The following is a 55901-nucleotide window of genomic DNA, read 5'->3' as shown; positions in this document are numbered from 1 at the left end:
GGCACGCGTGACGACGTCGCGGAAGCGGTACTCGTGCCCCGGACAGACCTCGAGGTCGCCGTACCCGTCGAGCCGTGCGAGGGAGGACAGGAGGTCGCCGAGCGGGTTCGTGGTCGTCCGGCCGCCGAGTCCGATCCCGGAGTTGATGCGCGGCAGCACGTGGTCGCCGGTGAAGAGCAGCCCGTCGCCCTCGTCGACGAGGCACAGGTGCCCGGCGGTGTGCCCCGGTGTCCACAGCGCCCGGACCTCGCGCCCGGGGATCGGCAGCACGTCGCCGTCCGCCACGAGCAGGTCCGCGAAGGGCTCGACCGCGCGACTGAGGCCGATCCGTCGTCCGCTCCCCCACGCGGCGACCACGCCGGCGACCAGCTCCGCGGGCAGCCCCCACCCGGCGATGTCGGCGTCGTTCGCGGCCGCGTCCTCGCGCTCCCGCCGCAGGGCCTCGACCTCGAGCCGGTGCATCGCGATCCGAGCCCCGCTCGCACGCCGGAGCGCGGCGGCAGCACCGAGGTGGTCGGCGTGCAGGTGCGTCACGACGACGAGTCCGACCTGGTCGACCGAGCGCCCGATCGCCGCGAGACCGGCGCGGAGCACTGCGAGCTCGTCGTCCTCCGCCCAGCCGGGGTCGATCACGGCGAGGGTCCCGTCGGTCCCCTCCACCACGTAGGACAGGGTCGCGTCCGGCACGCCCCCGCGGAACGGCACCGCGAGGGTCCAGACGCCGGGGCGCACCTGCTCGACGGGCGGCAGGACGCCGTCGCGGAGCGCGGCGGCCTGCACGGGGCTGATCGGTTCCGGTGCCGGCGCTGCCGGCGGGGGCACGGTCGTCACGCGACCACCCTAGTGACGACGCCAGCGCGCCGGGGTGGGCCGCGCCTCCCGGTCGGGACCCGTGCGCGTCGCGACGGACGGACGGCGCCGAGCCGAGCCTCCCGTCCGGCGGAGCGACCGCGAGTAGACAGGCCACATGGAGATCGCACCGATGCTCGCCAAGGCCGTCGCCACCGTGCCCGACCCCGACAGCGTCCGCGGCGGGCTGCGGTACGAGCCGAAGTGGGACGGCTTCCGGGGGATCGTGACGGTCGACGGCGACGACGTCACCATCGGCAGCCGCGGGGCGAAGCCGCTCACCCGGTACTTCCCGGAGCTCGTGGAGGCCTTCCGCGCGCAGTTCGGCGGACGCGACCACCCCGTCGTGCTCGACGGCGAGGTGGTCCTGCGGAGCGGCGAGCCGGGGAGTGAGCACCTGGACTGGGAGGCCCTCTCCCAGCGGATCCACCCCGCGGAGTCGCGCATCCGCACGCTGAGCGTCGAGACCCCCGCACAGTTCGTCGCGTTCGACCTCCTCGCCGTCGACGGGACGGAGCTGCTGGACCTGCCGTTCGACGAGCGGCGCGAGCGGCTGGAGGCACTCGCCGACGGCATGACCGACCCGCTGTTCGTCACCCGCACCACGCTCGACGTCGACCTCGCCCGCGAGTGGCTGACCACGTTCGAGGGCGCCGGCCTGGACGGCGTCGTGGCCAAGCCCCGGGCGAAAGCGTACGAGCCGAACAAGCGCACCATGCTCAAGGTGAAGCACCACCGGACCGCCGACGTCGTCGCGATCGGGTACCGCGTGCACAAGAGCGGCAGCGGCGTCGGCTCGCTGCTCGTCGGGCTGTACGACGCGGACGGTGACCTCCGCCAGGTCGGCGGCGTCTCCGCCTTCACCGACCGCCGGCGGCAGCAGTTGGTGGAGGAGCTCGAGCCCGTCGTGCTCCGCGATGCGGACGGGAGGCCCGTCACCGGTGACGGGGAACGGTCGCGGTTCTCGTCGGGTCGCGACACCTCGTTCGTCCGGCTCGCGCCGGAACGCGTGCTCGAGGTGCGGTACGACCAGATGGAGGGCGACCGGTTCCGGCACACGGTGCAGTTCGAGCGGTGGCGGCCCGACCGCGACGCCCGGTCGTGCGGGTTCGATCAGCTCGATGTCCCATCTGCGTACGACCTGCGCGACGTGTTGTCCTAGCGCTTGCACCGGCCGCCGCGCGTCAATATGCTCGCAGTAGTTAGGCTAACTAGTGACTTCCGGACGGGGATCCGGGGGCGCGGTGGAGACGGGAGCGGGACATGATCATCGACGGCATCAGCGACGCCAACCGAGGCACCTGGTCCCGCCTGACGCGACTGCACACGGCGAGCGTCACGCTGCCGATGCACACCAGCCGGGTCGCGAAGCCCGAGCACCGCGCCGAGGACGTCGCCGCGGCCTGAGCCGGCCCGGTCAGGGCCGGTCCGTCTCGCACGGTCCGTTCCGCGCTTCAGGCCTTCTTGGCCCGGGACGGCTGGACGCGCGGCGGCTCCCCCGGCATCTTCGGGAAGTCGGGCGGGAACGGCAGCTCGCCGAGCCCGGACGCCAGGTCCCGCTCCCACCACGCGAGCAACGGAGCGATGTCGCCCGGCTCCGCGTGCATCGACTCCCACGGATCGCCGAGGGTCCGGAGCCGTTCCGGGACCGTGGTCACCGTCAGGGTCGTCGGGTCCACGCTGTCGAGCTCGTCCCAGGTGATCGGCGTCGAGACGCTCGCGTGTGCCAGGGCTCGCGGGCTGTAGGCGCCGGCCATCGTGCGGTCGCGGTTCGCCTGGTTGAAGTCGACGAAGACGCGCTGCCCGCGCTCCTCCTTCCACCACGCCGTCGTCACACGGTCGGGCATCCGCCGCTCGAGCTCCCGCGCCGCCGCGATCACCGCGTGACGGACGTCGAGGAACTCGTGCTCGGGCCGGATCGGTGCGAACACGTGCAGGCCGCGGTTGCCGCTGGTCTTGATCCACGCCGTGAGCCCGACCTCGTCGAGCACCTTCCGGAGCTCGTGCGCGACCGGCACCGTGTCGTGGAAGTCGGTGCCCGGCTGCGGGTCGAGGTCGATGCGCAGCTGGTCGGGGTGGTCGGAGTCCGCGGCGCGGCTCGCCCACGGGTGGAACACGACGGTGTTCATCTGCGCTGCCCACACCGCGACCGCCGGCTCGTCGACCACGAGCTGCGGGTGTGACCGGCCGCTCGGGTAGGTGACGACGACGTCGCGCACGTACTCGGGAGCACCCTTCGGCGGGTTCTTCGAGAAGAACGAGTCCCCGTCGATGCCCGACCCGAACCGCTGCAGCGAGATCGGTCGGTCCCCGTTGGCCCGGACGAAGGGCTCCCCGACGGCGACCAGGTACTCGGCGAGGTCGAGCTTCGTGATGCCGACCTCGGGGAAGAGCACGCGGGACGGGCTGCTGATCCGCACCTCCCGGTCGCCGTCCGGACCCGGGACCGTCAGCGTCGTCGCCTCGCTCGCCATGCAGCGGACCGTACACGGCCGGCGCTCCGGGCGTCCCCGGCCCCGCCCTGCCCTCGGCCCCGCCCTTTCCGCCGAGCTCTCCCCGCCGAGCTCTCTCCGCCGAGCTCTCTGCGCCGAGCGGGCCGTATCTGTCACGCGCACCGCCGTCGGCCGACGTGTTCCGCCCGCTCGTCGCACCACGCGCGGCATGTCCTGCCCGCTCGGGGACGGCCGTGGAGGGACCGGCTGCAGAGGGGCGGCTGCGGAGGGCCGGCGAGCGGCACGGCAACGGGCGTGGAGCGTCGTTCGAGCGACGCCGGGCACGATGGACCGGTGACGGCGTACCTCGGGGTGGACCTGGCGTGGGGCCTCGGCAGCGACCGGAAGCCCGCGAACGAGACCGGTCTCGTCGCGATGGCCGACGACGGCACGATCACGGACGCCGGGTGGGCCCGCGGGGTCGACGCCGTGACCGACTGGATCGCGGCGCACCTCGGGCGACGGACCCTGGTCGCCGTCGACGCCTCGCTCGTGGTGACGAACCCGAGCGGCATCCGCGAGGCCGAGCGGCAGGTCGGGCAACGCTACGGCCGGTGGAGGGTCGCGGCGAACCCGACGAACCTGGCCTCGGCGGCGAGCGCCGGGGCACGGCTGCTCGACCGGCTGACGGACCTCGGGATCGGCTACGTCAGCGACACCGCGGCGGTGCGGGAGCGCACCGGGCCGGCGGCGTTCGAGTGCTACCCGTACACGACCCTCGTGGGGGTCGAGGAGCTCGGCTACGACGACGAGCGTCCGCGGTACAAGCGCCTCGACCTGAAGCTCCCGGCCGCCGTGGCCCGACAGCGGCGCGCCGAGGCGTTCGACGACCTCGTGCACCGGCTGCGCACGACCCCGCTCGACCCGCCGCTGCTGCTCGACTCCCATCCCCTGACGGCCGGGCTCGCCGACCCGTCGGTGCTGCACGGGCCGACGCACAAGCACCGGGAGGACCTGCTCGACGGAGCCCTGTGCGCCTGGACCGCCGCGTTCTGGGAGCGGCACGGCGACGAACGGGTGCAGGTGCTGGGAGGTGATCCGGGCCTCCCGTCCGATCCACCGGACGAGGCGGGCCGCCGGCCCGTCGTGGTGGCACCCGCGCGTGGGTCGCAGCGGCGGCCGCGCGGCTAGGCTCGACGCCGTGAGCACCACGAGCGAACCCCTGCGCATCGGGCTGGTGTCGCTGCACACCTCCCCCGGCGACGAGCCCGGCTCCGGCGAGGTCGGCGGCATGAACGTCGTGGTCCGACACCAGGCCGAGGCCCTGGCCGACCGCGGCCACCAGGTGGAGATCATCACGCGGCGGTCGGCGCCCACGCAGCCGGACAGCGTCTCGCTCGTGCCGGGCGTGTGCCTGCGGTTCCTGTCCGCCGGGCCCGCTGAGCCGGTGCCGAAGGGCGAGCACGACGCGTTCATCGAGCCGTTCCGGGCGGGCCTCGAGGAACTCGGCCCCTACGACGTGCTGCACTCGCACCACTGGTTCTCCGGCGTCGCCGCCCTGCCCGTCGCCCGCGAGCGGGGCATCCCGCACGTGCAGTCCTTCCACTCCATCGCGGCCGAGTCGGACACTCCCCTGTCCGAGGGCGAGCGTCCCGAGTCCGCTGGCCGTCCCGCGGGTGAGCGGATGCTGGCGCGCGACTCCGACGCCGTCGTCGTCGTGTCGTCCGCCGAGGCGTCGACCGTCCGCACGCGTCTCGGCGGCGACGAGTCGCGGACGTGGATCGTCCCGCCGGGCGTCGACGGGTCCGTCTTCCGCCCCGCCGGCGCCGGCGCGCGCCGCGCGGAGACACCGTACGTCGTCGCGGCGGCACGCGTGCAGCCGCTGAAGGGGCTCGACCTGGCGATCGAGGCGGTCGCGGGCATCGGCCAGGAGGTCCGCCCCACCCTCGTCATCGCGGGCGACGCCTCGAGCGAGGCAGGCGACTACGTGGACGAACTGCGTCGGCTCGCCGCCGCGCACGGCATCGCCGACCGCGTGACCTTCGTCGGTCCGCAGTCGCGTGCCGACCTGGCGTTCCTGTTCCGTGGCGCAGCGGCCGTGCTCGTGCCGTCGCACTCGGAGACCTACGGACTCGTGGCGCTCGAGGGCTCCGCCTCCGGGGTGCCCGTCGTCGCGGCGGCTGCCGGTGGGCTGCGGGAGGCCGTGGTCGACGGGGAGACCGGGGTCGTGCTCGAGTCCCGGGACCCGGGCGACTGGGCTGCGGAGATCGAACGGATCCTGACCGATCGGACGTACGCGGCCGGGCTCGCCGCCGCGGGTCGGGAGCACGCCGAGCGCCTGAGCTGGGAGCGCTCGGCGGCCGGACTCGAGGACGTGTACCGGCGGGTGCTCGGACGCTCGTGACGGCCGGAGGCGCGGGGATCGAGCGGCCGGAGTCGGCTGGCGGGCTCGACCCGTCGGGGTCGGCTGGCGCGCTCGCCCCGGCGGCGTCGGCTGACGGGCTCGACCTGACAGGGCCGGCTGGCGGGCTCGACCTGTCGGGGTTCTGGGCTGCGCTCGACGCCGTGCCGGTGGCCGAGGACGCCGAAGCGCTCTACTCCACCGACTCGGCCGAGGGGCGACTACGACGTACGAACCTGTCGGCCTACCTGTCCCACGTCGGGGCAGCGGCCGACACCGTGCTCGTCGCCGAGGCCCCCGGCTGGCGCGGCATGACCAACACGGGCATCCCCTTCACGAGCATGCGGGAGCTCGGCACGCTCGGCTTCGACGTCCTCGTGCCGCCGGAGCCGACCGCGCCGTGGGAGGCGTCGTCCCGGGTCGTGCACGCGGCGTTGCAGGACTGGTCGGGTCCGCTCCCCCTCGCCTGGGCGATCTTCCCGCACCACCCCTTCGTCGCGAGCGACCGGCAGACGAACCGGACCCCGCGTCCGGCCGAGGTCCGCGACGGTGCTCCGGTCGCACTCGCGCTGCTCGAGGCGCTGCGGGACGCTCGTGCCGCCGATCGTGCCGGTCGCCGCCGGGACGTGCGGGTCGTCGCGGTCGGGCGGAAGGCGCAGGGGGCGCTCGCGCTGGCGGGCATCGACGCCGTGGCGGTGCGGCACCCGGCGCAGGGCGGCGCGGCGCAGTTCACGGAGCAGGTGCGGGCGCTGCAGGGGTAGCGCGGTCCCCGCCGGGCGGCCGTTGCGCTGGGGCAGGGCGTGCACACGCGGACTTCGACACCGCACCCGTCGATCGACGGGTGCGGTGTCGCACCATGCGCACGCACCAGGTGCCTCCACATGGGTCGACGTTCCGCGTGTCGATCGAAGCGTGCAATGTCGCGCTGCGGTCCTGGGCGGGTGTGCGCGCACGCTCGCCGTGCGGGCGGAACGACGATGCCGCTGTCGGACGACAACCCCGGTGTCGCGCGGGCCCGCGCGCAGTGTGCGGCTGCGATGCCTCGGCGCCCGAGCGTCGCGGGCTCAGGCGGAGCGGACCTCGACGCCCTTGGCTGCCAGGCGCTCGGTCACGTGCGCGGGCAGCGGCGCGGCGGCGTACACGGTCGTCAGCGCGGGGAGGTCGAGCACGTCGTCCCAGTTCTGCGGGTCGTAGCGGTCGTCGGACCCGTCCCACCCGGGGTGGACGTCCTGCAGGACTTCGAGGTCGGAGTCGACGGTGAGCTCGGTCACCAGCGCCAAGTGCGACGGCAGCAGGTCGAGGTCGTCGTAGTACTCGCGAGCGCGGTCGTCCTGTCCCTCGACGTCGAGGTCCTCACCGGCGTCCTCGTCCTCGTCGCCGTCGTAGGGCTCCAGCACGTCGAGGTCGTAGCAGAGGACGTCGAGCACGAGCAGCTTGGCGTTGAAGTCGGCGAACTCGACGGGCTCTTCGGTGGTGTCGGAATCGTCGTGCATGCCCCGGAGCGTAGCCACCGGAGCCCGTGAGCGACCGCGCGATCGCATCACGGGCGTGTTGCAGCCGGCGTCGATCTTCCTGTGAGAGTAGACAGAGTGCCATCCCTCGGGAAAGGCTGACGTATGACCACCACCAAGTCGGACGCGACGCAGCAGGAGCAGCCCACGCTCAAGCGCGTCATCGGTCCCAAGCTGCTGCTGCTCTTCATCGTCGGCGACATCCTGGGGACGGGCGTCTACGCGCTCACCGGCCAGGTCGCCGCCGAGGTCGGCGGTGCCGCATGGCTCCCCTTCCTCATCGCCTTCGCGGTCGCCCTGCTCACGGCGTTCTCGTACCTCGAGCTCGTGACGAAGTACCCCCAGACGGCGGGCGCCGCGCTCTACGTGCACAAGGCGTTCGGCATCCACTTCGTCACCTTCATCGTCACGTTCATCGTGATGTGCTCGGGCATCACGTCGGCGAGCACGGCCTCGCGGGCGTTCGCGGCGAACCTCGGCGCCGGCTTCGGCCTCGAGCTGCCGAACGGCGTCGTGATGCTCATCGCGATGGGGTTCATGCTCGCGGTGATGGCGGTCAACTTCCGCGGGGTCAGTGAGAGCGTCAAGACGAACGTGGTGCTCACCCTGGTCGAGCTGTCCGGTCTGGTGATGGTGATCCTCATCGGCTTCTGGGCGATCGCCGGTGGCAACGCGGACTTCTCGCGCGTGGTGATGTTCGACACCCCCGAGGACAAGACGCTGCTGCTGTCGGTGTCGACCGCGACCTCGCTGGCCTTCTTCGCGATGGTCGGTTTCGAGGACTCGGTGAACATGGCCGAGGAGACCAAGGACCCGTCGCGGATCTTCCCGAAGGTGATGCTCACCGGCCTCGGCATCACGGCGGTCATCTACGTGCTCGTGTCGATCTGCGCCGTCGCGGTCGTGCCGATCGGCGAGCTCGCCGGCAACGAGACCCCGCTCGTCACGGTCGTGCAGACCGCGGCGCCGGACTTCCCCATCGCCGACCTGCTGCCGTTCATCTCGATGTTCGCGGTCGCCAACACCGCGCTGATCAACATGATGATGGCGTCCCGGCTGCTGTACGGCATGAGCAAGCAGGGCGTGCTGCCAGGCTTCCTCTCGCGAGTGTCGCCGGCGCGTCGCACGCCGTCGACCGCGATCGTCTTCACCACCGTCATCTCGCTGCTGCTCATCGGCTGGGTCTCGCTCGACCCGGACTCCCCCATCGTCGTGGTCCTCGGCGGCACGACCTCGTTGCTCCTGCTCTCGGTCTTCACGGTCGTGAACCTCTCGGTGCTGGTGCTCCGTCGCGACCGCGTCGGGCACAAGCACTTCCGGGCCGGTGTCGTGATCCCCGTCATCGGCGTGGTCACCTGCCTGTGGCTCGTCCTCCCCTTCTCGTCCGGTCGCGACGCGCAGCAGTACCAGATCGCCGGCGCACTGCTGGGGCTCGGCGTCCTGCTCTGGCTCCTCACGTGGTTCACGCACGGACGGAAGCAGACCGAGAAGGCGCCCACCGGACTCGTCACCGAGCCGACCGCGGTGGTCCGACCGGGCACCGGCCACCGGCACCACGAGGACGGCGACGGCGGACACGGCGACGCGGACGGCCACCGCCGGGACGGCTGATGGAGGCGTCCGAGGTCATCTTCGCGATCGCCATCGGAACGATCGTCCTGCTCTCGCTGTCGGCTGCGTTCCGGTCCGGCCGCCGACGCGACTGACCGGAGACGGGCGCCGCCGACAAGACCGACCGGGAGCACGGTGCCGCCGACACCCCCGATCGGGCGGCTGCGGTTCCCAGCCGACGCCCGTACGCTCGTCGTGCCCTGCACCCGACCGTCCGGTACTCGCGACGGACCGCCCGCCCGGAAGGACCCCGACATGCGCCGCGCCGGCATCACCATCGCCTCGGTGTTCGGGGCAGGCGTGGTCGCGGCCGTCATCGGCGTGGTGGTCGTCGTCGTCATCGCGGTGCACTCGCTGACCGGCGCAGCGAAGACCGTGACCGCGGCGCCCGCCTGTCCCGACGTCGCCTCGCGCACGATCGGCGGCATCGTGGTGCCCGCAGGCCCGGTCGCCGGCTTCTGCCAGGACCGCCTGGTGAACGCCGCGTACGTGATCGAGGCCGCTCAGGCGCTCGGCATCGGCCCGCACACCCAGGCCGTCGGCGTGATGACCGCGATCGGCGAGTCGAGCCTGGTGAACCTCGACCACGGGGACGCCGCAGGACCGGACAGCCGCGGGCTCTTCCAGCAGCGCGACAACGGCGCGTGGGGCACGTACGAGCAGCGGATGGACCCGTACACGGCGGCGACGATGTTCTACGCGAAGCTCGTGAAGACGCCGGGGTGGAAGACGATGACCCCGACCCAGATGGCGCACGCGGTGCAGATCAACGCGGACCCGGACCACTACGCGAAGTTCTGGCCGGAGGCGAAGGCCGTCGTCGAGGGTCTCACGGGGCAGTCGGTGCCGGACACCGCTCCCCAGGGCTGAGGTCACCGCAGCACCGGCCCGAGCTCCTCGGCGTCGTGGAGCTCGACCATCGACGCCCCCGTGGCGTTCACGACGACCTGACCCCGCAGTCGCACCGCACGCTCGGCGAAGGCGCACGCGCAGGCGTCGATCCACTCCCAGTCGACCGGGAACAGCTGCGTCTCACCCGGCCGTTCCCATGCGAGCACGACCTCGGACGCAGCGTTGTCGACGCAGACCTCCGCGACCAGCGTGGCGAAGTCCTCGACGTGCTCGTCCGGCTGCAGCGGCAGGTCCGACACGGGCAGCAGGAACGGGATCGGCAGCGCCCGTTCGTCGAGGAAGAGCACCCAGCACTGCCGCCGGATCGGGGGCCCGACGACCCCGGAGACGAGGGCGACGACGTCGGCGTCGGTCCGGGCGGACGTGGTGAACAGCTGGTCGAGCACTTCGGTTCCTGACATGCTCCGAGCCTGCGGCCCGAGCCCGGCGGGCAGCAGCGTCCACCGACGATCTGTGGACGACGATGCCGAGACCAAACCCTGTGCAGGAAGACCGGCAGCAGCCCGGCAGATCCCCGGCAGGTGCCCGGCAGGAGCCCGGCAGGACGAGCGTCAGAACCCGTGCTGCACGGCGGAGTCGACGAGCAGCAGGGCAGCGAAGAACACGACGACCTGCGCGGCGATGCCGACCAGCACCAGGGGCCACGCGAGCCGTCGCCGGACGAGCCGCAGGACGCAGCCGACGACCGTCCCGACGAGCACCAGCACGACGAGCACCGGACCGACGGTCACCACCCCGCCGCCGAGCCCGGCGTCGCAGGTGTTCCCCGGCGCCGCGCACGAGTGGAACGCCATCGACAGGAAGACGATGCCGCCACCGACGGCCACCGACTCGACGGCCAGCAGGACGAGCAGCAGCACCGTGGCGACCACGTCCGCGACGCGGCGGTGCGTGCCGGCGGCGAGCCGTGCCTCCCGGCCGACCGCGGCAGCCGACGCAACCGCCCCGTCCGACCCGACCCCTGCAGCCGACGCGACCGCCCCGTCCGACCCGACCCCAGCAGCCGCCCCGTCCGACCCGGCCACGCCGACGGACCCGGACGACACGTCCGGGTCCTGCGACGCCGCCGGGGCAGCCATCAGCGCCCCGTACCGGACCCGCGGGTCGACCAGAGCGCAGCCCAGATGAGCAGCGGCTGCCCGAACAGACGGGCGACGCGCTTCTCGTCGGAGTCGAGGCCGAACGCGTCGCGGCGGTTCACCCACTGCGACAGGTTGCCCGGGAAGATCACCGTGAAGAACAGGGCCGCGACCGTGCCGACGGTCTTCCGGCGGCTGCGCGGCGTGAAGAGCAGCGCGCTGCCGAGTCCGATCTCCGCCACACCGGAGGCCAGCACGGTCGTGTCCGTGTCGAGCGGCACGAAGTCCGGCACCTGAGCGCGGAAGTCACGACGGGCGAAGGTGAGGTGGCTGGTGCCCGCGAAGACGAGCGCAGCACCGAGGAGGACACGGACGAAGGAACGCATGCCCTCATCGTGCTCGCTCGCGCAGGGTCCGTCCGGCGCGTCGCGCGGCGATGCGCGGACCGGCCGTCCCCGGAGGCGAGCGCAACGGGCCACGGGTCGGTACGTTCGGACCCATGGCAGCCGTCGCTCGCGACCACGAACCGCCCGCCGTCCTCGCGACCGTCGCCGTGCTGCTCGCTCCCCTCTCGCTCTGGATGGGCATCATCGTGCCCGCCGCCGACATGGCGCGGCACGTGCTCCTCGAGGCCGTGTTCGGCATCGTCTGCGTGCTCTGCGGCGTCCGCGCGGTCCGGATCGCCGGTCGGCGTCGCGCCGTACGCGTCTGGGCGTGGATCGGGATGGTGCTCGGTGGCCTCGGCCTGGTGATGACGGCCTGGCAGCTGCTCACCTTCGCGACGGACGGCGGTTTCCCGCCGCCGTTCTGGTCGCCCTACGCGCGCCGCTGACCGCGGTCATCCACCACCGGTCGACGGCCTGGAGGCGCGGCGAACGTCCGTCCCGTCGCCGCCGCCGGGCGGGCGGTCACCAGCCGAGCGTGCCCGGCCCGCCCTTGAAGGGTCCGACGACCCGCGAGGTGATCCACCCGCCGTAGAAGTCGCCCTCCTGCGCCTGCACGGTCTCGCCGCCGACCTCGCACGAGTCCATCGCCGACGGGTAGATCGCCACCCGGTCGCGGAGGTCCTCGTACCCGGGCTCCGGCGTCGGGTAGTTCCACGCCGCCCGGGGCGCGACGACGCCGTCCCCGCCGACCACGTCGAAGTAGCGCGCGCGGCCCTTGAACTCGCACATGCTCGACCCCTGCGCCGGACGCAGCTCGAGCCCCGCCATCGGGACGTAGTACACCGGCGGGTGCGAGGTCTCGAGCACCCGGACGGCGTCGGTCGTGTCGACCACGACCGTCCCGCCGAGCCGCACGACGACGCGGTCGGGGACCGCCTCGACGGCGGGAGGACGCGGGTAGTCCCAGACGGACTCCTGGCCGGGACCGGGTTCGACACGAGCAGCACGATGCATGCAGCCGGGTCTACCACCGCCGCCGCAGAAGGAGCAGAGTGGGCGCGTGACGACGACGACACAGGGGATCTTCCGGCGGAAGCCCATCGACACGATCGACGACGACCCCGAGGGCGAGGGCGGCCTGAAACGGCACCTCGGGCTCTGGCAGCTCACGGCCATCGGCATCGGCGGCATCATCGGCGCGGGCATCTTCACCCTCGCCGGCACCGTCGCGAACGGCGTCGCCGGCCCCGCCGTCCTCATCAGCTTCCTGATCGCCGGTGTCGCCAGTGCCGCCGCCGCGCTGTCGTACGCCGAGTTCGCCGGGATGATCCCGAAGGCCGGCAGCGCCTACACGTACGGGTACGCCGTGCTCGGCGAGGTCGTCGGGTGGTTCATCGGCTGGGACCTGCTGCTCGAGTACACCGCGATCGTCGCCGTCGTCGCGATCGGTATCTCGGGCTACGTCGGGTTCCTGGTCGGCCAGTTCGGCATCGAGCTGCCCGCGTGGATGCTCGGCGCGCCCGGGACCGGTGACGGCCACGTCGTCGACGTGTTCGCGATCGTCCTCTGCCTGCTCACCGCGTTCGTGCTGACCCGGGGCATCCGGAGCGCGGCGCGCTTCGAGCTCGTCGCCGTCGCGATCAAGGTCGCCCTCGTCGTGCTCATCGTCGTGCTCGGGGTCTTCCACATCAACAGCGCGAACTACTCGCCGTACTTCCCGTTCGGCTTCGGCGGCGTGATGACCGGCGCCGCCACGGTGTTCTTCGCCGTGTTCGGCTACGACGCGATGTCCACCGCCGCCGAGGAGTCCACCGACGCGCGGAAGCACATGCCGAAGGCGATCCTGCTGTCGCTCGGCATCGCGATGGTGCTCTACGTCCTGGCGACGCTCGTGCTCACCGGCATGCAGAAGTACACCGACATCGACCCCGCCTCGGGGTTCTCGTCGGCGTTCGCATCGGTCGGGCTCGGCGGGGTCGCGAACGTCATCGCGATCGGGGCGATCGTCGGCATCGTGACCGTGCTGGTCACCTTCATGCTCGGGGCCTCGCGCGTCTGGTTCTCGATGAGCCGGGACGGGCTCATGCCGAAGTGGTTCGCGAAGACCGACCCGAAGCGACACGTGCCCACACGGGTGACGTGGATCCTCGGCATCGCGTCGGCGGTGCTCGCCGGGGTGCTGCCGATCGGCGTCGTCGCGGAGCTGACGAACATCGGGATCCTGCTCGCGTTCGTGGTCGTCTGCTCGGCGGTGATCGTGCTGCGCTACCGGCAGCCCGACCTCGACCGGCAGTTCCGTCTCCCGTTCATGCCCGTCGTGCCGATCATCGGGGTCGTCGCCTCACTGTGGCTCGTGACGTTCCTGCAGTGGGAGACCTGGGTGCGGTTCGCGATCTGGTTCGCGATCGGGCTCGGGGTGTACTTCGGGTACTCGCGGAAGCACAGCAAGCTGGCGGGATCCGAGGCTTCTGGGAGCCGGTAGTCCGCAAATCGTGAGCAGAATCGGCGGTCGGGCTCCGCAGCATCGGGCCAGATGTGTGCGTAGACCTCGAGCGCAATGGCGAGCGACCGGTGTCCGAGCGCGCGCGACACGGCAACCGCGTGGAGCCCTCCACGAATCAGTCCCGAGGCGTAGTGCTCGCGAAGGTAGTGGGGCGCTATGCCCTTGATGCCGGCATCCTGGCAGGCGTTGACGAGGTAGTGGCGGAGGGGTTGGAGACGGCGGTCGTCCGAACAGCCACCGCTGTTTCCCGTGCACACTGATGACTGTGAAGTGCCGCGACAATCGCGTCCTCGGCTCGTCTGGTGCAGCACTACGCGCTCGGATGCGTGCTTTGGTCCTACGACGTCGAAACCGCCGACGCGGTTCTGAATCTGCTGTTGCAGGTGATTGTTCCGGGACGGCACGAGCGCGACATCGCTGACTTGCAGGCCGGCACCCTCAACAATACGGACGCCGGCGATCCCCATGACGCCAATGACCCTCGATTCGCCGGGGTGAACTTCTCGTTGAAAGCGCGCAACTCTGCGCCGGTCGGTACCCGCCTCGCATGCTCGGCCTTCCGCACCGCCGGGAGCTTCTCGCCCTTGAGTGGATCCTGCGTGTAGCGACGGCGGTCGCCGTCAACGTTGCCGGACCCCACGGACCCGTCGTCGGTTTACCCGGAGTCGCCGGCGTTCGACTGGATGTCTTCGACGATCACGTCTCCGTCAGCGATGCCCGAGAAGGACCCCGTGAAGAAGACGCTCGTCGCCGCCGCCGGCTCGCCACGACGGCCGTCTTCGCTCTCGTCACCTGCAAGATCGGCCTCGACTTAGACGAGCATCTCAAGGCGAAGCGCGCGAGCACCTTCACTGAAAGCTGCCCTCAAAGCCCGAGACGCTCCTCCCAGCATCATCGGCAAACGTCGCGTTGACCAAATGTCCCGGACCGGTGAGGTCCGACGTCGGTACCGCGCAATTGAACAAGCCCGTCACGGTTCGGTCCGGACTGCACGGCCTGGCGCGCTCGAGCGAACACCTAGGGTCAGGGGTGCTCGTCCTGGCCGGCCCGCTGATCTAAGCGACCGGCGGGAAGGCGCGCAACAAATCGCGAGACGTCGTAGTCGTCACGCCGCGTCTCTAGCTCCATCTCATACCAGCTCAGTGGGTCCGCAGTCCACGCCTGTATCGACTGCAGCAAGTAGCGATGGCTCAGAATCGCGAGGGCCCGCCCGCGGCTCGTCCCGAGCTCGCCGACTTGATCAAGCCGCTTCTGCGTCGATTCGAGAAGCTCCACGCTATACTGGCCGGTTGCCGCCGCGAGCGTGTCGAGCTCTTGCTTGTAATTCCCGACTGAACGCTGCTCCTTGTCGCCAACCTTTTTCTCCTGGTCCTCGAACAAGCTATCGATGCCGTGACGGAAGAGGTCGTCAACTGCCACTGTCAACCACTTTGTGGCGAGCAACCCGAACACGCGACGGTCCGTGCGCTTCGCGGCATCGTCCTCACGATCGGTGGCCGCCTTCGCGATCTGTGCACTGCGCACCGCGACAACGATCGCGCCTACGCCGACAGCGACGCTGCCGATCGCCCCGAGCGTAGGCACGCCAATGTCCCGCCACCACTCGTACGAGATCCATATCGGGTGCCAGTCGGTCTCCATCAGCATCACTCACTGACAGTACCCCGCGACCCCATCACCCAAAAAGGAAGCTTGCCTACCCCGATCCACACCACGGGCGGTCTACCCGTCACCGCGGAGGCGGGTGTCGTGACGCTCGAGGCCGGCCGCGCCACCCAGGTGTCCTTCAATCCGAACGTTGCCACCCAACTCGGTCAGCAGCTGTCCGAGCAGGCAAAAACGCGATGCACGCTGAGCTCCTCGATACGAGGGACTCCGCTGATCGGCTTCCTGCCCCGTCAATCAGCGGCTGAGGTGCTTTCTGAATCTTTGAGCGCTAGCACGAGTCCTGTGGGATCCCGATCAGCGGCGCAAAGCCTGGGGAGAGCGAGCGCGATCGCTATCAAAGCGCGCTTCAAAGCCTCCTTATCGCTTGTCTGCGCCGCTGCTTCGTACCTGTCGATCGCGGCCTCTGAGACAGCACGGTCGTCCTCATTGGCGATGGCCGAAATGAAACTTAGCCGTGCGAACACGGCCGCGTGGGCACCGCGCGTCTGAAACGCGTTCTGGTCGCCGGTGATCAGAGCAGTTCGAAGGTCCATCACCAGCGCGATTGCCGGCTCGACTGTCCGGAACAACTGATCCCGGTATCGCTCCCGGGCAGCAAACTCGTCCCGCTTCGCCTCATCCTTCCGCACCTGCACGGCGAGGTTGTGCGACTGTCGCGCTACGAGGGCCGCGACCAGGCCTACAGCGATGGAACCGACGCCGACCAGAGTCGGCAGCCCGATGTCCTTCAACCAGTCATAGACGTCATGCACGTCTGGACCCTACCCACCAAGGTCACCCCACGGCGAGCGCTTCAAATAGGAGCGATCGCCGCGTTGGGGCAATGATTTTGGGCATCGGTACTTCCTCCTACGGGTTCCGTGACGGGCAACCGCGCGTGGTTGTTGCTCCTCGGTCGGTATGGTCGTTTCATGGTGGGGGAAACGGCACGGGCCGTCGCCGGGGCGCGCCCGGTCACGGTCCGCGGCGGCGTCATCGCACCGGTCGCGTGGACAGCACTGTGCGCGGGCGTCCTCGCGCTCGGGGTCTGGCTGGCCTCGACCCGCCTGGTGTTCGGAAGTGCCTGGTTCACCCAGCTGTGGACGAGCGGCCTGGTGCTCGTCGCCGGCGTCCTCGGCCTGTACCTGAGCGTCGGGAGCATCCGGAACCGCATCCGTGTGTTCCCCGATCGGCTCGAGGTGGTACCGCACATGCGGCGGACCGTGACGATCTCGCCCGGCGAACTCGTCGGGTTCAGCGCCTCGGGACCGGGCAACACCACGATCCGCGGCAGGACCGCGCGTGGTCGAGGCTTCTCCACGGACCGGTTCCGCCACAACCACGACGTCCTCGTCCACTGGCTCGAACAGAACGCCACCGAACCGTGGACGGCGTTCACGAGCTTCTTCGACAAGCTCACCGTCGACCGGGAGCCCAGACGGGTGCGCAACGTGCTCTTCACGCTGTTCTCCGTGGCCTTCTTCCTCACGACGCTGTCGGCGTTCCCGGGGCTGCCCGTCATGATCGCCTACGACGACGCGCACCAGGAGCAGGTGACCTGCACGATCACGTCGGCGCGAGCCGTCACCGTGTCCAACCGCTCGTTGAAGGGTGTGGGGTCCTCGCACCCGGCCGTGTCGCTCGAGACGACGGACTGCGGGCACCTCACCCTCTCCCGGGGCATCTTCGCCGACAACCGGGACGCCGTCGCACGACGGTACGACCGGGCCCCCGGCCCCTACCGGCTCACCGTGGGCGGTGGCGGCTTCTGGCTCCGGCAGCACGCTTCCGTGCCCGTCCCGGAGCCGACGGTCTACAGGGTCGACGAACCCGTGACGGGCGCGCCCACCGGCTGAGGAACGAGCAAGAACGAGCAGGAGGAGCAGGACGAGCAGGACGAGCAGGACCGAACAACGACGCCGGACGTGCTACTCCGCCACCACCCACACGTGCTGTGCCTGCCACCCCTCCGGCACGGTGTTCCGGTACGCCGCCAGCGCCGCCTCGTAGTTCGGTCCGGACGCCTCGTGCTCCCGCGTCGCGGTCGACCGCGCGGTCGCCTTGATCGTGGTCTCCCCCGTCGCCTTGCTCTCGACCGCGTTCGTCTGCAGCAGCGCGAACCCGTCCAGGTCGAGTGCGGCGACGGCTGCCTCCTTGGCCGCCACGACGGAGTCCGCGTAGCCCTCGGCCTCGCGCGTCTCGGTCGAGCGGATCATGCCTCGCAGTGTCGTCACCGAACCAGTATGACCCGATCGATCCGGGTCTCCGAGCGCGACGGCGGCAGGGCGTCAGGCGTCGCGCCGGTGCTTGCCCTTCGCCGCCGTCGGGTCCGCCATCGGGTGGTTGCGGAACCACCGCAGCAGCTCGCGGGGGCGGCTCTGGTCGGCGCTGTCGTCTCCGCGGTCGAGGAAGGTGCTGAAGCCCTCGGGCACCTCGACGCCGTCGGTCTCGCGGTCGTACGCCATCGACCACTCCGGGAACCGCCGCGTGTGGATGGACTCCTCGACGAGCAGCCGGACGTCGTCGTGCCGCTCGTCCGCGACGATGCGCGCGTAGGTCGCCATCACCGCGTCGTACGGCCCCTCGAGCAGCTGCATGAAGCGCCCGCCGCGGTGCACGAGCATGCCGGTCAGCCCGTCGGCGGTGTTCCGTGTCCGGGCGTGGTCGAGCACCGCCTCGAGGTCACCCTCGTCGAAGGGCTCGGTGGCGGAACTCATGTACACCAGTGACTGCAGCACGCATCGATCCTGCACCTGAGCTGCTGTCAGCGACGCCCCCAGAACGGGACGCGGACAAGTCACGTCAGTCGAGCGGCGTCCAGTCGAGGACCTGACCGTCCTCGGTGCAGTACGTCGTGTCCGAGTCCTCGGTGGTGGTCTTCGACCACGACGGCGACCAGTACGAAGCGTCGATGTCCCGCTGCTTCGGGAAGACACCGACCACGGTGCCGGCCGACGTGTCCGGGTCACCGGGCACCGGATCGACGTCGAGCGTGTCCGGGTCGAACCATCCGTAGGTGGTCGCCCCGGTGATGCTGTCGAACTCGATGTACATCGTGATGTGGTCGTCCTGCGACGCGGTGCCGAGCTGCACCTGGTACTCCTGCCGCGCCCCGTCGTCGTCCGTCGGCACGCCGGACCACTCGACGCGGTAGGCGTCCGCGGTCTCCTCGATCGACACCGAACCGGTCCCGGAGGCCAGGTCACACGACGCCGTGCCGGGCGTCGCCGCCGTCGTCGCGCTCGCGCTCGGAGCCGGCGCCTCGGCCGTCCGTGTCCCCGCCCCGAGCACACTGCACCCCGACAGGGCGACCACCGTCGCCACCGCCCCTGCCACCACGACTGCGCCGCGCGCTGCGTTCCCCATGCGATCCCCCTCGTGTCGCGCGCCGTCCGGCGCCCGCCCACGCTAGCAGCGGAGGGCCAGCAGCGGAGGTCGGTGGCGCCTGGCACGATGGACCCGTGCCCGCCGCCCCGATGATCGACGCCGTCGACGTCATCCGGTTCGTCGGGCCGCAGACCTTCGGCCGTGCGCGCGACGTCGTCCGCGCGGGCCTGGTCGAGGACGCCACCTGGCACGACGACGACGGCACGGTCACCGCGACCGTCTCCGGCTCCGCCGACGACCCCTACGAGCTCCGCGTCGAGACCACCGTCGCCCGCGGCGAGTTCGTCCGCCCCGTCCGCAGCACCTGTTCCTGCCCCCTCGGCGGCGACTGCAAGCACGTCGCCGCCGCGCTCCTCACCATCAACGCGCGTGCCCTCGCCGCCGAACCCCGAGCAGCGGCTCCCCTCGCCCCACCACCTGCCCCGGACTGGAGGCTCGACCTCGCCCGCCTCGCCGGTGACGACGACCGGGCGGTCACCCCGCAGGGCACCCCCACGGGTCTGCAGTTCGAGTTGCGCGACGCGGTCCCCGCCGCGCTCGCCTCCCGTGCGCGCGCCGCCGGCCGGGCGCTGCCGTCCCGTGCCCGCAGCGTCCGGCTCGGCGTCCGCCCGGTGACCCGCAGCGCCGCCGGCAACTGGGTCCGCGGGCAGCTCACCTGGGGCACGCTCCCCTACTCGATGAACCGGCTCGGCATCGCGCCCGAACAGCACGCCTGGTTCCTGCAGTTCTCCGCGCTGCACCGCGCCGGGCAGCTCGCGGGACTCCCCGGCGAGAGCGACTGGGTGCACCTCGACGACTTCGGCAGCCCCCTGCTCTGGCCGCTGCTCCGGCAGGCAGCCGGACTCGGGATCGCCTTCGTGACGGGCAAGCGCGAGGGCGGCGCGGTCCTCGGCGGCGACGCGCGCGTACTCCTCGACGCAGCCCGGCACGACGGCGCGCTCGTCATCGGTGCGAGTGCGGTCGTCGACGGGCGCCCGGTACCCGACGGCTCGGCGCGCACGATCGGCGACCACGGTGTCTACGCCTTCCGCGAGAGCCCCGAGTTCCACGTCACCCTCGCCCCGACCCCGGTTCCGGTCCCCGAGGACCAGCGCCGCATGCTCGTCGAGGGCGCGCGCATCACCGTGCCGTCCGATGCCGTCGACGAGTTCCTGGCCGACTGGTCGCCGCGGCTCCGCGGCGCGCTCGGTCTCGTCAGCTCCGACGGCTCGGTCGAACTCCCCGAGCGGACACCGCCCGAGCTCGTCCTGACGGCGACGTTCGAACCCGCCCGGGCACCCCGGACCGACGACCGCCTGCACCTGCAGTGGCGGTGGCACGTCGACGGACGGAAGGACCCGGTCACGCTGCACGGGCCGCTCCCCGACCTCAGCGGGCTGCACGCCGCCGACGAGTCCGTGACGACCGGCCCCGGCGGCGGTCTCGCCTGGTTCGAGGACGGCACGGTCGACGGTGCGGACGTCGCCGTCTTCGCGACCGAACTCCTGCCGGCCCTGCCCGCACTCGGTGTCCGGACGGTCGTGCAGGGCGAGCCCGGCGACCACGAGCGGCTGACCGGGCGACCGCACATCCGCGTCACGACGATGCCGTCCGAGAAGCACGACTGGTTCGACCTCGGCATCTTCGTCACCGTGAACGGGCGGCAGATCCCGTTCACCCCGCTGCTCCGGGCGCTGGCGAAGCGTGACCGCCGCATGAAGCTCATCGACGGGTCGTACCTGTCGCTGGCCGACCCGACGTTCGACCGGCTCAAGGAACTCATCGAGGAAGCGCGCGAGCTCGACGAGTGGGAACCCGACCAGGCCCTGACGGTGACCCCGCTGCAGGCCGGACTGTGGTCGGAGTTCGACCAGCTGGCCGACGAGACGGAGCACGACGAGCGCTGGCAGCGGATCGCAGCGGGTCTGCTCGACGCCGCACCGCAGGACGAGGTCCCCGTGCCGGACACCGTGCACGCCGAGCTCCGCCCCTACCAGCACGCCGGCTACGCCTGGCTCCGGTTCCTGCGGGAGCACGGCATCGGCGGGGTGCTCGCCGACGACATGGGCCTCGGCAAGACCCTGCAGGTGCTGTCCATGATCGCCGCCGCCCGCCGGTCCGAGCCCGACGCTCCGCCGTTCCTCGTCGTCGCGCCGACCTCGGTCGTCGGCAACTGGGCGGACGAGGCAGCCCGCTTCACCCCCTCCCTGCGGGTGACCGCCGTCACCGCGACCTCGCTCAAGGACCACGCCCGGGTCGCCCGAGCGGCGGCGGAGTCCGACGTCGTCGTGACCTCGTACGCACTGCTCCGGCTCGACGCCGCCGAGTACACCGGAGTGTCCTGGTCGGCGCTCGTGCTCGACGAGGCGCAGTTCGTGAAGAACCCGCAGTCGCAGACCCACCGGGTCGCCGCCGAGCTGCCCGCGCCGGTCAAGTTCGCGGTCACTGGGACCCCGCTCGAGAACGGGTTGACCGACCTCTGGGCGCTGTTCCACGTCGTCGCGCCCGGGCTGCTGTCGTCGTGGTCCCGGTTCGGTGACGACTACGTCAAGCCGCTCGGCTCCCCCGACCTGCGCGGGGACGCCCGCAAGGAGCTCACCGACCGGCTCCGGCGTCGGATCCGACCGCTCATGCTCCGCCGGACGAAGGAGAGCGTCGCCGCCGACCTGCCGCCGAAGCAGGAGCAGGTCGTCCGGGTGACGCTCGACCCCGCGCACCGCGCGCTGTACGAGCGGACCCTCAACCGGGAGCGCCTGAAGGTCCTCGACCTCATCGACGACCTGGCGCGCAACCGAATGATCGTCTTCCGGTCGCTGACCCTCCTCCGGATGCTCGCCCTGTCGCCGGCACTCGTGCAGCAGACGGACCCCGACGCCGACGACGACGTCGCTGCCGGTGCGGATCCCATCCCCTCGGCGAAGCTCGACCTGCTGCTCGACGAGCTCGAGCAGCTCGCCGCCGAGGGCCGCCGCGCCCTGGTCTTCAGCCAGTTCACCACGTTCCTGCGCATGGTCGCCGAGGCACTCGACGCCCGCGGCATCGGGTACGAGTACCTCGACGGCTCGACCCGGAAGCGCCCGCACGTCATCGACCGCTTCCGGACCGGCGCGGCACCGGCGTTCCTCATCTCCCTCAAGGCCGGCGGCTTCGGGCTGACGCTGACCGAGGCGGACACCGTCTTCGTGCTCGATCCCTGGTGGAACCCGGCCGCCGAGTCCCAGGCGGTCGACCGGACGCACCGCATCGGGCAGACCCGCTCCGTGAACGTGCAGCGCTTCATCGCCGAGGACACCATCGAGGAGAAGGTCCTCGCCCTCGCCGCCAAGAAGGCCGAACTCTTCGCGACCATGATCGACGACGACGCCCTGTTCGCCGACGACCTGACCGCCGAGGACATCCGCTCGCTCCTCACCTGAGCCGCGACATACGAACTCCTTCGCGTCCGGACGCCCGCGTCGGTACCGTCGCCGCATGTTCGTCGAGACCAGCCGCTCCGCCCAGCCCCGTCCCGCTCCGCAGGTCCCGGTCGCGGGCCTCCTGACACCGACTCCGGCCGATCCGGACGTCGAGCCGCACGCCGATCTCGAGTCCCACGCCGATCAGGCGCCGCCGCGAACAGGAGTGGTCCGGCGTGACGGCACCACGGCGACGTCCACCTTCCGCCTGCGCAACGGCGCCGAGGTCACGCTCGGCGGCTCCTTCGGCGGCAGCCGAGGCGTCTGGTCGAGCGCGTCCGAGGGGCATCGGCGGAGGCGGCCGGCACGGTGATGGTCCTCGACGCGAACGTCGTGATCGCGCTGCTCGACGAGGGCGACGGCCTGCACGAGCGGGCGTACGACCTGGTCGAGGACCACGCGTGGGACGAGTTCTGCACCTCGGCCCTGACCCTCGCCGAGATGCTCGTGCGACCGGCGTCCCGTGGGCACGCCGACCGTGAGCGCGGCACCATCGAACGACTCGGCGTGTCGGTCGTCCCGGTCACGGGCCGTACCGCACGCCGGGCGGCGGACATTCGCGCCAGCCGCCGGCTCGGCATGCCGGACGCGGTCGTCCTCGTCACGGCGCAGGCCGTGCACGGCCAGCTCGCCACCTTCGACCGGAAGCTCCGCCGCATCGCACGCGCCGAGGGACTCGACCTCGCCGAGCCCTACGACGACGGCGGGCCCTGGCCGTTCCCGACCTGAGCCCGCCGTCGCGACCGGGTCAGCCGGCGAGACCGTCGATCCGCGACACCTCGTCGGCGGTCAGCTCGAGGTGCGCCCCGAGCGCGTTCGACCGGATGCGCTCCGGGTTCGACGACTTCGGGATCACGACGAACCCGTGCGCCACGTGCCACGCGACGATGACCTGCGCGCTGTCGGCGTCGTTCGCCTCCGCGATCTCGACGAGCGTCGGGTCCTGCAAGTTGCTCGCCTTGAACGGGCTGTAGCCCTCGAGCACCACGCCGCGTTCGTGCAGCCCCGCGGCGACCTCGGCGTCGTACTCGGCGGGGCTCCACCGGATCTGGTTCACGGCCGGGGTCGTCCCGGTCGCGTCGGTCAGCTCGTCGATCTGCGCGAGCGAGTAGTTGCTCACGCCCACCGCACGGGTCAGCCCGTCGGCCTGCGCCTGGACGACCTGCTCCCACACGTCGGGTCGGGCCTCGCCGTTCGGCGGCCAGTGCACGAGCCACAGGTCGAGGTGGTCGAGCCCGAGCTGCTCGAGGCTCTCCTCGATGGTCTGGCGCACCCGGTCGGCGTTGTCCGGCGGGAGCTTCGTCGTGACGAAGACGTCGTCGCGGGCCAGGCCGGCGTCGGCGAGCGCCTTCCCCACGCCGCGCTGGTTCGAGTAGCCCGTGGCGGTGTCGATGTGGCGGTAGCCGGCCTCGAGCGCAGCGCCCACGGCGGCGGGAGCGTCGGCGTCGGGGATCTGCCAGGTGCCGAAGCCGAGGAGCGGCATCGATCCACCGGTGACGGGCACGGAGGGGTTCGCGTGATCGGTCATGCCCCGTGTCTACGCCCTGGTTCGTCGGTGCCGCACGGGATGATCGTGGACGGTCCACCCGGGCCCGCTCCACCGCACCACCGAAGGCCTCCCATGACGTCCCGTCGACGCCGTCCGCGTTCCGCCCGTTCCACCTCCTCGCGCCGCAGGGCTCGGGCGTCGCTGACGTCGCTCGGTCTCGTCGCGGTCGTCGCCCTCGCCGGCTGGCTGCTGCACACCACCGGCGTGACCGACGCGGACGCCGACGACGCCGCGGACGGGACGTCCTCGTCGACGGCCGCACCGACGATCACCACCGCACCGACGGCCGACGCGGGCGGTGGGGCCGAGGCGGGCGGCGCCTCCCGGCCGACCGTCGACGCGACCGAGCCGACCAGCCCGACCGAGGCGACCGACGCGACCAGCCCGACCGACGCGACCCCAGCCGCGACCGCCCGCCGCGAGCTCGCTGCCCTGCCCGTGAAGGGCAAGGCCGCCGCGACCGGCTACGACCGCGAGGCCCGCTTCGGCACCGCCTGGCTCGACGTCGACCACAACGGCTGCGACACCCGGAACGACGTGCTCGCCCGCGACCTGACGGACATCGAGCGGCAGGGGCCCTGCAAGGTCCTGCGTGGCACGCTGGTCTCCCCCTACACCGGCGAGCGGGTGGACTTCGTCCGCGGGAACCGGACCTCGACCCTCGTGCAGATCGACCACGTCGTCGCGCTCGAGAACGCCTGGCGCACCGGCGCACAGCAGCTGACGCAGGAGCAGCGCGAAGCCCTGGCGAACGACCCCGCGAACCTGTTCGCCGTCGACGGCCACTCGAACGCGCAGAAGCGCTCGGGCGACGCAGCGACGTGGCTCCCCGCGGACACGGAGTTCCGCTGCACCTACGTCGAGCACCAGATCACGGTGAAGACGACGTACCGGCTCTGGGTGGCGCCCGCGGAGCGCGAGGCGATGGAGCGGGTGCTCGCGCGCTGCTGAGCGGCTGACCGATCGAGCAAAACGACAGGTGTAGTCTAGAGCTATCGATGCAGATGCATCGAACGGACTCGTCGACCCACCGCTGGACCCGAGCCCTTCACCGTCGAAGACCGCAGGAGGCCATCCATGACATCCACCACCCGCTTCACCGACCGCGTCGTCCTCATCACCGGCGGCGGCTCCGGCCTCGGCCGCGCGACCGCCGTCCGCCTGGCCGCCGAAGGTGCTCAGCTCTCGCTCGTCGACGTTTCCAGCGAGGGACTCGAGGCCACGAAGGCCGCCGTCCTCGAGGCGACCCCCGACGCCCAGGTGCTCACCACCGTCGCCGACGTCTCCGACGAGGCCCAGGTCGACGCCTACGTCACCGCCACCACCGAGCGCTTCGGCCGCATCGACGGCTTCTTCAACAACGCCGGCATCGAGGGCAAGCAGAACCCCACCGAGTCCTTCACCGCCGCCGAGTTCGACAAGGTCGTGTCGATCAACCTCCGTGGCGTGTTCCTCGGGCTCGAGAAGGTGCTGCGCGTCATGCGCGAGCAGGGCTCGGGCATGGTCGTGAACACCGCGAGCGTCGGTGGCATCCGCGGCATCGGCAACCAGTCCGGCTACGCGGCCGCCAAGCACGGTGTCGTCGGCCTCACCCGCAACTCCGCCGTGGAGTACGGCCAGTACGGCATCCGCATCAACGCCATCGCCCCCGGTGCGATCTGGACGCCGATGGTCGAGAACTCGATGAAGCAGATCGACGCGGAGAACCCGCGGAAGGCCGCCGAGGAGTTCATCCAGGTCAATCCCACGAAGCGCTACGGTGAGGCTCCCGAGATCGCCGCCGTCGTCGCCTTCCTGCTGTCCGACGACGCCTCGTACGTCAACGCGACGGTCGTCCCGATCGACGGCGGGCAGTCGGCCAAGTACTGAGCGTGGTCCGTCCGGCGCCCGGCCCACCTCGTGGGTCGGGCGCCGTCGTCGGTCTGGAGGCACGCCCCACCGCCGCAACGCCGATCGCGTCCGGTGGGGAGCTGGCTGTGACGGTGCCGCATTCGGTTCCGCCCGCACCACGTGGGAGCATGGCCGGGCACACCACGGCGGAGGGAACCCCATGAGCAGCAACGACACGAGCGGGTCGGCGTTCGGCCCCGGTGCCGGCAAGACCGAGTCGCCCGCCGGAGCCCTGCGGCGCCGCATGGCATCCTCCGCGCAGGGATTCCTCGGCAGTGCCGCGTGGGTGCCGTGGAAGCCCGCGGGCGACCCCGAGGGCGGGAGCATCGCCCACGTGATGATCCGCGACCTGCCCTTCGTCCCGGTGTTCACCGACCCCGCCGAACTCACCGAGGGCGTCCCCGGCACCGAGGCCCGCCCGGTCCGCATGGCCGAGCTCGTGACCGCGGTGCCCGAGGAGTTCGGCATCGTCGTCGACCCGACCAGCGCCGAGGACGCCAACTTCCTGCACGCCGACGTGCTCGCGGGGATCCGGGCGCAGATGCGCGGCGAGATCCCCGGCGACAACGCCGACGCCGCGGCCGAGGACTCCACCCAGGGCTAGGCCACCACCGACCAGGCCGGCCCGCCGGGAACTGGCCTGACGGACCTGCTGGCTGCGATCTGCGGCTGACGATCCTGGTTCACGATTCCCGGCGATCGCGAACCGAGATCGTCACGCCACGCGAAGCGGTGTCCCTGGCCGCGCGATGGTCACGAACCGAGCAGCGCCGTCGCGATGCCTGCCATCGCGACGAGACCCGCGACCGGGAGCCCGACCGCCCCGAGGACCACCGCGAGCGCAGCACGACGCCGTCGTACGCGAGCACCTTCGACCTCGCGGACCAGCCGATCGAACCGCTGCTCGAGCCGCAGCGTGTCGTCCGGCACGAACGCTGCCGCGTGCCAGGTGCCCCGCTCCTCAGCCACCATCGACAGGTACCGGACGGCTTCGTCCGAGTGCGCCCGTCGTAGCCCGAGGATCCAGTCGCGCACCTGGTCCGGCCGGAGCACGACGACCGAGGGGCGCTTCTTGCCGAACGTGATCCGATCCGCGGCGACGACCAGCAGCGGCTGGACGAGGATCGCTCCACCAGCCGCCGCCGAGAGCAGTCGCGTCGCTCTGCGTCCCTCGCTCTGGGCGGCACCGATGTGCGAGGTCTTCTTCCCACCGATCATGAACGAGCCTCCACCGACGAAGACACGCTGACCGCTGTGGTTCTTGGTGTTGATCGAGAACACCCCGGTCGGGCCGATGACCAGGTGGTCGATGTCCGTCGAACCGTTCCCCACCGGCACTGCGTGGAGCACCATGAAGGCTGGCCCCAGACGGTCGAGCTCGGCAGCGACACGGCGCTCCCCCAGGGCTCCCTTGAACCAGGAGCGCGCGGGCTGCGCGACGGGATCGACGCCCCAGAACCGTTCCGCACGCGTCCGAGTCGGTGCCTCGGACTGGAGCCGGAGACACTCCTGCATGACTGCGTAGCCGGGACGTCGTGCGCGCAGCGTCATCGGGAGCGCTCCGATCGCGGTCGTTCGAAGCGCCCCGCCCCTCACCGGTTCGTCCTGGCCGAGCGTGGTCGTTCGTTCCGTCACATCTCGACCGTGGCAGCACGACCGAGCCGAGCAAACCCCACGTTCGGGCGTCAGCGGGGCGGCTCGACCAGCTCGATGAACCGGGAGAGCAGGGAGAGCCCACTGATCGACGGGGGCAGGCCCGTGGTGAGCGCCGGTGAGTAGACGAGGTACGCCGCCCACTGCGCCCGGGACAGCGCCACGTTGAGCCGGTTCGGCATGAGCAGGAAGTCGAGTCCGCGCGGGATGTCCGCCGCGCTCGAGGCCGCGAGCGACGTGATCGACACCACGGCCTCGCGACCCTGGAACATGTCGACCGTGCCGACCTGGGTCCCGCGGAGTCCGGCGCGGTCGAGGGCCTCGCGGATCAGCGCTCCCTGCGCGTTGTAGGGCGCGACGACGATGACGTCCTCGTCCGTCAACGGCCTGGAGACCTCGCCGTGGACCCACCGACGGCCGATGAGGCTCTGAACGAGCTCGACGACCCGAGCGGCCTCCTCTTCCGACGACGTCGTGTTCCCGCTGTGGACGACCGGCACGGGGTGGACGCCCGGGTCGAGGTCGTCGAGTTGCCGACCACTCACGATCGACGTCAGCTGCCCGTCGTACGACAGGCCCGAGACCGATGCCGTCAGCGCGGGCTCCATCCGCCGGGTGTGGGCGAGGAAGTAGCCGAACTCCGGCGGGAGCACGTGCTCCCCGTCCGCCAGCCACCCGAGCGCCGACTGGTCGACCGGCTCGGGGTGCGACCCCTGCGACACCTGGGGCAGCTGCTGCGGGTCGCCGAGCAGGAGCAGGCGCTGCGCGGCGATCGACGACGCGATGGTCGGGGCGAGCGAGAACTGCCCGGCCTCGTCGACCACGAGCAGGTCGAGGGAGCGGCGCGGGATCGTGCCCTCGTTCGCGAACGTCCACGCGGTGCCGCCGACGACTCCCCCGGTGCCGGTCTCGGCGCACGACGACAGGAAGGCCGCGACGGCGGCGTTGTTCTTCACCGGGGTCCACGCGGCGGCCTCGAGCTCGTCCTCGGTCGCGCCGGACTTCGGCACCTTCACCACGCGGTCGGCGGCCACTCCGGCGCGAACGACCGACGACAGGAAGTTCTCGGACGTCGCGTGAGACTGTCCGACGACCCCGACGCGCCAGCCGTGCTCCCGGACGAGCCGCGCGACGACGTTCGACCCGACGTAGGTCTTGCCCGTGCCGGGAGGACCCTGGATCGCCAGGTACGACCGGTCGAGCCCGAGCAGCGTCGTGACGACCGCGGAGACGGTGTCGTCGCCGGCGACCGGGGCGAGTGCACCACGCGGCGGGACCCGGCGGAGCAGGTCGAGCGCCGGGTCGGGCAGCATCGCCGGCAGGGCGTCGAGGACCTCCTGTCCCCACTCGGCGATCGCCTCGGGCTGCGGCTTCGCCCGTGGCGGGGCGGCCGGTGCGAGCGCGACCGGGAAGTCGTGGTGGGGCTCGCCGCCGCCGACCGGCAGGCTCTCCTTCACCAGGACCTCGAACGCATCGCCGTTCTGCTCCGCGTCCAGCACGACCGCGCGAGCCGACGCGCCCTTCGAACCCGGCGCCGGAGCGGTGACCGACGGCGGGAGTGGGTCGTCGTAGACGAGGTGGGGCGTGCCTCCCGGCCGGATCCGCGAACCGGGCGCGAGCGTCCCCGACAGGCGGATCTCCCGTGACTGCGACCGGGCACGCGGCAGCGTGTCCCAGTCCCGCTCGACGGAGGCGCGCTCGACGACCAGGACGTCGCGGGTGTCCGCCCAGTCGTCGACGGGGTTGCGGAGGCGGTCGAAGTGGTCCTGCCAGAAGGTCTTGGCCTCGCGGCGGTGGTAGTCGATCGCGGCCGCCGCGAGTGCCAGGGCGGTCTGGTCGGCGTCACGGTCGAGGGGGTCGACGTCCGCGATCTGCGCGGCGAGTGCCGTGTAGACGGGGTTCGGCTCGCGCTCGACGGGGATCGGCGGCAGGAGTTCCGCGTCCTCGGACGCGGGCTCTGTGCGCGGAGGCCGGAGCGACAGGAGCCAATCGCGGAGCCGCAGGGTCGAGCGGCAGTCGTAGGCGTTGTAGTCGGCGACCTGGTCGAGCATGCGCTGGCCGGTGACGGGGTCGCCGCCCCGGAGTTCCTCGATCGCCTCGACGTAGGCGGTGATGCTGTCGGCGGCGTTCGTGACGTCACTGAGGCGGAGGTCCTCGCCCATGTACAGCGGCTCGAGCTTCTTGATCGAGTAGCTGCGGCTGCCCACCACCAGGGCCTTGCGGACGATCGGGTACAGGTCGACGAGGACGCCGGCGCGGAGCAGGTCGTCGACGTCGTCTTCCCCCACCCCGTGGCGGGCGGCGAGGGACAGCAGGTGCGTCCGCTCGTACGCCGCGTAGTGGTAGACGTGCATGCCCGGGTGCTGGGCCCGGCGCTCCTTGATGAACGCGAGGAAGTCGACCAGTGCCTGGCGCTCGTCGCGGATGGTGTGCGCCCAGAAGGCGGTGAAGTCGGCGCGGTCGTCGACCAGGCCGAACAGGTAGTCGAGGCCCCAGTGGACGCCGTCCTCGGTGTGGAGAGGGTCGCCCTCGAAGTCGAAGAAGACGTCGCCGGGGTCGGGTGCGGGGATCGCGTCGAGGGCGCGGGGGTCGTGGAGATCGAAGCGCGGCTTGGTCTTGTTGGCTCGGCCTGCTTGCTGCTCGGCTTCGGTCTCGGTCTGGAGGCGCGCCTGCCGTACCAGCCTGTCTTGCGTCGATCGCGACATGCCTGGCACCGCCGCGGTGCGGTCCGCCAGGTCGTCGATCGTCCGCACCCCCTGCCGGATCAGCTTCGTCCGCTGGTCGAGGCGCATGCCGGCGACGAGGACCAGGTCGCGGTGCTGCTGCACCTGGGCTTGACAGATCGTGCAGCGGCCGCAGCTGGAGTACCGGGGGTCGCCCCACTGCAGTTCCTCGGGCTCCTGCATCCGCTCGGCGATGACGCGCTCGAGCTCCGCGCGCTGCGTGCGGTACACCGGGGCAATGTCTGCGAGGTCGTGCGTGGTCGTCGTGCGGTCGCCGAGGACGAGGTGGACCTGCTCGCCGGTGGGGATGCCGTGGGCCTGCATCTGCTCGGCGTAGGCGGCGAGCTGGAGGAGGGCGCTGATCTTGGCGTGGCGGGCGAGCTTGGTGTCGTAGACCTCGTAGGTGCCCTCGGCGTTGTGGAGGATGAAGTCCGCGAAGCCGATGAAGCCCGGGCGGTCGGGGGTGGGCGGCTCGTGGAAGGTCGGTTGATAGAGGACGTCGGCACCGTCGTGGAATGCCTGGACCGCTCGTCGAGCTTCTGATCCGTAGTCAGAAGGTTGGGGTCGCTCGAACTCGACGACGTCGCGGGTCTCCTTGAGGAGGTCGAGGTAGTCGAGCTCGTGCTGATCCCCCAGGCGTGCGGTGCGCTCGAGCATGTCGTCGTGCTCGTCGGGCAGGGGACCACCTCGGCCGAGCTTGGCGTCGAGGCGGCGGAGGAACGCCCACTCGCAAGTCGCCCACGTGCTGAGGTCGCTCGGGCTGAGGAGGACCTGGCCGTTGGCGGTGATCTGCATGCGCTCCTCGTATCGTGTTGTGCATGTCGAGCCTAGGGGCGGGGTCCGACCGTTACACGTCGCAGCGGACTTGGAAGCGGGCGATATCGCTGACGAATCCGGTTCTTGCCCTGAGACAAGCGCACTAGTTCAAGCACTTCTCAATGCGGCCGAAAATCCCATCACGCTGAGGCAACCCACCCCAGTGACTTCGCCCCAGATACAGTTACAGAGGGAGGGTCATATGGGGCCACTGAGCGTTCGTGAGTACCTGCGTGTGTCGCGAGACCGGACTGGAGAGGGAAAAAGCCCAGATCAGCAGCACGCCGAGAACCTCGCCGCGATCACGCAGCAGGGCTGGATATTTCGTCCGGACGCACCGTATCGAGACGCCGACCGTAGCGCCAGCCGGTACACGAAGAAGCAGCGTGAGGGCTTTCAGCGCCTCGTAGACGATCTCGAGTCCGGTGATTTCGGCGCGGACGTACTCGCGGTCTGGGAGTCAAGCCGAGGCTCACGACGTGTGCGCGAATGGGCGGACCTGATCGATCTCTGCGCGAAGAATAGGGTGCGGATCTGGGTCACCACTCACGGCCGACTCTACGATCCGCGGAATTCTCGCGACCGGCGCAGTCTTCACGAGGACGCGGTCGACGCAGAGTACGAGTCGGACAAGACCTCGGAACGGCTCCTACGCAGCGTTCGCGCGTCCGCGGAGCGAGGCGTCCCTCATGGCAAGAACTTGTACGGGTACGTGCGCGTCTATGACTCGCAAAGCCGCCGTCTTCTCCGCGTTGAGGAGCATCCCGAGCAGGCAGCAGTCGTGCGGGAGGCTGCAAATCGGGTCCTCAACGGCGACTCGTTCCGCGCGATAGCTCGGGACTTCAACACGCGCGGGCTTCCTGCTCGGCGCCCAAGTCGCGTGGAGCAGCGGAGCGACCTCGGCTGGACAGCGCCGGCAGTCAAGCAGATGCTGACGACGGTCGCCTACGCCGGTAAGCGCGAGCACAAGGGCGAGATCGTTGCAGACGCTGTCTGGCCGGCGCTCTACGACTTCAGCACGTGGCAGAAGCTGCAGGCGCTCATGTACCCGGCGTCGCGCCGTCGAACGAACGACTGGCCGGCGAAGCATCTGCTCGCCGGCATCGCGATCTGCGCAGTATGCGGCGGGCGCCTGCACGTTGGTCGCCAGAACGCCGGCAAGAAGAAGCTTGATTCCGACGGGAACCCGCTGCCACGGCAGACGTATAAGACCTACGTGTGCGACGGAGCGTCGATGAGGCCCGGCGCCTCCGACGGCTCAGCGTTCCACGTGAGCATGAGGGAAGAACTGCTCGACGAAATCGTCGTTGAGCTTCTCTTCGAACGGCTCGAGCGACCAGAGTTCCTCAATCGTAGTGAAGACGAGGATGGCAAAGCCGATCTCGAGCGCAAAGCCCTCTTGGCCGAGATCAGAGGTTACGAGGAGTATCTCGAGGACGTTCGCGCGCAGGCCGCTGTACAGATGCGTTTCGACCTGATCGTTGACCAGGAGGCTCGGATCGTCCCGCAGATCGAGGCGGCACGAGCGCGACTCGGCAAGTTGTCGACACTGGACCCGCTCGTGACCCGGCTGGTCTCGGAGGGCGGCCTCCGAGACCGTTGGGCAGACATGAAGCTCCCGGAGAAGCGACGTCTCATTCGTGCGGTCTTGACGCCGATGGTGAAGCCAATCGGCCGGGGCTGGCGCGGCAAGCAGGGCCCGAACCGGGATCGTGTCGCCTTCAACTGGCACTGATCCCGTGTCGACCGATGCGGGCTCAAGCGATCTCCCTCGATCTACCAGTCCACCTGTCAAGCAGATTGCCTCGGCATCACCGATGATCACAACTTCGTCCGAGGGGCCCTAGCCAGCTGCTGGTTCGGCGGGACGTGATTCGTCTCGCTCACCACTTCCTATTCGCCGCACGGTGCTCGATCGCCGCCTTCGGTACGGTGGCGAGCGTGAACGACGCTCCCCACGACGGCACCGACACCCCCGAACCGGCACAGCCGCGCCGGACCGCTCCGCAAGTCGTCGTGGTTCCGAAGGGCGGCGGGATGTCGGAAGTGCAGCGCGCCCGGCTGATGGGAGCCATCGTCGGCACGGGCGTCATGGACCGGATCGCGCGCGACTTCGCTCTAGACGCAACGCCCGTCCTGAACGCGATCCAGGCGTCCTTCGCGCCATCGGTCGAGCGAATCCAGCAGATCTTGGAGTCATCGTCGTTCACCGACTTCAGAGACCAGCAGCGCCGTCTTCTAGAGTCGATGAACTGGACAGCGGTCGGGGCGATCAGCGACCAGCTGAGCGAGATGAGCCGGCGCATCGCCCGCTTCTTGCCGACCGCCGACGAGCTGCGGCGTCGCACGTTGCCGGCGAACCTCCGGCCGACGAGCATCCCGTACGACCCGGACATGTTCGCGCTCTGGATGGAGGAAGGCATCGCCGTCGCCTACGTCCTGGACGAGGTCACCATCCAAGGCCTCGTGCGAGCCTCAAGCCCGCAGGAACGTCGCGCCGTCCTCAGCCGTCGACGCGGCGCGATCCTCGACACGTGCGAGCAGCTGCTCGCCGACGTGCGAGCGAGCTCCGTGCAGCGGTACGTGGAAACCGCTCGGATGGCCCTTGCCGGCGTGCGCGACGGCCACCACCAGATGGCCCAGACCTGGGCGGCGGCGAACCTGGAGACGCTCGCGAAGGAGCACCACGGAGACATCTGGCCGCAGCTCGTCGACCGGAACCAGCCTGCCCCGAAGCTCTTCCGCGCCTTCTTCTTCGTCGGGCAGCTCCGGACCGTAATGGCGAACATCAAGGACGGCCCAGTGCCGCTGAGCTTCAACAGGCACGGCAGCGTCCACTTCACCACCACGCGGCGGCACTTCTCGAAGCTGAACGCGACTCTGGCGATCGCACATTTCGTCAGCGCGATCAGCAACTTCGACGCCGCCGCCAGGCAGGCGACCGCGCGACGCGCTTGAGCGTCACAGCGTCTCCTGCAAGGCGTCCCACGCGCGCGCAAACTGCGCGGACACGTCGGTCCCGGCAAAAGCTGCACGCGTCGTCGTCAGACGCGGCCCGGCGGCGTGTGCGCTCGACAGCCGCTGCACCTCCTCGCGCGGGATCTCCCGCGCCCACTCGAGACGGAACGTGGCGCGGTCGAACCGGATGCAGATGGCCTGGTCGAAGTCGAGCTCGTCGTCTCCAAACTGGAAGATGCGGCGGTCGCCTGCTGGGAGCTCCCGGACCTTCCCCTGCAACCGGCGTCCCGCCGCGTCGACGAGGTCGATGCTCTTCGCACTCACCGCCACCAGTTCACCGCCGTACACATCGAGAGCGAGCCGCTCCCCGATCTCGCCGATGAGGTTCCCGGTTCGGCTCACGCCTCGGCCACGCAGCGCAGTCTCGATGTCGGCGATCGCCGCCAGATGCTCTTGCCGTCTCGACATCAGCACGCGCAGCGGCAGCCCCTTCAGCTCGCTCCAGGACTCGCTCACGCCTCGACGCTACCGCCACGCGTCCTGGTCAGGCAGATGCTGCAGCAGACGAAGGGCGTGTGCGCCGGCCTGCGCGCGTTGCAGCAGCCGTGCCCGACCTTGCGCGGGCCCGTTCCGTCTTCGCCGCAGGCGCTCCACGTTTGGGGGCTCTCGGGGCTCCCCTGTTGCATGCGAGTATTGCTCCACTCGATCGCTGGAGCCACCGATGACCACGCTTCCCCCTCAGCCTCCCGAGGGCTGGTACCCGGACCACACCGACGCGTCGCAGCAGCGATGGTGGGATGGACGGCATTGGACCGGCGCGACCCGACTTGCGGAGACCGCACCTCCCACCCCGACGCCGGCACCCCTGTCGACGTCACACCGCGCAGACCCAGAAATGTCGGAACCGATCCCGGCAGCGTCTTCGTCAACGGCCGCCGCTGCTCGCAGCAGTGTCGAGGATGTCGGCCCCGGCCAGCAACGCGACAAGTCGGTCAGCGCCAGCGCTCCTGCCACCGCAACCGCGCGGCCCCGGAGCCACAAGCGACCGAACCCGAACGCCGGCGCGATTGCATCCGGCTGGATTGCCGCTGTCGTCGGGGCAGCCCTCGGCGCTTTCCTCGGCAACATCGCCAACGGCATGCTCGGCGCGATCATTCTCGGTCTCATCGCCGGGATCGGCTTCGGCTGCTACTTCTACGCGAAGGAGCGCAAGGAGCACTCCGCCATCGGCCAGTCTCACACCGGCACCCTCGGCGGCGTGACCTTCACCCGCGACCGGATCTCCTACGCGGGAGACAGCCAACCGATCGCAGGAGCGAACGTCGAGGTACTCTCCTCCGGACAGATCAGCCGTCGCTTCGACTGGGGCAACACCATCACCGGCGCCGCCCTGCTCGGGCCGGTCGGCGCGGTGCTTGGGGCCGGAGAGAAGAAGACCGACGACCGCGAGCTCTACCTCATCGTCACCGGCAGCCAGAAGCAGTGGGCTGCACGGCTCAACCCGAAGGACACACCTTTGGCCCACGGTTTCGCTGCCGCCGCGAACAGTGCCGCGAAGGCAGCAACACGCCGCACGGAGTAGCCGTCGCCCCGCGGCAGTCGCCAAGCCCTCGGTACTTTCTTCGTGCCCGCCTTGAAGTGATCCTTGATGGGCGCTGACCTGCCGGACCCGGCATGATCGTTGCCCCCTGTCTCTGCATGATCCGAGGAATGTTTTCACCGAGCCGGGGTCAGGGAGCCTGTGAACGCTGATCGGGACAGGGCCCGGCTCGGCCGAGTGCTGTTCGCAACGTGGACGCCGAGGCCCGACGCTGTTGGTCCAGGTCGATCAGCTCCTGCTTCAGAGCGAAGGACACGTCATGGAAGTAGTCACCGTCGGCCATCGGCAAAGGCGAACATCACGCCGTCGCGCTCGACCGAATCGGCAAGCGAGTGTTCGACAAGGCGCTTCCCAACGACGAACACCAGTTACGCAAGTTGATACGCGGTCTGAAGGACCGGCTATGGTGCGCTTTGTGGTGGGTCTACCCGCCAACGGCGCGCTGCCACTCGCCGTCGCGCAGCACGAAGGCGCGCTCATCGGGTATCTGCCCGGCCTCTCGATGCGAGGCTTCGCGGACCTGCACGCAGGCGGAGCCGAGACCGACGCCCTGATGCGGCGATCATCGCGAAGCGGACCGGACGCTGTCGCATGCGCTCTCGACGAAAATCTCGGCTCGCCGCTGCCGCAATGACGCTATCCGCGCGGCCAGTCGCGGGCCGCGAGCGACGCCGCGTTCGTGCCGACCACGACGTCGCTCTGCTCCGACAGCGCATGGGTGGGCCTGCGGTGCGAGGCGGCGGCCGTCCCGTCAAGCGAGAACGCTCAGCCGGGTGCCGAGACGCTGCTCGCTCGCTGCAGCCATCGCTACCGGTGACGGGTAATGCTGCACAACGTCCAGAACTGCTGGGTGGTTTAGGTGCAGGTCGAGGACCCGCTCGAGCGTGGGATGGCTCTGCGCATACAGGCCGCGGGCGGTTGATGGTCGCGGTGATCTGTCCGACGAGGTCGTCAGCGAAGCCGCAGAGCTTGAACAGTTCCGCAACCCTTTCATCGGCGAGCTCAATCCAAGCAGTCGCATCACGCGCCGCTAGCAGAACCACGGAGGCACCCCCCGAAGTGGGGGCAAACGGATTGCAAACGTACTCTGCATGGCTCACGAATGCTGCTTGACTATCACCTGTTCGGCAGACGCCGAATGCACAACTTAAAAAGATCTAAATCCCGGCACTGACGAGTGCCGGGCGCGATATCAGCCACAGACCGACTGATTGATCTCTCCTTCTCCTGATCATTCGTTGTGCTCTAGATACATCGGAGCATGAATTGACCCACCTCACCACGGAAACTCGCGTGCCCGCTTCCCGCGGCAACTTCGGCCTGACGCTGGCGGAAGCCGCTGAACGGAGCGGCTACGGCGTTTCGACGCTGCGGCGCCACATCAAGGACGGCGGACTCCGGGCAGTCAAGGCGAAGGGTCGCGTGTACATCCGACCTGACGACCTCGATGAGTTCGCCGAGCCGGTTGCAATGAACTCGACAGAAGAGAGCCTGCAGGAGTGGGCAAAGCGCGTGGCTGCGCAAGCGCCGCCTTTCAGCGCCGAGCAGCGCGCGATTATCCTGAGCGCGTTCGCGACGACCCTTCGCGACTGATGCAGCCGACGACTCAGGTCTTCACAAGCGCATCCAGCGTTCGACGCCAGCCGACGCTGAGCGCGCGGCAGCAAGTCTCGCCTGCCCCCAGAAGACCCGGGCAATCACCGTCTCGGTAGGAGCCGCGACGGCTCGACCTAAGCGCTTGCTCGGGCTGTGCCTGAGGCCTCCTCACGAATAGAGCTCGGTCCGGGTGGTGACGTTGGTGACGTCACCGAACGGACCTGCAAGCAGCCGAGATTCGTTCGTAGGACGAATGGCTCGAGGAGCACCCGATCAGTGAACTCCTGAGACATCTCACGATTGCTTACGACCAGCGAGCTTCTGTTTCAGAACGTCACCAACGTCACCCGCGCTGCGCGCACAGCGATGCAAAGTCCCCATCGAGCATCTGCTTCTCTGCGCGCGTTACGTCCGACGGCGCCGAAGCCCAGGCGCTGGCGGCTCGAAGAGCCGTCCGAGCCTCGCTCGAGCCCGCACATGGGCCCGAGCGAGCCTGCAGCGCGCCCATCGCACGGTCAACAAGAAGGCCCCGGCGCTGAAGACGCCGAGGCCGACCAACCACCAGAAAGATGATCTTGAACAACACCATCGTATCTCAGTCCACCTTGCTCGCCGAGCTCCAGGATGGGGCGGAGTCGCACCGAAATCAGGCCCAGATCGCCTACGAGTTCGCGCTCGGCAACTTCGGTCGCTTCCTCTTCGTCCGCAACATGGGCTGGATGGCCTTTGACGGCACCCGCTGGGTCATCGACACGGGGCTTACGCAGGACGCACTGCTTCGTACGCTTCGCCGCCTGCGGCTGAGGGCGTCGAACGAGATCGCCAAGGGTGAGTTCGAACACGACGAGGTCCTGGCTCGCCGTGGGAAGAATCTCTTCGCCCTCGTGCAGTCGTGCGAGAGCGCCGGTGGCCTTACCGGCGTCCTCAAAATCGCATCAAGCCTTCAGGGAATGACGGCAACGATCGACCATCTGGACGCAGACCCGGACATGTTGAACATGCCGAACGGCACGCTCGATCTTCGAACCATGCAGCTTCGTCCTCACGACCCGAGCGATTTGATCACCAAGCTGACCCGCGCTGCGGCGGACCCGACGAACCTGATCCAGTCCGGACCGTGGCAGGGCTTCTTGGATCAGGTACTTCCGGACGCCGACGTGCAACGCTTCTTCCAGAGACTCATCGGGCTGAGCCTGCTCGGCGAGGTTCGCGAACACATCTTCCCGATCGTTACCGGCGAGGGGCGTAACGGGAAGGGCGTCGCCTACACCGCCTGCATGGACGCCCTGGGCGACTATGCGGCGGTGGCGGAGGCCGGGCTCTTCGAAGTCCAGCGGGGCGGTAACGCTCAGAACGCGACCCCCGGCCTTGCGAAGTTGCGGGGCGTGCGGCTGCTCGTCGCTTCAGAGCTCGAGGAGAACGCCCGGATCTCGGCAGCGTTCATGAAGCGCATGACGGGTAGCGACGAGATCACTGCCCGCGAGCTGTACGGAGCTCCGTTCCAGTTCACTCCGGCCTTCCTCATCCTCATGATCACGAACTTCCTGCCGAAGCTGCCCGCGAACGATCCAGCGACGTGGGCACGAGTCCGCGTCGTGCCGTTCAACGTGGTGATCGAGAAAGCCCAGCAGGATCCTGAACTCAGCTCGAAGCTCAAGCTGGACCGCGACGCCGTCCTCGCGTGGGCCATCGAAGGCTTGCAGGACTACCTCGCCAACGGCTTGAACGAGCCCGCGTCGGTCGTTCTGGCGACGAAGGACTACGCCAACTCCCAGGACGACGTTCGCCGGTTCATCGAAGCCCGCTGCCTCATGCACCCACAGGAGGGAGACACGACGACGGTCCTCCTCGCCGCATACCAGGCGTGGGCCTCGGACGAGGGAATTCATGCCGCGCATCAGCTCGGCCGGTCGAAGTTCGGCGAAGCCCTCGACAAGCTCGGGATCCCGGCAACACGGATGAAAAAGGGCGCCGTGCGCGTCGGACTGCTCGTCGATCCGACGGCTGCGTGAAGCGCGATGTTGACCTTCAATCGATCAAGTCCGGCCCAGTGCGCGGCAGCTGAGGACGGTACCCAATGCCCCATCGCTACGCAGTGCGCAGTCGCCTACACACCACCGGGTGCCTCCGCGCGACGCATGATGCACGATCGCGACGGGCGCGTGATGCCGCTGGCATCCTGCGCACCGGCGACTGTCGCCGGCCCGACGAGCGACCAGCGAGTTGGGCGCCTGGGGCCGCCGAAGAGCGGCCCTCGAAGCGCGAAGCGCGTCGGAGCCCCGCAGGGCACCAGGAACTTCGGAGAGCGAAGCGGCCGCGAAGTGTATGGGGCTACACCTTCTTCTGCCGCGAAGGAGACGACCACCCTCCCGAAGGTGCACTGGGGTGGTGGTCAGAGTCGCGGCAGAAGAAGCCCCTCGGGAGCTTCTTCTGCCGCGAAGGAGACGACCACCCTCCCGAAGGTGCACTGGGGTGGTGGTCAGAGTCGCGGCAGAAGAAGCCCCTCGGGAGAGTCGCCGAAGGCATCGAGGGGTGCGACGACGAAGTCGGTGCAGCGCTCGATCGGCGTCGAGGGTGGCGAAGCATGAGCTACACGATGACGTTCGACGCCTCTCACAAGGTGGGACGCGGAGGGCACGCGCAGCGCTTCTTTCGCCACATCGCGCGGGAGGCTGATCAGGAGGCCGGCTTCCACTTCGTGCAGACGAACAAGAACATCGTGCCGGAGAGGACACGCAACAACCGCACGCTGATCAACGACGGGGCCGGCGACTTCCGTCAGCTCGTCTCGGTCGATGGCAGGCCGCCGTCGGCCGAGTTCCAGACCTACTTGGAGCGCCGTCTCGCGACAGTCAAGCGCCCTCTGCGAAAGGACGCCGTCCTGGTTCGAGGCCTCATCCTGCAGCTCGATCCGAAGTGGTTCGACGAGTTCAACCCTGACTGGCGGACGCATGGCCCCAACAAGGACGCCGTCGACTACATGGGCGCCTCGTTCGATTGGGCGACAAAGGAGTTCGGGCAGGCGAACGTTCTCGGCTTCTCGCTGCACCTCGACGAGTACAACCCCCAGCTCCAGGTTCTCATCACGCCCGTGACGCCTGATGGGCGCCTGTCTCAGAAGGACTACTTCAAGGGCCCGGGCGACCTCCGTCGCCAGCACAAGGACCTCCGCGAACACATGGCAGCCGCCGGGTACGACGTGGAGGATCGCGTCACGGAACGCTCGCGTGAGCACCTCAGTAGCAGCGAGTTTCAGGCGAAGGCCGATCGGCTTCGCGGAGCGACAGCGGATGCGGAAGCCGAGCGAGCGGCGTACGAGACGCTGCAACAAAGTCTCGGCAACCGAGCGAAAAACCTCGACCAACGAGAAGCGACGCTCCGAAGCCGAGAGGAGTCACTCGCCGCCGCTCAGCAAAAGGCTCTGAAGGCGCGAGAAATAGCGGACGAGATGGGGCGCGAGGCCGCCGCGGCTCAGGCAGCCGCCCGGCGGGCTCGAGAGGAGGCAGAGACGGAGCGCGAGCAGCTCCGTGGATTCAACGAGAAGCTGGACCGACTGCCGCCGTACATCGAACGCTGGCTCGACAAGCGGCAAAGCAACGGCAAGCCGCTACGCGAGGTCTACGAGGCGGACGTGGCCCGGGAACACGAAGCGCGCGTCGAAGCGCAGCGACTAGTCGAGGGGAGCACGCCGCGAGTTCGGCGCTCGGACCGGGAGGCCAGCTGGTGACCATTTGATTGTCACACGTAGGCCAGATGACGGCCACTGACAAGCAGTCCAGTATCAGTGGCCGTCAAACGGTCAGCTCGCGCCCATTATGGCCGGATCAGGATCATTTCGCGGTCACCTGTCGGCCACTCGCTGGCCCAGCTCTCGATGGCGACTATTGCGGGCGTGACGTGGCCATACGGTGTCCATCTCCCGGCCAAGTCACGCCCAGACGTTCACATATCGCAAAAATCTGTCCCGACGACCCGTCACCCACCCTCGCTACGCTCGCGTCATGTACCTCGACGCGCCTCGTGGCTTCCGTGACCCGGCGCATGTGGCGGCTCGGAACGAGCTGCTTGAGTCGGCCGAAGCGACGCTGTCGCTTGAGGCCTGGGCGCGCAGCGTCGAGGACAAGCGTCGTACGCGGCAGCCTGAGATCGTGCTCCCGCACTTCGACCCAGCGGAAGCCGGCGTCGGTGCCCGTGCGTTGCTGCTGCTCGAAGCGCCCGGACCGAAGACGGTCCCGGAGTGGGGCGGCTCGGGCTTCATCTCCGTCGACAACGACGACCCCACGGCACAGAACAGCTGGCGGACCCGCAACGAGGTCGGGCTGCACGAGCATATGCTCGCCTGGAACGTCGTGCCGTGGGTGTTGGGACGCGCCTCCGTGAAGCCGTCGAAGGCCGAGCTCGCGCAGGGGTCGCTGGAGCTTCGAGCGTTGCTCGACCTGCTGCCGAACCTCCGCGTCATCGTGCTCTCGGGCCAGAAGGCACAGGAGGCGTGGGACGCGCACCTGGACCTGACGATCGGCGATCGCTACCGCGTGCTCCGGACCGTGCACCCGGCTGGGCAGTCGTTCACTCAAGCCGGGGCGAAGGAGCGGTTCGCCAAGACGTTGGCGAAGGTGGCCGAGCTCGTCGCGTAGCAGGGCACTCGTGAGACGTTGCCCGGGAACAGATCGTCCTACGTCAGTACCGGCTCCAACCAAAGGCGAACACGCCCGGAGTGCATGGATATCCAGATTCCGGGCTGTTCGTTTACGAGCAGATTTCGCGCAGCACGACTTTGGCTCCGCTAGCACTGTTGTCGATCCTGCAAGCATCCCAGCGTGACCAGACACGAATCACCAGCTTCCGATTCAGACTCCGACGGCGTCCGGCGCCTTTCCGAAGCTCTTCGTCGCCTCGGCGGAGATCGCTCCTACCTGCTGCACGGGCTCGTAACTCTGATCGAGACGCTTGAGCCCATCCGACCCCACGACCCGTCCGACGACGATCAGCGGGCGGCGCTCGTCGAGCTCGGCGTATTCACCAAACAGTCCTTCGCCGAGACACAGCGTGAGGTTGACCGAGGGGAACTCCGCCTGCACGAGATCAAGACTTGGCTCACCGCGGCGCGAGACACGAGGTCGCTCCGAAGCATCGCGCGGTTCCTCCACCTGTCCGAGGACGAGGTCCGCGCGGAAGTCGCGAAGCATCGGCTTGTCGCCGTCGACATCGGCGGCGAACTTCGCTTCCCGACCTGGCAGCTCAACACTCGTCCCGTCGGGCGGGTCCTGCCACACCTCCCGGAACTGGTCCCCGCACTCGAACAGCGCTGGGACTGGATCTCCATGGGCGGCTTCTTCGCGACTCGCCAGGAAGATCTCTACGGCGAGGGCATCAAGACGCCCGCCGCATGGCTTGAGGACGGCGGAGACCCAGAAGCTGTGCGTGAGATCGTGGAAGGCGGCGGACGATGGTAGTCGGCAGGCTTGAAGAACCGCGACGCGTCACGGCTCAACGCATCGGTTCGACGCATCGTCGGAGTCCTCGCTGTGATCGAGGCTCCGAATGAGCGACGGCGACTCCCTAGGCTCCTCAGTCAGTGGCGCGACCGTCCACCGTCTCAGCGAGGCGCTCCGACCGCTGGTCGACGATGTTGACCTGAGTGTCGACGCCATCGCTTCAGCCCTCGAAATCGTCAAGCCACGAAAGTCGCCGTGGCGAGATCGCGTCGCCGACGTCGCTGAGGAGCTCATCGAGAGGAGCGCGTACGGCGAGGCCGAGCAGTTCGATACGGAGAACTTGGCAACTCGCTTGTATCTCGTGCTCGACCCTGACGATCAGATGACGGTCGACCTCACCATGTCTCGCCGATGGGTACTCGAGCTCCTTCGCTGGACGCCCGAGGAGCTGGACCACGCGTTGTCTGTCGGCCAGCTGGTCGCAGTCAGGGTGCTCGGGGTGCTTCGGTTCCCTCGCTGGCAGTTCGACGTCGAGGAAGCGTGCATCGTTGATGGAGTGCCAGAGCTCCTTCGAAGGATGCCAAAGGGCTGGCGAATTCGCGATGCCGACGAGTTCTTCAGCGCGCCGCACCGTGAGCTCGTTGTCCAGCAACCTCAATCCCCCAGCGCTTGGCTCAGATCCGTGAAGGACAGCGATGCCGTGGCTGCGATCCTCGCCGACCTCCCACCTATCGATGCGTGAAGCCGGTAACAATGCCGTGCTGTGGACGGTCCGCCCGACCCGCCAAGGAGACCCTTGAACGACCAAACTGACGATGCAGCTCACCACGACTTGCATCGCCGCGAGATGCTGGCCAGTACGGGCCATCGCGTGCCCGACACAGTCCTGCTAGCGCTCCTCCAGGGCGTCACAGCCAGTGAATTAACCGCCACCGAAGCGATCGGGCATGCTCTTGACTACATCGATCACCACCGATCGCCCACAACGACGCCAGCGGAGACCGACCGTCGTGTCTCGTTCAGCGACGGCGCGAGTGGCGCTGAAGGCGGCGCCGTCGTCGATCCGAACGCTCGTGAACTGTTGCGTCGCGTTGCAGACGGCCGCATGACTGCCGACGAGGCGCTGCCCTTCCTAGTCGCGCTGGTCGGCGACCGCAGTTACGTCTCAGATCTCACTGCTCCGACGGATCCCGGCTACAACGCCCTGCCGGTCGCGTACCCGATTGACCTGCAGCCAGACGTCGACGAGGGTCGCATCACCAGCGCAGAAGCAACCCGTCGCGTCCTCAGCGGGTACCGGGTCGACCGAACGCTTCGAGCAGCAGTAATCCCGAGCGACCTCGACGCCAACCGCGACTTCAAAGATCCCGAGCTCTCGGACCTCGTCCGCGACGTCATCCGGGGCACGCGCTCCGAGGATGACGCCATATCGCGTGGACTCGACCGGATCCGCCGTCGTGCGCTGTGACACTCCGGCAAAGGCCATGAGACGAACCAGTCTCGAGAAGCGCCAAACAGGAGTTCCGCTCCCCCATCCAGGCGCCGCCATCACTCCGCGGCCCCCTCCTTGGCCCAGGCCTCCTCGGCAGCGTCGATGCTCTTCTGGAACGACGGCACGAACCGTGTAATCGCGCCGAAGTCTTCCCTGGCGACCTGCAGGGTGAGGCCGGCGGTCGACCGCTTCCTCACAATCTGCGTCTCGACGGCGACGGTGTACGGGACGTCAAGGGCGTCGAGGTGCCTGCTGAGCTCGGTCGTGTCCTTCATGTACTCGCCCGCATCGCGACTACGCCAGATGCAGAGGCCGCGTTTCTCGTCGAGCCAGACGTGGCTACCCGCTCGGAACAAGCCGATCAGGGTCTGCTGTGCTGCGCGCTGTTCAGGAGGCATAGGCATGTCACGATCGTAAGTGAGCACCTTTCGTTCCCCTACGGTCGCCGGGAGCCAAGATCAGGGGTCAGGTCAGCGCCTGCGTTCAGTTCCTGAACGCTGCTTGTGATCCCCACGGCTCACGGCTACGCTGCCGGCATGCACACCGTTACCGTCAGCCGCCAGGGCCGAACCTGGTACTACGACATCGACTCCATCGGATCCGGACAGGCTGACTCGCTGGCCAGCCTCCCAACTGCCGTCAGTAAGAAGATCAACGCTCCGCTCGGACAGAACCTCAACACGCAGTGGACCTGGACCGACGACTTCGTCATCGAGGCGATGGCGATTCACCAGGAGCGCGCGGAGCTACAGCGGCGCTCGGAAGCTCTCGACGTTATGACCCGTGAGAACGTGGTCAAGCTCGCCGATCAGGGTCTCACCGCACGCGACATCGGGACGCTCCTGGGGATCAGCGCCGCACGGGTTACACAGCTGCGATCCCCCGGCTTCGCCTTCGGGGATCCTGACGACGTCGACTCCGTCGTCGAGGTCATCGTCGTGCACACCGACAAGGGGCCGGTGACCCTTCACGGTCGCGGGACCCATCCGCCGGAGCTTGAGTACGAGGGCCGCACCTACCGCGCGACTGGCGGTGCCCACGAGGCCAACGGCGGGCCGATGAAGTACTCGTACGTGCCGGTCGACTGAGCGAGGATCACCGGCGCGAGCGTTGCTTCGCCTGGCGAGGGCGTCGCTCCAGCAGCTCCGGGAAGGTCATGATCTCGAGCAGCATGAGCCATGCGAGGTCGGCGATGCGCGGTGATACTGAGCCGTTGTGAGCTGCGAGCAGAGCCCGATCCCGAGGCGTCGGTTTATCCATCCCGTGCTGGCTGTTGCGGAGCACGCGAAGCCAATCCCTCGCCGCGGTCGCAAGCGGGACCACCACATCGACCCCCTGCGCGTCCGGCAGCAGTATGCCGTCGGGGTGCATCCGGGAGTTCATGACGAAGCCGTTCTGCACCTCGCGAAGAGCATCGACTGCGGCTACCGCGCGAGGCATCAGCACCTGCTGCACGTCGGTGGGGATGTGGCGGCGCAACCGCTCGAGCAGCCGTTCCATCTGGTTCAACGTCGTCGCTCGGTCTCGCGACAGTGATGAACTCACGCCTGCCGCTGAGTCGAGAGCATGAAAGAGCGCGAGCCGACGAGCATGGTCATCCCGAGTCGATCCGATCGTCTGCGCGGACCGGCAAATCTGCTCGAACGCCGCCAAGCGCTCGACGGCCGCGGGTGAGTGGTAGACGCTGTCGACGACGTAATTCGCTGGCTGGGTCAGCTGGGAGAAGACGACGTCGAGGCGAGCCACCCACCATCGCAGCGTTGACCGGAACACCTCGGGAGCGATCCGCTCCACGTCGGCGAGCTCGTCGTACTCACCAATCGCACTGTCGCGCTGGGAAAGCGCGAGCAGGTCAGTCGCTTTGCCGTATGTCGCGTTGACTGCCGCACCGAAGGTCACGACCAAGACGCCGCCGGCTCTCGCAATCGTCGTTGCCCACACGTGGGGCGAGAGGCTTGTCACTAGCGGCTCGAGGTAGGCGGTGAGCCCGTAGCCGGCGTCGTTCATCAATCCCGCTGATGACGCGAAGGTTGTGCCATCGGGACGGTATTCAGGGCGCTCCGCGACGGGGTGCAGCATGGCGCGCGCGACTCCGTACCGATTCCCAAGGATGGGCGAGGTCTGGATCAAGTACAGGGCGGCTTTCGGCAGCGCTTCCTCTGAAAGGGCTTGCATCATCTCTGCCAACACAGCGGGGAGCTCTGCGGCGGTACCCACACCCATCGCCCGCAGACGGAAGCCGAGGAGCGCGGCGGGCAGGTTCCCGGGGTGTCGTGCGCTCAACGCCGCCTGAACACGTGCTGCGCGCTCGCTGGTGTCATCTCCAGCACTGAAGACGTCATAGGCCTGCAACCGTGACGGGGCCGCCTCGTATCCGACAGTGTTCGCCGGGTCGGCGCCCAAGCCCAAGCGCGAGACCTTGACGAGACCGGGCCGCTCCCCGACGACGCTCTCGCGATTTCGGCCGACGAAGCCGTCCTTGGTTCGTTCGAGATCCCAGCCTGCGAACGGACCGGCCTCCTCGGGGTGGCCGCCGATGAGCCACTCCGGGATGGCCATCCGGACTCGATCAGCGCGCAGGAGCGCGTAGTCGTACGGGCCTGAATCCTGGGAAGGCGGCGTCGCCGCACCGTCTGCGTCGACCTGCACGGCGCCAGCCTATGGGGACTCTCTGATGTCCTGGCTACCAGGCCTCGTTGTCGTCGGGCATCGGCGCCAGCAAGTCGTCGATAGTCTGCCCAACTCGGTGCACTTCCGCGAGCACCTCGGGGAACGCGCGAACGCCGCGGGCGCAGACCGCGAGGACGATCTCCTCCCCCGCTTTCTCACTCATCGGACACCTCGGCGGCACGACGAACCTTCGCGCGATCAATGATGCGCAGGAGCAGGTCGGCGAGGTGGATGATGCTCGCGGCTTCGATCGGGCTGTCGTACTCCACGGTGCGGTGGCTGGTCGGGTTCTTGAACGCGCCAATCGCACCGACGAAGAGGCTGAGCACTGCCTCCTGTTCCGCGGGGACCTCTCCGGCGTCCGCGAGTGGACCGCCGACCTTGAACGCCTCGCGCATCAGGTTGACGCCGACCTTCCCCTTCCCGAGACCGGCTGCCTCACGGACGTGGACTTCGACTTTCTGGGTGGCTGCGAGGACAGCGATCGCGTAGTCACCGCGCTCGAAGTTCGGGCGAGCAGACACGTCGAGGAGAGGGTGCAGCTCAGCGTGCAGCCGCATCGACGCTTCGATGTGCGTCACAGAGCCTCGCTCGGCGGCCGCCATGCCGTCCGAAGTGAGCATCCAGTACGGGCCGTGCTGTGCCTCCGCGGTGGGTCCGATCAGGCCGCGCGCGAGCAGCCAGCCGATCGCGTCGGCCGCGAACTGCTCGACGGTGGGGCTCTGCACCGACGTCAGCGCTCGCGTGCTGTGCCCGTCGTGCGTGCGCGCACGGTGTTGAGCGGTGCCGACGATGTCCGCCACGCTCCAGCCTCTTCTCTCTTTCGCGGTCATGGCCCTCAGGACGAACATCCCGCCAACGGCGGGGCTGGCGTCGTCGATGTCGCCGAGTGAGATCCACTCCCCCAGGATCGGCACTTCAATCGGCCGGTCCACCTGGGCGACCTTCGACTTCGCGTACACAGCTCTCCCCTCGCCAGCGCCTCGATCTGTCCCAGTGCGCTGCCGAATTACGTGTCCAGAACGGCCTTGTGGCCCCGACCGCGTCGGTTCCGATAATAGGGATTATCGGAACGTCTTGGCGCGGGGTGAAGTGACAAGCGTCCGAGCAGGCCGCGCATACGGCGATCGTGGCGATCCACGACGACGAGGTTCCACGACAGAGCGGCAGAACGAGGCCGTTGTGTGCACCGCAAGCGGACAAGCTGCGGTCGGCCTCACAGCAGCTGCCACCTAATGGTTGCTTGCCGGCGCGGATCGAGGGTGTGCTTCTGCTCTCGGACTGGGGCGGCCTAATGATGCGTTCGCGAGGTGCTTCACGATTCGGGGTGCTTACGGCACGTCCCTCGGGCGCTTCGTCGTCTCCGCATCACGCTCCCGGCCCCAGCACCGGGACGTCATTGACAACCTCACAGCGGCCGTGGCCTGGGCGCGGTGGCACGACCCGGACATGAGCACCGAGGTCTCGCCAGAGACGGCACTCGCGGACGTCGACGCGTTCGTCTCGACGCCGTCTTTCAAGCGCGATCCAAACCGGACGGGCGCCGGTATCAGGGTGGTGAACGTCGCGGCGACATACCGCAGTGAGAAGTCACGACCCGGTGTCGAGGCGGAGCCGGTCAGCCAGGTGAGTCCGCGTTTCGGCCGGGCACACTGGCGGCGCCAGCAGTTCAGGTCCGGCGTCTCAAGCCATCCGCCCGTTGGCTAGGCCGTCCCACGTCTGGTCGCCTCGCGCGGTCGAAGTCGATACACACGAGGAGCGATGTCGGCGCGGTGTGCGTTCATCAGCACCGAGGCGAAGCGGATCAGCTTGCTCTCTCCAACGTCCCCTGCGCCCGGGAAGAACAAGGCCCCGCTGCTCATTGAGCAGCGTGCCTTGTCGCGAGGAGCGGTGATCAGCGTTCGTAGCCGACGTCGGCGCGTCTCTGATCCGTGTCGTCGCCGTCACATCACTCCCCGCCTCATCTGCGAGCTCGTCGGCGGACAAGCACACCCCCGTCGGACACACCAGGGACTCGTCGACCTCAGCACACAGCGAAACTGATGCCAGTGCTGCACCCTCAGTTCCTGCCCATGCGCGCCAGTGACCGTCCTATCGGTTCTAGTGGAAGCTACTGAAAGCGACTCGCGGAATCTGTTGACGACGAGATGTTCTGTTGCACCCACCATCGGGTGACGAGACGGCCGAGGTCACCCCGCTTGGTAATAGCCCTGTCGCCGACTAGCCCAGCAACGTTCAGGGTGATCTCCCCATAACGGTCCGACGCAGTGATGGTTCCGATCTCCATCCGGTCAATGCCGATCCAAAGTGAACTTGCACCAAAGAGAGGGTTGGAAGCAGGTTCTTCCACGCAAGAAACCGACGATTGAGGACGCGGCAGACACCTGAGCTCGGTTTCGACCCAATGACTCAGAGGCACCGGCGAGTCCGCGTCCGAATGGTAGAACCCGTAGGCTAAATCGATTTGATCCAAGAACCGAAGCACTGTCGGCTGAAGTGTCTCCGTGTCGAACACCATTTCAGCCTCGTAGACCCAAGGCGTGGATGAATAGGACTCAGTTTCAGGATCGTCGCGAACGTCGGATGCTCGAAGGAGAACCGTGCCGCGGAGCTGATTATCGCTGCTTACGAGACTCGCTAAACCGAGGAATTCTACACCCGAGAATGACCCCCATTCTCGAATGCAGTCTTGAAAGCAAGAGATCCAGTCGTCGTCGAAATACGCGGAAGAGAGAAGTCTAAGTGTAACTTCAAGGGACGCGTTTTGAAGCGACACGCTCTCCGCGGACGCGAGAGAGTCTACAGTCTTTCCACCGCCCGCCACCACGTAGGTCTTCAGCGCGCCGTCATTCGTGACTAGAATCGCTGCGCCGTATTTGGTGCGTTGGTGCCAATAGTGGTGAGCAACTACGGCGTCCGCCGCACCAGTTTTTACGCTACCCTTTCTCCCCGCGGGACCCGCTGCTCGAATTTGAGCAATAACACTGAGTCGCCACCATTCGGGGTTTGACTCCTCTATTTGAGCCCCAACGGAACGCAATGCTGATCGGATACCGCGCTCGATCCCGGTGTCATTTGCACGGGCGGCCGAAAGAGAAGATACCCCATCAACACCCGCTACCTCGAGCAATTCAACCTTTACATTATGCAATGATTCAATGACATGCTGGGCAAGTTCGACGCAAACGATGTCGGGAACCACAACGATGACACCGTCCGCTACCAGGTTGCGAATTTGATCGAGAGATTTTCGCGCTAGGGCGCCTTCATGGAACGAATTGGTATCTAGCACAAGTACTCTTGCGGCCTCGACCTGTTCGGATGCCAATCGTGGAACCTCCTGAAAGCGTCGCTCAACCTATTCCGTATCAAGGTCGACCCTATCGTGATGCCGAGTGCAACCACGGCCCAGGACGTGCGACTTGACGATCCTTGCAAGGCAGGGAAGGGCAGGGCTCCGCTCCCGCGCGGTGGTATCCAGCACCGTCGCTTGGCGAGTCGCGCCATCAGAGGATCTGGGCGGCTGGGTCTACAGGGAGGGACCGGCACCTCGAGAGTCGCCAGATCGACACGGTTGGCGGGAGAGCCGGGGATGCTGCGTGTCGCCTGGTGGAATATCGCCGCCACGGCTGCTGAGGGCACCGTTCCCATTTTCGCGCAGCGGGCTCACGGCAGCGCAATTTAAATCACTCTCAACGAATCTCCCAATGCGCGCCGTCATCGGCGAGTCGCAGGCGCATGCGTTCCTTCGGTTCAACCAAGCCATGCAGGACGTCGTGCATATCTCGTAGCACCGTTTCCGCGGCGGCGAAGTAACCGTGACCCAGTAGAGACAGATCGATCTTCGAGACTTCGACGGTGTGCGCTTGTGGGACGACCGCAACTGGGGGAGTCAGGCCGACACGGTCGGAACCGCCCCGGATAGACCGAGATATACGCAGCACGCGATCTCGCTTGGACACATAAACAGTTGAACTATCCGCGACCAACGGATACTTCCGCGCGGCGATGCGAAACTCGTCAACATCGAGATCCGGCGCGGCGAGCAGCACCGCGCCGAGTTTGACCCCACCTCGCTGCGCGGCTTGCATGAGGATATCGACCGCCCCCGAGTATACGAGGTTTCCCATGCTGTGCGCGAGGATATCAATGCGTTCTACCCCAGCAGCGTCGCGGAGGGTCTGCAGGAACTTCACGAAAGGTTCGGCGCTGATCCTGGCCGAATCGGCATCGTAAAGGTACAACTCCCGAGAACCATGCGATGGCCAGCTGAAGAAGGCCATAGCCCCGGGGAACTTTAGGTCATACCCGATTTGAGCGGCGCGAATGGCCGACTCCTCAAAAGTGCTGTTGAATCCATGCAGGTAAACGAGGGCTCGGGATTCGACATCGGGCGTAGAAGCGATCCAGTGCCGTAGCTCTGCGGCGATCACGGCGGCGTCGGCGACCCCTACTTGAAGGAGCTCGAGAGGCGCGTCGCGCCCGAGGTGCGGCAGGCGTTGCCACCAGCCCATCCGGCCCACCGATCCGAACTGATGCGCTTTCGGAACGTGCACGTGCGCGAGCCCGTAACTGACGGTATCGACGTCACGTTGATGGCCAAACGTTCCACGACCGGAATGCTTTCTATTTGTCGCGAACCACACGGGATAAATTTCGCCGTCCCGTTCGACAGCGGGGTCAGCAGTCTCATCCAGGGCCCGACCCAGCCAATCGGCGTCCTTCTCCGCGGCTCGCACGCCGTCCTCCATGCGGGAATCTGCGGCACGGGAATACACTGGTGCTCGGCCCGCTTCCGGCCGTTGGTAGTCGTCTGCCACAGCGGTTGGGGATTGCATTCGGTCGCCGAGGGCGGAACGAAGCCGCTCCACCTCCCTGCCCCATTCTTTTCGTTCAAGATCCCGTTCAGATTCGTCCGCAGCACGCGCGGCACGCAGACGCTCAGACGCCTGGACGGCGGCGGTCGCCGCGGCTCGGGCTTCGGCCACCTCTGCTTCCAGTTGACCGCGGACTTGCTCCGCCGCGATCGCGTCTACGCGCGCTCGTTCCGCTTCCAAACGAGACCGGCGCTGACGGATGGAGAGCCGCAACCCCAGTGTGGCGGAAGCGATGGCAAACACAACGCTTAGCAGGGTGGCCCAGATAGTTCCGTCCACAGAGACCCCAATCCTTTGAGCACACGTTCTGGACGCAGACTATGCGAATACTTCCGCTCGCACAGCGGCAGCAAGCGAGTGCGCCGGTTTCAGACCGTCTATCGCTCGCGGAATTGCCTAGTGCCGCCCCGGATCCATGGCCGCGATTGGGCACCTCACGGTCAACCGCATGACCGCCAGATGCTCCGTACGTCGAGGCCCGGAGCGCCGATCGAAGCCGGCCCGTGAAGTGGCTGATACGCGGCGTTGGGAGCGGAGTCTGGAAGGTTCCGAGGTATGAGGGGCATCACCTGATCTTGGGGGGACCTCCTGCCGACAGGAGGACACTCGCTAGTCTCACCGCATGGAAGCGTTCGAGCAGTTCGTGGCCCTCGCGATGGAGACGGAAGGCTTGGTGGTTTCGAGCGCCCTGAAGTTCCCAGTCCGGCGTCGCACTCGCAAAGCAGCCTACGAGGAGTGGCAGACTCACGGGTTCGAGGTCGATCTCGTGGCCGCCCGTGCCGACCGACTCGTGCTGGCCACGGTGAAGTCCTTCTTCGGGTCTCGCGGCGTGGTCGCCTCCCACGTTCGCGGGGAAGCCCTCGACCCGCGCTTCAACGCTTTGTACGCGCTAATTAATGAGGACCTTGTGCGAACCGCAGTCGTTCGAGGGGCCGCCGAGCGGTTCGGGTTCACCGTCGACCAGGTCGAGCTCCGGCTCTACGTAGGCCGGTTCGCGGGTGGCACGAACGAGGCGGAAGTTCGACAGTGGTGCGCAACGCAAGTGGTCGGCTCAGGACCGATCGCCGTGGTCGGCGCAACCGAGGTGGTCAAGACGGTTCGCACGGTTGCGCAGTCAAAGCAGTACCGGGACGACGCAGTCCTCGCGACGCTGAAGCTTCTAGACGTGGCCGGTGCGTTGACCTGACGCTGGCGTCCACCGCGGGGACGGCCTGGTCGAGCCGAGCCAAGGTGCTCGCGACCGGCGGCCTCCGCCGCAGTCCTCTAGGTTTGAACCATGAAGCCGTTGAAGGTTGCTCGGGAACAGCAGATCGCAGTGTTTGGCGAGTCTGGCAGCGGGAAGACTGTGTTGCTCTCGTCGTTCTACGGTGCCGCGCAAGAACCAGCCTTCATCAAGAAGAGCCTGTACAAGATCACCTCAGAAACGGCAGCGCAAGGTCTGCGGCTGCATCAGAACTACCTCGGGATGAAGAACTCCGGCGCGACACCGGCTGCAAACCGCTTCTCAGCTACGAAGTACGAGTTCTCAGTCAAGCAACGCCCCAACCCCGTGTCGAAGGGCAAGAACATGGCAGCCGAGGAGCTGCGGCTGGTCTGGCACGACTACCCCGGAGAGTGGTTCGAGGAAGAACCGTCGACCGACGAAGAACTCGGTCGACGTGCAGGGACGTTCAGGGAGTTGGTCGCGTCCGACGTAGCAGTGCTGCTCGTCGACGGGCAACGACTCGTTGACAACGCTGGTGAGGAAGAGCGGTATCTCAAAGCCCTACTGACCAACTACATCGCCCACGTGTCCCGGGTCCGCAACGAGCTCCTGCCCGATGGGCAGCGACTCGTTCGGTTCCCCAGGGTCTGGATCTTCGGGCTGTCGAAGGCGGACCTCTTGCCGGAGCTGGATGCGACATCCTTCCGGGACCTGCTGGTGGAGAAGGTTGGGCAGGAGATAGCGCTCTTGCGGGAGGAACTTGCGGCCTTCGCTGAGGAGCCGGAGGCGTTCTCCTTGGGCGAGGACTTCGTTCTTCTGTCCTCCGCGAAGTTCGAACCGGGCCGGATCGACTTCGGGCAGCAGATCGGGGTGCCGCTGGTGCTGCCGATCGCCGCGATACTACCGCTCTCGCGGCAGCTGCGCTGGGCGAAAGCGCTCCGCCACGGCGGGAAGGTCGCAACCGAACTCATGAAGAACGCCGGAACCGCGATCTCGTTCCTCAGTGCGTTCGCCGTGAAGCTTCCGGGCAAGCTCAAGCTCCTCCCTGCCCTCGTGCCGTTCGTCGTCGACCCGCTCATCGAGCACGGCACGGAGAAGCTGCAGGACGCGTATGACAAAGCAGCAGACCGCCACGACTTCCTCACCGCCGTGCTGCTTGGCTTCCGCCTCGATCTCAACCGTGCTGTAGAGAACGACGTCCTCATCGAGAGTCCGAAGTGAATCTCATCTGGGCCACGCGAGGGAGAACTTGGGGATTCCGGTTCCTTCGCACTGGCGGGCTGGCAAAGCCGCTCGAGGTGTACGAGGAGGCGTTCGTCGATTCGGATGGAGCGCCCTTCGTGTTCGCCTCGCGGCCCGAGACACTTGCGGTGCGATTCCCCGATCCTGAACAGCGGAAGGACCGCGCCGGCCGGGTCATTCCCCACGAGTTCGTCGTGCTTGCCCCCGACCATCTCCGCTTTCCCGACGGCGAGAGTGCGCGTGCTGAACTCTGGCACGAGGTTGAGGAGGAATACGCCTCGATTTGGGACCGAGCGTACGGTACGGGCATCGCATAGCGGCGGGAAGAGCTGACTCGTCCGGGTCTACGCCCCGCGGGCGGCGTGCCACTCACTTCGATCACTGGGCCGACTCAAGGAGTCGGAGCGGTGCCCACACTGAGGCGATCAGCTGTCGTATAGTCCTGACATGGACGACACAGGGGGCCGACAGCATCTTGCCGAGCGCTGGACAGTTCCTCAGTCATGGTGGATCGCAAGCGAACTCTGCCGGAGGGATTCGACCTTGCGAGTCGTCCAGGATTACGCGGATGGATCTCTGCGATTGCGAGTTAGCCGAGACCTCCCTCGTGACTCAGGCGGGGAGCCACACATCACGCTTCATCCGGTCCGCGGCATTGAGGGCCTCGGTCCTGCACAGTGGAGTACCTGGCCGATGGTCTTTGGCGAGAGCGACCCGCACGCCTGGATCAAGCGAATCGAGTCGAAGTTTGGGTGGGCACTAGGCCCTACTCCGGCAACAACTACTCGCTCGTTGACCTACAGGCTGATTGCCCAGATCCTTGCCGGCACCGTGAACCAGAGACATCAAATTCGAGCTATCTCATGGAACAGCATGCTGGGTTCGACTCCACATGACTCGTCGTGGCTATCTAATTTCCGAGGCGTTGAATCCGTGCTCGCTCCGTCTGGCCGACCACAAGACCCACCTTTGTGGGTGCTATTCCGGGAAAGCAGCGCGGGCCTACTCGTTCTCTCTGAGTCGGGATTCGCCTATCGTCGCGATGGGCATAAGCCAACGGATTTGATGGCGAGGTACACAAACCGCCGCTACATGGATGACGTCCTGCTGGGCCTGTTGCCGCCTTCGCAAAAGACGATGTAATCCCACGTAGACCCAGCGCCTTAGTCGAAGCTGCGCTCGGCGCGACCACATCAAATATGCCCGACGTTCGGGTGCACTCGCTGCGAAGAAGGCGCCTTCGACTGACACACGATGGCCGAGGAGGGACTCACGATCCCGCCGCGACGCGCTCGGCTGCAGGATGAGGTCGACAGCCTCAAGTTGCCACTCGGGCGCGCTCGGCAGCGACGCGAACTCCTCGCGCTCGGCATCCCCCATTGCCGGAATGAACGCTGTTCGCCTCCGACAGTCCCCGCTATGGAGCTCAGAGGCAGTGCCTAGCATCTACTTGCGGACGAGTCCGAGCACGCCAAGCGCTTCGCGCGCGCAATCTACGCAGTCGACCGAGCCCCTGGTGAGTTCTTCGGCCCCACCGAAGTCGCCGACCTCACCAGCACGACAATCGGTGAGTGGCGTCATGCGCAGCGGCAGCTTCGCGCTCGTGTCCTCGAACCGAACTACCCGGAGGCCCCGCGCTGGGAAGCCGGTGCTTACGCTGGGGAGGCTGCTGGCCGCTTGCTGACCTGTCGGGACGGCACCTCGCCCGGAAGGACGAAACGCACGTTGCGATCACGCCGCTGCAGTCCAGGATTTCGCGCGAAGTTGCAGGCCTTTGATAGGAGAGAACACAACGCCGGCCAATCTGATGGCGTCGGCTCCTCGAACCTTGCCCAGGCGGTACCCGCTCGATCGACCTGGACGTATGCGAGCCGCTGGCGCGGCGGGCCACAACTGGGCCTGGGTCGATGGCCAGCGACTGGACCACGGGCTAAGCCTCCGGACTGAAGAGAGCGGGCGTGTGCACGGCGACGGGTGCCGTCGCGACATCCGATGCGTGCTCGTGATCGACGAAACGCTCCGCGAGGGTCTCACGCGCCAAGCG

The 55901-nt window shown here is 68.3% G+C and carries 55 protein-coding genes and 3 pseudogenes (2 of these 58 cut by a window edge); 34 read left to right on the top strand and 24 right to left on the bottom strand.

Going from position 1 to position 55901, the window contains the following annotated elements:
* Window positions 1-831, bottom strand: partial view of an MBL fold metallo-hydrolase gene (locus Q9R28_RS00485; protein ID WP_311205262.1) — the 5' portion only. Its footprint begins 213 nt before the window's first position; the window shows 831 of its 1044 coding nt (coding positions 1-831); the start codon lies at window positions 829-831; its stop codon lies beyond the left edge, outside the window.
* 136 nt (window positions 832-967) lie between these two features.
* Here Q9R28_RS00485 and Q9R28_RS00480 point away from each other — a divergent pair, with 136 nt between their 5' ends.
* Entirely contained in the window at window positions 968-2011 is a 1044-nt protein-coding gene (locus Q9R28_RS00480) for an ATP-dependent DNA ligase (protein WP_311205261.1), read from the top strand.
* A gap of 101 nt (window positions 2012-2112) precedes the next feature.
* The gene (locus Q9R28_RS00475) at window positions 2113-2256 is read left to right on the top strand and encodes a hypothetical protein (RefSeq protein WP_153257421.1); all 144 of its coding nucleotides are present in this window, start codon (window positions 2113-2115) and stop codon (window positions 2254-2256) included.
* Window positions 2257-2303: 47 nt separating this feature from the next.
* Here Q9R28_RS00475 and ligD read toward each other — a convergent pair whose 3' ends face one another.
* Window positions 2304-3323, bottom strand: a complete 1020-nt coding sequence (ligD, locus tag Q9R28_RS00470; RefSeq protein WP_311205260.1) for a non-homologous end-joining DNA ligase — start codon at window positions 3321-3323, stop codon at window positions 2304-2306.
* A gap of 312 nt (window positions 3324-3635) precedes the next feature.
* Between ligD and Q9R28_RS00465 the strand changes: the two genes are divergently transcribed.
* Genes Q9R28_RS00465 through Q9R28_RS00455 form a run of 3 tightly spaced genes read left to right on the top strand, consistent with a single transcriptional unit; the run spans window position 3636 to window position 6443 of the window.
* Window positions 3636-4472 carry a DUF429 domain-containing protein gene (locus Q9R28_RS00465; RefSeq protein WP_311205259.1) on the top strand — a complete coding sequence of 279 codons (837 nt, stop codon included), beginning with the start codon at window positions 3636-3638 and terminating at the stop codon, window positions 4470-4472.
* Between the two features lie 10 nt (window positions 4473-4482).
* The gene (locus tag Q9R28_RS00460) at window positions 4483-5685 is read left to right on the top strand and encodes a glycosyltransferase (protein WP_066658004.1); all 1203 of its coding nucleotides are present in this window, start codon (window positions 4483-4485) and stop codon (window positions 5683-5685) included.
* Window positions 5682-6443, top strand: coding sequence for a hypothetical protein (locus Q9R28_RS00455; RefSeq protein WP_311205258.1), 762 nt, complete (start codon window positions 5682-5684; stop codon window positions 6441-6443). The genes Q9R28_RS00460 and Q9R28_RS00455 overlap by 4 nt, the downstream gene beginning before the upstream one ends.
* A gap of 303 nt (window positions 6444-6746) precedes the next feature.
* Here the strand turns inward: Q9R28_RS00455 and Q9R28_RS00450 are convergent, their stop codons facing one another.
* Window positions 6747-7175, bottom strand: a complete 429-nt coding sequence (locus tag Q9R28_RS00450; RefSeq protein WP_209683174.1) for a DUF6892 domain-containing protein — start codon at window positions 7173-7175, stop codon at window positions 6747-6749.
* A 123-nt stretch (window positions 7176-7298) separates the two neighbouring features.
* Here Q9R28_RS00450 and Q9R28_RS00445 point away from each other — a divergent pair, with 123 nt between their 5' ends.
* Together Q9R28_RS00445 and Q9R28_RS00440 are read left to right on the top strand one after the other, a co-directional pair.
* Window positions 7299-8804: an APC family permease gene (locus Q9R28_RS00445; protein ID WP_311205257.1), complete on the top strand. Its 1506-nt coding sequence runs from the start codon at window positions 7299-7301 to the stop codon at window positions 8802-8804.
* Window positions 8805-9059: 255 nt separating this feature from the next.
* The gene (locus tag Q9R28_RS00440) at window positions 9060-9674 is read left to right on the top strand and encodes a hypothetical protein (RefSeq protein ID WP_066653611.1); all 615 of its coding nucleotides are present in this window, start codon (window positions 9060-9062) and stop codon (window positions 9672-9674) included.
* 2 nt (window positions 9675-9676) lie between these two features.
* Here Q9R28_RS00440 and Q9R28_RS00435 read toward each other — a convergent pair whose 3' ends face one another.
* From Q9R28_RS00435 to Q9R28_RS00425, 3 genes are all read right to left on the bottom strand, one after another.
* Window positions 9677-10117, bottom strand: a complete 441-nt coding sequence (locus Q9R28_RS00435) for a hypothetical protein (RefSeq protein WP_144411277.1) — start codon at window positions 10115-10117, stop codon at window positions 9677-9679.
* Window positions 10118-10267: 150 nt separating this feature from the next.
* Window positions 10268-10795, bottom strand: coding sequence for a DUF6264 family protein (locus tag Q9R28_RS00430; RefSeq protein ID WP_271826452.1), 528 nt, complete (start codon window positions 10793-10795; stop codon window positions 10268-10270).
* Window positions 10795-11181, bottom strand: a complete 387-nt coding sequence (locus Q9R28_RS00425) for a hypothetical protein (RefSeq protein WP_066653598.1) — start codon at window positions 11179-11181, stop codon at window positions 10795-10797. The genes Q9R28_RS00430 and Q9R28_RS00425 overlap by 1 nt, the downstream gene beginning before the upstream one ends.
* Window positions 11182-11294: 113 nt before the next feature.
* On the opposite strand from Q9R28_RS00425, the gene Q9R28_RS00420 reads away from it, so the two are divergent.
* Window positions 11295-11627, top strand: coding sequence for a hypothetical protein (locus Q9R28_RS00420; protein ID WP_066653595.1), 333 nt, complete (start codon window positions 11295-11297; stop codon window positions 11625-11627).
* A 76-nt stretch (window positions 11628-11703) separates the two neighbouring features.
* Here Q9R28_RS00420 and Q9R28_RS00415 read toward each other — a convergent pair whose 3' ends face one another.
* Complete coding sequence (locus Q9R28_RS00415; RefSeq protein WP_271826450.1) at window positions 11704-12195, bottom strand: DUF427 domain-containing protein; 492 nt, start codon at window positions 12193-12195, stop codon at window positions 11704-11706.
* A 46-nt stretch (window positions 12196-12241) separates the two neighbouring features.
* Between Q9R28_RS00415 and Q9R28_RS00410 the strand changes: the two genes are divergently transcribed.
* Window positions 12242-13663 carry an amino acid permease gene (locus tag Q9R28_RS00410; RefSeq protein WP_311205256.1) on the top strand — a complete coding sequence of 474 codons (1422 nt, stop codon included), beginning with the start codon at window positions 12242-12244 and terminating at the stop codon, window positions 13661-13663.
* A 110-nt stretch (window positions 13664-13773) separates the two neighbouring features.
* Here the strand turns inward: Q9R28_RS00410 and Q9R28_RS16815 are convergent.
* The 3 genes and pseudogenes from Q9R28_RS16815 to Q9R28_RS00395 form a co-directional block, all read right to left on the bottom strand.
* Window positions 13774-14151: pseudogene (locus Q9R28_RS16815) on the bottom strand (hypothetical protein); the annotation flags it as partial.
* Between the two features lie 556 nt (window positions 14152-14707).
* A complete protein-coding gene (locus Q9R28_RS00400) occupies window positions 14708-15334 on the bottom strand; it encodes a hypothetical protein (RefSeq protein ID WP_311205254.1) in 627 nt (208 codons plus the stop codon).
* A gap of 248 nt (window positions 15335-15582) precedes the next feature.
* Window positions 15583-16104 (bottom strand): hypothetical protein, encoded by a 522-nt coding sequence (locus Q9R28_RS00395; protein WP_311205253.1) that lies wholly within the window; start codon window positions 16102-16104, stop codon window positions 15583-15585.
* 159 nt (window positions 16105-16263) lie between these two features.
* On the opposite strand from Q9R28_RS00395, the gene Q9R28_RS00390 reads away from it, so the two are divergent.
* Complete coding sequence (locus tag Q9R28_RS00390; protein ID WP_311205252.1) at window positions 16264-17187, top strand: hypothetical protein; 924 nt, start codon at window positions 16264-16266, stop codon at window positions 17185-17187.
* 72 nt (window positions 17188-17259) lie between these two features.
* Here the strand turns inward: Q9R28_RS00390 and Q9R28_RS00385 are convergent, their stop codons facing one another.
* The 3 genes from Q9R28_RS00385 to Q9R28_RS00375 form a co-directional block, all read right to left on the bottom strand.
* Complete coding sequence (locus Q9R28_RS00385; RefSeq protein WP_251154894.1) at window positions 17260-17547, bottom strand: hypothetical protein; 288 nt, start codon at window positions 17545-17547, stop codon at window positions 17260-17262.
* A 72-nt stretch (window positions 17548-17619) separates the two neighbouring features.
* Entirely contained in the window at window positions 17620-18069 is a 450-nt protein-coding gene (locus tag Q9R28_RS00380; RefSeq protein WP_235426535.1) for a BLUF domain-containing protein, read from the bottom strand.
* A gap of 64 nt (window positions 18070-18133) precedes the next feature.
* Window positions 18134-18697: a hypothetical protein gene (locus Q9R28_RS00375; protein ID WP_311205251.1), complete on the bottom strand. Its 564-nt coding sequence runs from the start codon at window positions 18695-18697 to the stop codon at window positions 18134-18136.
* Window positions 18698-18792: 95 nt separating this feature from the next.
* Here Q9R28_RS00375 and Q9R28_RS00370 point away from each other — a divergent pair, with 95 nt between their 5' ends.
* From Q9R28_RS00370 to Q9R28_RS00360, 3 genes are read left to right on the top strand one after another with little or no spacing between them, the layout of a single operon-like run.
* On the top strand, window positions 18793-22113 hold the full coding sequence (locus Q9R28_RS00370) for a DEAD/DEAH box helicase (RefSeq protein ID WP_311205250.1): 3321 nt from the start codon (window positions 18793-18795) through the stop codon (window positions 22111-22113).
* A 55-nt stretch (window positions 22114-22168) separates the two neighbouring features.
* Entirely contained in the window at window positions 22169-22465 is a 297-nt protein-coding gene (locus Q9R28_RS00365; RefSeq protein ID WP_311205249.1) for a hypothetical protein, read from the top strand.
* Complete coding sequence (locus tag Q9R28_RS00360) at window positions 22465-22881, top strand: PIN domain-containing protein (protein WP_311205547.1); 417 nt, start codon at window positions 22465-22467, stop codon at window positions 22879-22881. The genes Q9R28_RS00365 and Q9R28_RS00360 overlap by 1 nt, the downstream gene beginning before the upstream one ends.
* Before the next feature lie 19 nt (window positions 22882-22900).
* Here Q9R28_RS00360 and Q9R28_RS00355 read toward each other — a convergent pair whose 3' ends face one another.
* Window positions 22901-23680, bottom strand: coding sequence for an aldo/keto reductase (locus Q9R28_RS00355; protein WP_271826446.1), 780 nt, complete (start codon window positions 23678-23680; stop codon window positions 22901-22903).
* Between the two features lie 93 nt (window positions 23681-23773).
* On the opposite strand from Q9R28_RS00355, the gene Q9R28_RS00350 reads away from it, so the two are divergent.
* From Q9R28_RS00350 to Q9R28_RS00340, 3 genes are all read left to right on the top strand, one after another.
* Window positions 23774-24652 (top strand): HNH endonuclease family protein, encoded by an 879-nt coding sequence (locus Q9R28_RS00350; protein ID WP_311205248.1) that lies wholly within the window; start codon window positions 23774-23776, stop codon window positions 24650-24652.
* Between the two features lie 126 nt (window positions 24653-24778).
* A complete protein-coding gene (locus Q9R28_RS00345) occupies window positions 24779-25570 on the top strand; it encodes an SDR family oxidoreductase (RefSeq protein ID WP_066653568.1) in 792 nt (263 codons plus the stop codon).
* Between the two features lie 181 nt (window positions 25571-25751).
* Window positions 25752-26195, top strand: a complete 444-nt coding sequence (locus Q9R28_RS00340; RefSeq protein ID WP_311205247.1) for an SseB family protein — start codon at window positions 25752-25754, stop codon at window positions 26193-26195.
* A gap of 149 nt (window positions 26196-26344) precedes the next feature.
* On the opposite strand, the gene Q9R28_RS00335 is transcribed toward Q9R28_RS00340, so the two are convergent.
* Window positions 26345-27106 (bottom strand): nuclease-related domain-containing protein, encoded by a 762-nt coding sequence (locus Q9R28_RS00335; RefSeq protein WP_311205546.1) that lies wholly within the window; start codon window positions 27104-27106, stop codon window positions 26345-26347.
* A gap of 170 nt (window positions 27107-27276) precedes the next feature.
* On the bottom strand, window positions 27277-30762 hold the full coding sequence (locus tag Q9R28_RS00330) for a TM0106 family RecB-like putative nuclease (protein WP_311205246.1): 3486 nt from the start codon (window positions 30760-30762) through the stop codon (window positions 27277-27279).
* Between the two features lie 223 nt (window positions 30763-30985).
* Here Q9R28_RS00330 and Q9R28_RS00325 point away from each other — a divergent pair, with 223 nt between their 5' ends.
* Both Q9R28_RS00325 and Q9R28_RS00320 read left to right on the top strand, forming a co-directional pair.
* On the top strand, window positions 30986-32518 hold the full coding sequence (locus Q9R28_RS00325; protein WP_311205245.1) for a recombinase family protein: 1533 nt from the start codon (window positions 30986-30988) through the stop codon (window positions 32516-32518).
* Window positions 32519-32724: 206 nt separating this feature from the next.
* Window positions 32725-33741: a hypothetical protein gene (locus tag Q9R28_RS00320; protein WP_311205244.1), complete on the top strand. Its 1017-nt coding sequence runs from the start codon at window positions 32725-32727 to the stop codon at window positions 33739-33741.
* 3 nt (window positions 33742-33744) lie between these two features.
* Here the strand turns inward: Q9R28_RS00320 and Q9R28_RS00315 are convergent, their stop codons facing one another.
* Window positions 33745-34257: a DUF6998 domain-containing protein gene (locus Q9R28_RS00315; protein WP_311205243.1), complete on the bottom strand. Its 513-nt coding sequence runs from the start codon at window positions 34255-34257 to the stop codon at window positions 33745-33747.
* Between Q9R28_RS00315 and Q9R28_RS00310 the strand changes: the two are divergent.
* The 10 genes and pseudogenes from Q9R28_RS00310 to Q9R28_RS00265 form a co-directional block, all read left to right on the top strand.
* Window positions 34169-34576 (top strand): annotated as a pseudogene (locus Q9R28_RS00310) (DUF2510 domain-containing protein); the annotation flags it as partial. The gene Q9R28_RS00315 and the pseudogene Q9R28_RS00310 overlap by 89 nt on opposite strands.
* A 60-nt stretch (window positions 34577-34636) precedes the next feature.
* The gene (locus Q9R28_RS00305; RefSeq protein WP_311205560.1) at window positions 34637-35323 is read left to right on the top strand and encodes a hypothetical protein; all 687 of its coding nucleotides are present in this window, start codon (window positions 34637-34639) and stop codon (window positions 35321-35323) included.
* 299 nt (window positions 35324-35622) lie between these two features.
* A pseudogene (locus Q9R28_RS00300) lies at window positions 35623-35946 on the top strand (transposase); the annotation flags it as partial.
* A gap of 661 nt (window positions 35947-36607) precedes the next feature.
* Entirely contained in the window at window positions 36608-36934 is a 327-nt protein-coding gene (locus Q9R28_RS00295; protein ID WP_311205242.1) for a helix-turn-helix domain-containing protein, read from the top strand.
* A 578-nt stretch (window positions 36935-37512) separates the two neighbouring features.
* Complete coding sequence (locus Q9R28_RS00290; RefSeq protein ID WP_311205241.1) at window positions 37513-38949, top strand: phage/plasmid primase, P4 family; 1437 nt, start codon at window positions 37513-37515, stop codon at window positions 38947-38949.
* Window positions 38950-39521: 572 nt separating this feature from the next.
* On the top strand, window positions 39522-40664 hold the full coding sequence (locus tag Q9R28_RS00285; protein WP_311205240.1) for a plasmid recombination protein: 1143 nt from the start codon (window positions 39522-39524) through the stop codon (window positions 40662-40664).
* A 274-nt stretch (window positions 40665-40938) separates the two neighbouring features.
* On the top strand, window positions 40939-41571 hold the full coding sequence (locus Q9R28_RS00280) for a uracil-DNA glycosylase (protein WP_311205239.1): 633 nt from the start codon (window positions 40939-40941) through the stop codon (window positions 41569-41571).
* Between the two features lie 183 nt (window positions 41572-41754).
* Window positions 41755-42390 carry a hypothetical protein gene (locus Q9R28_RS00275; protein WP_311205238.1) on the top strand — a complete coding sequence of 212 codons (636 nt, stop codon included), beginning with the start codon at window positions 41755-41757 and terminating at the stop codon, window positions 42388-42390.
* Window positions 42391-42478: 88 nt separating this feature from the next.
* The gene (locus Q9R28_RS00270) at window positions 42479-43114 is read left to right on the top strand and encodes a hypothetical protein (protein ID WP_311205237.1); all 636 of its coding nucleotides are present in this window, start codon (window positions 42479-42481) and stop codon (window positions 43112-43114) included.
* Between the two features lie 129 nt (window positions 43115-43243).
* Window positions 43244-43840: a hypothetical protein gene (locus tag Q9R28_RS00265; protein ID WP_311205236.1), complete on the top strand. Its 597-nt coding sequence runs from the start codon at window positions 43244-43246 to the stop codon at window positions 43838-43840.
* A gap of 80 nt (window positions 43841-43920) precedes the next feature.
* On the opposite strand, the gene Q9R28_RS00260 is transcribed toward Q9R28_RS00265, so the two are convergent.
* Window positions 43921-44268, bottom strand: a complete 348-nt coding sequence (locus tag Q9R28_RS00260) for a hypothetical protein (RefSeq protein WP_311205235.1) — start codon at window positions 44266-44268, stop codon at window positions 43921-43923.
* Window positions 44269-44400: 132 nt separating this feature from the next.
* Here Q9R28_RS00260 and Q9R28_RS00255 point away from each other — a divergent pair, with 132 nt between their 5' ends.
* Window positions 44401-44952 carry a hypothetical protein gene (locus tag Q9R28_RS00255; protein ID WP_311205234.1) on the top strand — a complete coding sequence of 184 codons (552 nt, stop codon included), beginning with the start codon at window positions 44401-44403 and terminating at the stop codon, window positions 44950-44952.
* A gap of 7 nt (window positions 44953-44959) precedes the next feature.
* On the opposite strand, the gene Q9R28_RS00250 is transcribed toward Q9R28_RS00255, so the two are convergent.
* The 3 genes from Q9R28_RS00250 to Q9R28_RS00240 are packed head-to-tail and all read right to left on the bottom strand — an operon-like array spanning window position 44960 to window position 47496.
* Window positions 44960-46513, bottom strand: a complete 1554-nt coding sequence (locus Q9R28_RS00250; protein ID WP_311205233.1) for a hypothetical protein — start codon at window positions 46511-46513, stop codon at window positions 44960-44962.
* A gap of 34 nt (window positions 46514-46547) precedes the next feature.
* Window positions 46548-46697, bottom strand: a complete 150-nt coding sequence (locus Q9R28_RS00245; RefSeq protein ID WP_311205232.1) for a hypothetical protein — start codon at window positions 46695-46697, stop codon at window positions 46548-46550.
* On the bottom strand, window positions 46690-47496 hold the full coding sequence (locus Q9R28_RS00240; RefSeq protein WP_311205231.1) for a TIGR02391 family protein: 807 nt from the start codon (window positions 47494-47496) through the stop codon (window positions 46690-46692). The genes Q9R28_RS00245 and Q9R28_RS00240 overlap by 8 nt, the downstream gene beginning before the upstream one ends.
* Window positions 47497-47983: 487 nt before the next feature.
* Here Q9R28_RS00240 and Q9R28_RS00235 point away from each other — a divergent pair, with 487 nt between their 5' ends.
* The gene (locus Q9R28_RS00235; protein ID WP_311205230.1) at window positions 47984-48241 is read left to right on the top strand and encodes a hypothetical protein; all 258 of its coding nucleotides are present in this window, start codon (window positions 47984-47986) and stop codon (window positions 48239-48241) included.
* Between the two features lie 403 nt (window positions 48242-48644).
* On the opposite strand, the gene Q9R28_RS00230 is transcribed toward Q9R28_RS00235, so the two are convergent.
* Complete coding sequence (locus Q9R28_RS00230; protein WP_311205229.1) at window positions 48645-49862, bottom strand: hypothetical protein; 1218 nt, start codon at window positions 49860-49862, stop codon at window positions 48645-48647.
* Between the two features lie 364 nt (window positions 49863-50226).
* Window positions 50227-51654 carry an alpha/beta hydrolase gene (locus Q9R28_RS00225; RefSeq protein WP_311205228.1) on the bottom strand — a complete coding sequence of 476 codons (1428 nt, stop codon included), beginning with the start codon at window positions 51652-51654 and terminating at the stop codon, window positions 50227-50229.
* 379 nt (window positions 51655-52033) lie between these two features.
* On the opposite strand from Q9R28_RS00225, the gene Q9R28_RS00220 reads away from it, so the two are divergent.
* The 4 genes from Q9R28_RS00220 to Q9R28_RS16810 all read left to right on the top strand — a co-directional run bounded on the left by Q9R28_RS00220 (window position 52034) and on the right by Q9R28_RS16810 (window position 55000).
* A complete protein-coding gene (locus Q9R28_RS00220) occupies window positions 52034-52597 on the top strand; it encodes a hypothetical protein (RefSeq protein ID WP_311205227.1) in 564 nt (187 codons plus the stop codon).
* A 90-nt stretch (window positions 52598-52687) separates the two neighbouring features.
* Window positions 52688-53836 carry a TRAFAC clade GTPase domain-containing protein gene (locus Q9R28_RS00215; protein WP_311205226.1) on the top strand — a complete coding sequence of 383 codons (1149 nt, stop codon included), beginning with the start codon at window positions 52688-52690 and terminating at the stop codon, window positions 53834-53836.
* A complete protein-coding gene (locus tag Q9R28_RS00210; protein WP_311205225.1) occupies window positions 53833-54174 on the top strand; it encodes a hypothetical protein in 342 nt (113 codons plus the stop codon). Before Q9R28_RS00215 ends, Q9R28_RS00210 begins: the two co-directional genes overlap by 4 nt.
* A gap of 130 nt (window positions 54175-54304) precedes the next feature.
* Complete coding sequence (locus Q9R28_RS16810; protein ID WP_396137140.1) at window positions 54305-55000, top strand: hypothetical protein; 696 nt, start codon at window positions 54305-54307, stop codon at window positions 54998-55000.
* A 787-nt stretch (window positions 55001-55787) separates the two neighbouring features.
* Here the strand turns inward: Q9R28_RS16810 and Q9R28_RS00205 are convergent.
* Window positions 55788-55901, bottom strand: partial view of a DEAD/DEAH box helicase gene (locus Q9R28_RS00205; protein ID WP_311205224.1) — the 3' portion only. It continues 1977 nt past the right edge of the window; only the last 114 of its 2091 coding nucleotides appear in the window; the start codon falls outside the window, past its right edge — the gene reads right to left on this strand; it ends in the stop codon at window positions 55788-55790.

Source organism: Curtobacterium sp. BRD11, from assembly GCF_031844345.1.
Lineage (GTDB): Bacteria > Actinomycetota > Actinomycetes > Actinomycetales > Microbacteriaceae > Curtobacterium.
Note: the sequence above shows the minus strand (reverse complement) of the source record. Positions and strands in the feature narration are given on the sequence as shown.

Bases quoted from the DNA above. Each gene is read 5' to 3' on its own strand.
- Q9R28_RS00480 (WP_311205261.1), top strand. From the start codon at position 968: ATGGAGATCGCACCGATGCTCGCCAAGGCCGTCGCCACCGTGCCCGAC.
- Q9R28_RS00475 (WP_153257421.1), top strand. From the start codon at position 2,113: ATGATCATCGACGGCATCAGCGACGCCAACCGAGGCACCTGGTCCCGC.
- ligD (WP_311205260.1), bottom strand. From the start codon at position 3,323: ATGGCGAGCGAGGCGACGACGCTGACGGTCCCGGGTCCGGACGGCGAC.
- Q9R28_RS00450 (WP_209683174.1), bottom strand. From the start codon at position 7,175: ATGCACGACGATTCCGACACCACCGAAGAGCCCGTCGAGTTCGCCGAC.
- Q9R28_RS00445 (WP_311205257.1), top strand. From the start codon at position 7,299: ATGACCACCACCAAGTCGGACGCGACGCAGCAGGAGCAGCCCACGCTC.
- Q9R28_RS00440 (WP_066653611.1), top strand. From the start codon at position 9,060: ATGCGCCGCGCCGGCATCACCATCGCCTCGGTGTTCGGGGCAGGCGTG.
- Q9R28_RS00435 (WP_144411277.1), bottom strand. From the start codon at position 10,117: ATGTCAGGAACCGAAGTGCTCGACCAGCTGTTCACCACGTCCGCCCGG.
- Q9R28_RS00430 (WP_271826452.1), bottom strand. From the start codon at position 10,795: ATGGCTGCCCCGGCGGCGTCGCAGGACCCGGACGTGTCGTCCGGGTCC.
- Q9R28_RS00425 (WP_066653598.1), bottom strand. From the start codon at position 11,181: ATGCGTTCCTTCGTCCGTGTCCTCCTCGGTGCTGCGCTCGTCTTCGCG.
- Q9R28_RS00420 (WP_066653595.1), top strand. From the start codon at position 11,295: ATGGCAGCCGTCGCTCGCGACCACGAACCGCCCGCCGTCCTCGCGACC.
- Q9R28_RS00415 (WP_271826450.1), bottom strand. From the start codon at position 12,195: ATGCATCGTGCTGCTCGTGTCGAACCCGGTCCCGGCCAGGAGTCCGTC.
- Q9R28_RS00390 (WP_311205252.1), top strand. From the start codon at position 16,264: ATGGTGGGGGAAACGGCACGGGCCGTCGCCGGGGCGCGCCCGGTCACG.
- Q9R28_RS00385 (WP_251154894.1), bottom strand. From the start codon at position 17,547: ATGATCCGCTCGACCGAGACGCGCGAGGCCGAGGGCTACGCGGACTCC.
- Q9R28_RS00375 (WP_311205251.1), bottom strand. From the start codon at position 18,697: ATGGGGAACGCAGCGCGCGGCGCAGTCGTGGTGGCAGGGGCGGTGGCG.
- Q9R28_RS00365 (WP_311205249.1), top strand. From the start codon at position 22,169: ATGTTCGTCGAGACCAGCCGCTCCGCCCAGCCCCGTCCCGCTCCGCAG.
- Q9R28_RS00360 (WP_311205547.1), top strand. From the start codon at position 22,465: ATGGTCCTCGACGCGAACGTCGTGATCGCGCTGCTCGACGAGGGCGAC.
- Q9R28_RS00355 (WP_271826446.1), bottom strand. From the start codon at position 23,680: ATGACCGATCACGCGAACCCCTCCGTGCCCGTCACCGGTGGATCGATG.
- Q9R28_RS00350 (WP_311205248.1), top strand. From the start codon at position 23,774: ATGACGTCCCGTCGACGCCGTCCGCGTTCCGCCCGTTCCACCTCCTCG.
- Q9R28_RS00345 (WP_066653568.1), top strand. From the start codon at position 24,779: ATGACATCCACCACCCGCTTCACCGACCGCGTCGTCCTCATCACCGGC.
- Q9R28_RS00340 (WP_311205247.1), top strand. From the start codon at position 25,752: ATGAGCAGCAACGACACGAGCGGGTCGGCGTTCGGCCCCGGTGCCGGC.
- Q9R28_RS00335 (WP_311205546.1), bottom strand. From the start codon at position 27,106: ATGCAGGAGTGTCTCCGGCTCCAGTCCGAGGCACCGACTCGGACGCGT.
- Q9R28_RS00330 (WP_311205246.1), bottom strand. From the start codon at position 30,762: ATGCAGATCACCGCCAACGGCCAGGTCCTCCTCAGCCCGAGCGACCTC.
- Q9R28_RS00325 (WP_311205245.1), top strand. From the start codon at position 30,986: ATGGGGCCACTGAGCGTTCGTGAGTACCTGCGTGTGTCGCGAGACCGG.
- Q9R28_RS00305 (WP_311205560.1), top strand. From the start codon at position 34,637: ATGTCGGAACCGATCCCGGCAGCGTCTTCGTCAACGGCCGCCGCTGCT.
- Q9R28_RS00285 (WP_311205240.1), top strand. From the start codon at position 39,522: ATGAGCTACACGATGACGTTCGACGCCTCTCACAAGGTGGGACGCGGA.
- Q9R28_RS00280 (WP_311205239.1), top strand. From the start codon at position 40,939: ATGTACCTCGACGCGCCTCGTGGCTTCCGTGACCCGGCGCATGTGGCG.
- Q9R28_RS00270 (WP_311205237.1), top strand. From the start codon at position 42,479: ATGAGCGACGGCGACTCCCTAGGCTCCTCAGTCAGTGGCGCGACCGTC.
- Q9R28_RS00260 (WP_311205235.1), bottom strand. From the start codon at position 44,268: ATGCCTATGCCTCCTGAACAGCGCGCAGCACAGCAGACCCTGATCGGC.
- Q9R28_RS00255 (WP_311205234.1), top strand. From the start codon at position 44,401: ATGCACACCGTTACCGTCAGCCGCCAGGGCCGAACCTGGTACTACGAC.
- Q9R28_RS00245 (WP_311205232.1), bottom strand. From the start codon at position 46,697: ATGAGTGAGAAAGCGGGGGAGGAGATCGTCCTCGCGGTCTGCGCCCGC.
- Q9R28_RS00235 (WP_311205230.1), top strand. From the start codon at position 47,984: ATGAGCACCGAGGTCTCGCCAGAGACGGCACTCGCGGACGTCGACGCG.
- Q9R28_RS00220 (WP_311205227.1), top strand. From the start codon at position 52,034: ATGGAAGCGTTCGAGCAGTTCGTGGCCCTCGCGATGGAGACGGAAGGC.
- Q9R28_RS00215 (WP_311205226.1), top strand. From the start codon at position 52,688: ATGAAGCCGTTGAAGGTTGCTCGGGAACAGCAGATCGCAGTGTTTGGC.
- Q9R28_RS16810 (WP_396137140.1), top strand. From the start codon at position 54,305: ATGGACGACACAGGGGGCCGACAGCATCTTGCCGAGCGCTGGACAGTT.